Genomic DNA, 57,671 nt, shown 5'->3' with positions numbered 1-57,671 from the left:
CGGCCGGGGCGAGCGTGCCGTCCGGCGCGATCAGATCGTCGAGCAGGTCGGCACGCCCGAGCCCGGCGGCGACGCGGAGATTGCCGGGCGCGACGCCGCGCGAGGCCAGCACTTCGGCGGCTTCGCGGTGTCCCCAGAACAACGCGGCCACCAGCGGGGTCCCGCCGTCGCCGCGCGCGGGCACGTCGACCGGGGCGCCCGCGTCGAGCAGCATCGTGACCAGCAGTGGCAGACCGACGTAACCGGCTTGGTGCAGCGCCGTCCAGCCGTGCACGTTGGCCGACGCCGGATCGGCCCCGTGGTCCAGCAGGATCCGGCACAGCCGCTCGTCGCAGGTCGCGGTGGCCATGCCGAGCAGATCGTTCCCGTTCTTCCCGTGTGCGTGGACCAGTGTCGGCAGATCGCCGATCAGACGCGCGAGCCCCGTGAGGTCCCGCGCGTCGATCAGTTCGTGCGCCTTGTCGAAAGCCAGCTCAGCGGGCGAGGTCATGCTTCCGGACGGTACCGGCGACCCCCGACAAATGCCGCCACTCCGCCAGCGGGATGCGGTCGTCTTCGGTCAGGACCTGGAGACAGACGTGGTCCGCCCCCGCGTCCAGATGCGCCTGGATCCGCTCCGAAATCGCGTCTTCGCCCACGGCGACCAACGCGTCGACCAGCCGATCCGATCCGTAGTCCTCCTCGGTGAAGCCGAAGCGCCGCAGATTCGCTCGATGATGCGCGGCCAGTTCCAGGTACATCGACACGTGCCGCCGTGCGATATCCCGGTCCGAGCCCAGCACGACCGCCTGTTCGACGGCCAGGAAGGCCTCAGGCCCCATGATCTCCCGTGCCCGAGCGGTGTGTTCCACGGGCACGAAGTACGGATGCGCCCCATCGGCGCGTTCGGCTGCCAGCGAGAGCATCTTCGGGCCCAACGCCGCGAGTAGCCGGCGACGCGGGGAATCCGGAGTGGACAGATCCGCCTTGTCCATCGCGTCGAGGTAGCCGCGCATCGCTTCCAGCGGTTTCGCGCCCGGCAAATGCCCGCCCAGCCCCAGGATGAACCGCCCTGGATAGGCCTCGCCGAGCGTCTTTTCCGCTGCTGCCGCGGCGATCGGTGCCCGGTGACCGAACCGTGCGATCCCGGTGGCGACCGTCAGCCGGGACGTCGCCGCCAGCAGCAGGCCGGCCTGAGTGAAGGCCTCACGTCCCAGATACTCGCCGAACCACAGCGTGTCGAAGCCGAGCTCCTCGACTTCCGCGGCCGCCTCGCGAACTTCGCCGATTTCCTTGCCGTCGAAGGAGAAAGTCCAGATCCCGATGCTCACCTGGTCACCTCCGCCAGTGTCAGGGCAAGCCGTTCCTGCCGGTCCATCAGGGTCTCGAGGTCGTCGCCCACCGGCCCCGGCCGGTCGCGGGTTTCTTCGATCAGGTTCATCTCTTGCTTGTTCTCCCCAGCTAATATGAGGCAGCCTCCGGTTATGTCGTGAGATTATACGGAGGCTGCCTCCGATTTGTCGAGACTAAGCTCGGGACGCGATGGACACCGAGAAGAAACCGCTGCGTGCGGACGCCCGGCGCAACTACGACCGTCTCCTCGACGAGGCGAGGCGCGCTTTCGCCGCGCGCGGAGTCGAGGCCTCGCTGGAGGAGATCGCCCGTAACGCCGGCGTCGGCATCGGGACGCTCTACCGGCACTTCCCGACGCGCGAGGCCCTGGTCGAGACGGTGCTCCGCGAGCGGTTCGACGAGCAGGCCGCGGCGGCCCGCGAACTGCTCAAGTCCCCTGAGCCCTTGAAGGCGTTGGAAGCCTGGCTCGCCGGGCTCGGCAAGCAGTCGGCGACCTACCGGGGGCTCCCCGAACTGATGGCCGACGTCCTCGACGACGAGACCTCGCCGCTGTACGCCTCTTGTCACGCCATGCAGGACGGCGTGTCCCACCTGGTGGAAAGGGCGAAGGCCGCGGGGGAGCTCCGCGCGGACGTCACGGCGCACGAGCTACTGGTGCTGCTGCACGCGCTTTCCTGGGCCGGCGAATATCTTTCGGGTGACAAGGGTCTCGATCGACTCCTCGACCTCGTTTTCGCCGGATTACGGGTGAGTTAACAATCCCTTGTCAGCAGGTCTAAACTGCGGCGCAACCGGGCACAACGGCGTGGCCGCAGCCCCGAGGCATTCTTTTCCGCCGAGGGCCATCAGAGCCAGTGAGTCGCAGGCACAGGACCAGATAGTGGGAGCCGTATCGTGACCAAGCCGAACAAGCCCGTCGTCCTCATCGCGGAGAAGCTCGCTCCTTCCGTACTGAGCGTTTTCTCCGACGAGGTCGAGGTCCAGCATGTGGACGGAACCGACCGTCCCGCGCTGCTCGAGGCCGTGAAGACGGCGGACGCGCTGCTCGTGCGGTCCGCGACCAAGGTCGACGCCGAGGTCCTCGCCGCCACCACCACGCTCAAGGTGGTCGCCCGCGCCGGCGTCGGCCTGGACAACGTCGAGGTCCCCGCAGCCACCGAACGCGGTGTGCTGGTGGTCAACGCGCCGACGTCGAACATCGTCTCCGCCGCCGAGCACGCCGTCGCACTGCTGCTCGCGGTCGCCCGCCGGGTCCCGGCCGCGGACCAGAGCCTCCAGGGCGGCGCGTGGAAGCGCAGCAGCTACTCGGGCATCGAGATCCAGGGCAAGACGATCGGTGTGGTCGGCCTCGGCAAGATCGGCCAGCTGTTCGCGCAGCGCCTCGCCGCCTTCGACACCAAGCTCATCGCGTACGACCCCTACGTCTCGGCCGCCCGCGCCGCGCAGCTCGGCATCGAGCTGGTCACGCTGGACGAGCTGCTGGAGCGCGCCGACGCGATCTCCATCCACCTGCCGAAGACCCCGGAGACCAAGGGCCTGATCGGCACCGAGGCGCTGAAGAAGGTCAAGAAGGGCGTCATCATCGTCAACGCCGCGCGCGGTGGCCTGATCGACGAGCAGGCGCTGGCGGACGCGGTGAGCTCCGGCCACGTCGGGGGTGCCGGGATCGACGTGTTCGTCACCGAGCCCACCACCGAGAGCCCGCTGTTCGGGCTGCCGAACGTCGTCGTCACCCCGCACCTCGGCGCGTCGACCGCCGAAGCGCAGGACCGCGCGGGCACCGACGTCGCGAAGTCGGTGCTGCTGGCGCTGCGCGGCGACTTCGTGCCGGACGCGGTGAACGTCGCCGGCGGCGGCACCGTCGGCGAGCACGTGCGGCCGTACCTCTCGCTCACCCAGAAGCTCGGCACCGTGCTGACCGCGCTCAACCCCAAGGCGCCGACCTCGATCACCGTCGTGGTCAAGGGCGAACTGTCCAACGAGGACGTCAGCGTGCTGCCGCTCGCGGCCGAGCGCGGCGTGTTCTCCGGCGTCGTCGAAGACCAGGTCACCTTCGTCAACGCGCCTCGCGTGGCGGAGGAACTGGGTGTCCAGGTCGAACTGGTCACCGAGCCCGAAAGCCCCAAGTTCCGCAGCCTGGTCACCGTCCGCGCGGTCTACTCCGACGGCGCGACCCTTTCGGTGTCCGGTTCGGTCACCGGCAAGGACGAGGTCGAGAAGCTGGTCGAGGTCAACGGCCGCCACTTCGACCTGCGCGCCGAGGGCAACGTGCTGCTCCTCGAATACCCGGACCGCCCGGGCATCATGGGCCGCGTCGGCACCCTGCTCGGCGAGGCCGGGATCAACATCGAGGCCGCGCAGATCAGCCAGACCACCGACGGCGCGGACGCGGTCATGCTGTTGCGTGTGGACCGCTCCGTGGACGCCCACCTGCTGGAGCCGATCGGCGCCACCGTCGGTGCGCACACGATCCGCGCGGTCAACTTCGGCTGACCTCGTTTAGCGCGTGAAGGCCCCCTTCCTTCGGCTCAGCCGAAGGAAGGGGGCCTTCACGCGCTTTCTCGCAATTAGTCGACTAACTGTGGTCGTTGTGTGTGCGGGGTTCGCGAGAACGCAGAGCAAGATTCAGTAACGGTGAAAATTGCCTACTGAAGTCGGGCGGATGGGCCGATAGGTTTTTCCGGCGAGGCCGAACCATCGCGCCGTCAAGGGCACGGCGCGGCGCCGGGGCTCACCGTCGGGGGTGTGTTCGAGCGGCAGGCAGGTTCCGTTGAGGCCTCGAGTGAGGGCACTTACCCATGAACAGATCCCGCGTACCCAGGTGGGCCATCCGCTCATCGGCCGCGGTCTTCGCCGCGCTGCTCGCGACGTCCCTCACCGGGGCGAGCGCAGCCGCACAGGATGTCCCGCTCGCGGACGGCGTCACGCCGGCGAAGATCGACCGTAACGGCTTCCAGGGCAAGGTGGAGCCGAAACTGAAGGCCGCACAGGGCAAGATCACCGCCTTCGTCGAGCTGGCCAAACAGCCCGCCGTCGACGCCTTCAACGCCGAGCAGAACAAGGGCGCAGGCAAGGAGAAGGCCAAGCAGGCCGCGAAGGCCGCCAAGGCCGACACCGCCGCGGCGGTGAACTCGGTCGTCGGGCAGCTCAAGGCCGCCGACGCCGGGACCCAGCTGGTCACCCAGACCTCCAACGCGGTCGCGGGCGCGGTCGTCACGGCCGACGCGGCGAAGATCCGCGAGCTGGCGAAGCGGCCGGACGTCGTCTCGGTCCGCAAGGTGGTGCCGAAGACCCGCACCAACTCCAGCGCGGTCCAGCTGACCAACACGCTCAGCTCCTGGCAGCAGACCGGCCGCTTCGGCGACGGCATCCGCGTCGGCGTGATCGACGACGGCATCGACTACACCCACGCCGACTTCGGCGGCCCGGGCACCGCCGCGGCGTACAACGCGATCAACCGTGACCAGGCCACCGCGGCCTTCCCGACCGACAAGGTCGTCGGCGGTCTCGACCTGGTCGGCGACGCCTACGACTCGGGCAGCGACGACCCGGCTCTCAACACCCCGAAGCCGGACCCCAACCCGCTTTCCTGCGGCCACCACGGCACGCACGTCGCGGGCACGGTCGCCGGATACGGCGTCGACGCCGACGGCAAGACCTTCACCGGTGACTACAAGAAGCTGAACAAGAAGAAGCTCGACGCGATGCAGATCGGCCCGGGCACCGCGCCCAAGGCCCTGCTGTACGCGATCAAGGTCTTCGGCTGCGACGGCTCGACCAACGTCACCTCGCAGGCACTGGACTGGTCGCTCGACCCGGACGGTGACGGCGACTTCACCGACCACCTCGACGTGGTCAACCTGTCCCTCGGTGGCGACTTCGCCACGCCGGACGACCCGGACTCGCTGTTCGTGCGCAAGCTCGCCGCGAACAACGTCGTCCCGGTGTTCTCCGCCGGCAACGGCGGCGACCTCAACGACGTCGGTGGCGCGCCGGGCAACACGCCCGAGGCGCTGACCGTCGCCAGCAGCCGTGACGCGTCCGTCCTGCGTGACGCCGTCGAGGCTGTCGCTCCCGACGGCGTCAAGGGTGCGAAGACCGGGCAGTTCAGCCAGAACTACGCGACCTACGACACGCTCGACGTCACCGCGCCGGTGGTCAAGCTGTCGGCCGACAACGCCGCCGGCTGCAAGCCGTACTCCGCCGCGGACAAGGCGGCCGCTACGGGCAAGATCGTGTTCCTCGAATGGGACGACAACGACGCGACCCGCGCGTGTGGTTCGGGCGCCCGCTCGAACAACGCGCAGGCCGCGGGTGCCAAGGGCGCGCTGTTCAGCTCGACGCTGGAACACTTCTCGGCCGGTATCGCGGGCAACGCGGTCGTGCCGACGTTCCAGCTGACCGGCAGCGCGACCGCTTCGGTGCGCCCGGCTCTCAACGCCGGCACGCTGCAGATCCGCATGACCGGTAAGGGTCGCGTGTCCGTTCCGACCACCGACCCGGCCATTGTGGACACCCCGAGCTCGTTCACCTCGCGTGGCGGACGCGGACCGGCCGTCAAGCCGGACGTCGCGGCACCGGGTGACTCGATCTCGTCGGCCCTGAGCGGCAGCGGCGCCGGACGCCTGGTCATCTCCGGGACGTCGATGGCGGCTCCGCACACCTCGGGTATCACCGCCCTGATCCGTCAGGCGCACCCGGACTGGTCGGTCGAGGAGGTCAAGGCCGCGGTGATCAACACCGCCGGGCACGACATCCGCGACGCGGCGGGCCACGTCTTCGCGCCGCAGCGCGTCGGCAGCGGCCGGATCGACGCGAAGGCCGCGCTGGACAACCAGGTCCTGGCCTACGTCGTCGACAACCCCGGTTTCGTCTCGGTCAACTTCGGCACCGTCGAAGCGGGCGGACCGACGACCCTGACCAAGACGGTCAAGGTCGTCAACAAGGGCATCAAGCCGGTCGAGTACTCGGTGGGCTACGAAGCCGTGAACTCGCTCCCGGGTGTTCAGTACACAGTGGACAAGCCCACCGTGAAGCTGAGCCCGCGCGGTATCGCGCTGGTGAAGGTGACCCTGACGATCGCCGACCCCAAGGCGCTCCGCAAGGTCATGGACCAGACCATGGCCGCCACGCAGGTCGGGCTCGCCCGCCAGTTCGTGGCGGACGCTTCCGGCCGGATCGCGTTCACCCCGAAGAGCGGGACGACCGTTCCGCTGCGTCTTTCGGTGTACTCCGCGCCGAAGCCGGTCTCGGCCATCAACACCCCGGGTGCGGTCACCTTCGGCGCCGGCCAGGACCAGGCCGTGCTGAACCTGACCGGCAAGGGCGTGGACCAGGGCTCCGGCCCGCAGCGGTACCGCTCGCTGATCAGCGTGCTCGAGCTGCAGGCGGAATCCCCGCAGCTGCCCGAGTGCGAAGGCGGCGTCACCACCGACTGCACCCTGAACGAGACTGCCAAGGGCGGTGACCTGCGCTACGTCGGCGCGGCGTCCACGGCTCCGCTGGCCAAGTCGCAGGGTGAGCCGGAGAACGCGTTGCTGGCCTTCGGCCTCACCACCTGGAGCAACCTGGCCAACCTGGGCAGCAACACCTCGCCGTTCGTGGACATCGACACCACGGGCGACGGGCAGCCGGACTTCGAAACCTATGTGACCAAGGCGACGTCCACCGACGTCCTGCTGGCCGTCACCGTGGCGCTGAAGCCGGGCTTCCCGCAGGTGGACGTCCAGCCGGTCAACGGTCAGCTCGGCGACGTCGACACCAACGTGTTCGACACCAACGTCGTCGTCCTGCCGGTGAGCATCGCCGCGCTGGGCATCGACGCGAACGCCGCGTCGCACAAGATCACCTACACGGTCGGGACCTCCGGGTTCTACGCCGCGCCGGGCGCCGACTCGTCGACCATCGACTACGTCGGCACACCGCTCTCGTTCGACGCGCTGGCTCCCGCGTACACGGTCCAGGGTGGCGGCGACGCCGCGCTGGGCTACGTCGCGAAGCCGGGCACGGCACTGGTGGTCAACCGCAACGCGGCCGCCGGAGACACCGTGCTGGGCCTGCTGGCGATCGAGCACCACAACGCTTCGGGCAACCGGGCGAACGTGGTGAAGATCCAGGCGAACGCCGGCGGCGGCAACTCGGGGGTGGACCGCCCGGGCAATGGCGGACGCCACACCGGGCGTCAGCCGATCGGAGTGGGCTGATCAGAAGTGCGGTAGACCGCATTCGATGAGGTGAGGGACGCCCTGGCGGCATGCTTTGCGCCAGGGCGTCCCTGTTTTCTTCACCCGATCGGCTGTCTCGCTATGCGGGAGATTCCGGCATAAGGGTGGTGCGGCTACGGCTACCGGGCTACGGCCGGTAACCTTCCGCTGCTGGCTTTTTCTTGCGGATGGGCCATCCGGACGGCCGGTGGCCTGGTCTACGGAGGTGTGTGGATGCGGCTCGCGGTGATCCCAGGTGACGGGATCGGGCCCGAAGTGGTCTCCGAGGCGCTCAAGGTGCTCGGCGAGGTAGTACCGACGGCGGAGATGACGAACTACGATCTCGGCGCCGCCCGGTGGCACTCCACCGGGGAGCTGCTGCCGGAGTCCGTGCTCGGAGAACTCCGTCAACACGATGCGATCTTGCTGGGCGCCGTGGGCGACCCGACGGTGCCGAGCGGCATTCTGGAGCGTGGGCTGCTGCTGCGGCTCCGGTTCGAGCTCGACCACCATGTGAACCTCCGCCCTGCGCGGCTTTACCCGGGCGTGCGCGGCCCACTCGCCGATTCGGGCGAGATCGACATGGTCGTTGTGCGTGAAGGCACCGAAGGCCCGTACGCGGGCAACGGTGGCTTGCTGCGCAAGGACACCGAACACGAGATCGCGACGGAGGTCAGCGTCAACACGGCGTTCGGCGTCCGGCGCGTGGTGACCGACGCGTTCAACCGCGCCGAGGCGCGGCCGCGCAAGCACCTGACGCTCCTGCACAAGACGAACGTGCTGGAGTACGCGGGCTCGCTGTGGTCGCGCATCGTCGAAGAGGTGTCGCTGGAGCACCCGGAGGTGACGGTCGCTTACTCCCATGTGGACGCGGCGACGATTCACCTGGTGACCGACCCGTCCCGGTTCGACGTCGTGGTGACGGACAACCTGTTCGGCGACATCATCACCGACCTCGCGGCCGCCGTGACCGGTGGCATCGGGCTGGCGGCGAGCGGGAACCTCGACATCACCCGGCGGAACCCGAGCATGTTCGAGCCGGTGCACGGTAGTGCGCCGGATATCGCGGGACAGGGTCTCGCCGACCCGACCGCCGCGGTGCTCTCGGTCGCGCTGCTGCTGGACCACTTGGGACAGAAGGAATCGGCGCGGCGGATCGAGGCCTCGGTGGCCTTCGACCTCGCGACCCGTGACCAGGCGTCCCCCGGTGCGACGCACGCGATCGGCGATCGGCTGGCCGCGCTCGTCTCGTCGAACGTGCGCCCGGTCACGCACTAGCTGCTGCGCTATGAACGGCCCGTTACTTGCAAATTTCGCAAGTAACGGGCCGTTCATAGCGTTCGGGGGCTCCCAAAAGGTGGGAAAGGGTGCCCGGTTTGTGGACGCCCGTCGGAGCGTGTGCCATGATGCGTTCGTGACCTCCTGCACCATCATTATCGCCGAGCGCGCCGGATAACAGCTCCACAAGAGCCCCCGGCGCGCAACCTCTCGCACCCATGCGGGAGGTTTTTTTGTTGCCCGAACCAGCTTTGCCTCCCGCCACGAGGAGTACCCGTGAACCGCAAGGAGCCCGCCGATACCCCGCTCGGCGATGCTTTCCACCTGTATGACACGACGTTGCGCGACGGCGCGCAGCGCGAGGGAATCTCATACTCCGTCACGGACAAACTGGCGGTGGCGCGGCTGCTCGACGAGCTCGGCGTCGGGTTCATCGAAGGCGGCTGGCCGGGCGCGCTGCCCAAGGACACCGAATTCTTCGCCAAGGCCGCGGCCGGCGAACTGAAACTCCGCCACGCCGCACTCGTCGCCTTCGGCGCGACGAGGAAGGCGGGAACCACCGCGGACCAGGACAAGCAGGTGCGGGCCCTGCTCGACTCCCAGGCACCGGTGATCACCCTGGTGGCCAAGTCGGATCTCCGTCACATCGAACGCGCGTTGCGGGTCGACGTGGACGAGGCCTGCGCGATGGTGCGGGACACCGTCGCGTTCCTCGTCGGCGAAGGACGCCGTGTCTTCCTTGACGCAGAACACTTTTTCGACGGCTACGCGTACTCCCCGGACACCGCTCTGAAGGTGATCGACGCGGGAGTGAACGCCGGCGCCGACGTCGCCGTGCTGTGCGACACCAACGGCGGCCAGCTGCCGCTCGGCCTCGCGGAAACCGTCCGCGAGGTCAAGGAAAGGACCGGATTCCGGCTCGGGATCCATTGTCAGGACGACACTTCCTGCGCGGTGGCGAATTCCGTCGCCGCCGTGCAGGCCGGCGTGACGCACGTCCAGTGCACCGCCAATGGTTACGGGGAACGGGCGGGTAACGCCGATCTGTTCGCCGTGACGGGAAATCTGGTGACCAAGCTCGGTATGGAGGTGCTCCCGACCGGAGGCGCCGCCGAGCTCACCCGGGTCTCCCATGCTCTAGCCGAAATCGCGAACATCGCCCCCTACACCCACCAGGCTTATGTAGGGGCGTCGGCCTTCGCCCACAAGGCGGGACTGCACGCGAGCGCGATCAAGGTGGATCCGTTGCTGTACAACCACATCGATCCTCCTTCTGTCGGCAATGACATGCGGGTACTGGTCACCGAGATGGCCGGCAGGGCCAGCCTGGAGCTCAAGGGACGTGAGCTCGGGGTCGACCTTGCCGGCCAGCCCGAAGCACTGACGAACGCGGTGCGCAAGGTGAAGCAGCTAGAAGCCGAAGGCTGGTCGTTCGAAGCCGCGGACGCTTCACTGGAACTGTTGCTGCGACGGGAGGTCGAAGGCCCGCAAAGCGATGTCCTCGACGAACCGCCGTTCGAACTCGAGTCGTACCGGGTCGTGCTGGATCACCGGTCCGACGGCGAGGTCGTCTCCGAAGCGACGGTGAAGGTGCACGTCGCCGGGCAGCGGGTGATCGCCACCGCCGAAGGCAACGGCCCCGTGCACGCGCTCGACGCCGCCCTGCGCAAGGCGCTCAGCCCGCACCTGTCCTGGTTGGACAGTGTCGAGCTGGCCGACTACAAGGTGCGCATCCTGCCCGGCCACCCCGGCGCCGACGCGGTGACGCGCGTACTCGTCGAAACCAGCGACGGCGAGCGGGAATGGACCACGGTCGGTGTACACGGCAACATCGTCGAGGCGAGCTGGCTCGCGCTCTGTGACGCACTCGTGCACAAGTCGTTGACCGAGGCCTGACGGCGGCGATTCGGGCGGGTCGTACAGTGGGGGAGTGCGTCTAGCCCGAATTGCTCATCCCGGTGGTGTCGCGTTCGCTTCGGTCGAAGGGGACGGCGACGACGCCCAGGTACTCGAAATCGCCGAACACCCCTTCGGCACACCCAACTTCACCGGCAAGCGCTGGCCGCTCGCCGACGTCCGGCTGCTCGCGCCGATCCTTCCGTCGAAGGTGATCGCCATCGGCCGCAACTACGCCAAGCACGCCGCGGAGTTCGGCAACGAGGTCCCGAAGGACCCGATGATGTTCATCAAGCCGTCGACCACGGTGATCGGCCCGAACGTGGCCATCCGCCGCCCCCGTGGCGTCGGCCGTGTCGACTTCGAGGGTGAACTGGCGATCGTCATCGGCCAGCCGGTCAAGAACGTGTCCGCCGCCCGCGCGGCGAGCGCGATCCTCGGCTACACCGTGGCGAACGACGTCAGCGCGCGCGAACTGCAGAAGTCCGACGGCCAGTGGGGCCGGGCGAAGGGTTTCGACACCTTCTGCCCACTGGGCCCGTGGATCGAGACCTCGCTCGACCCGGCGGACCTCGCGCTCAGGTCCGAGGTGGACGGCGAGCTCAAGCAGGACGGCCGTACTTCGGACCTCGTGCACAAGATCCCCGAGCTGGTCGAGTTCGTGTCCGGCGTGATGACCCTGCTGCCCGGCGACATCATCCTGACCGGCACCCCCGAGGGCGTCGGCCCGATCGAGGACGGCCAGTCGGTCTCGATCACCATCGAAGGCATCGGCACCCTCACCAACCCGGTGCAGGACGTCTAAAAGAGCGCTATGAACGGGCCTTTCCTTGCAAAATTTGCAAGGAAAGGCCCGTTCATAGCATCCGGCACCTACCCGCCGGCCGGCTCCATCGGACGTCTCGCGAACGCGGGCGCGTGCTCGGGCCGCAGCCCGAGACCCAGCAGCCGCGCGGGGACGTAGGACAGCACCGGGAAGCGGCTGAACAGCTTGACCATGGGCGCGGGCGGTCCGTTGCGCTCGCCCGCCATCACCGGTTCCATGATGTTCTTGTGCAGCATCCGTTGCAGCCCCTGCACCAGCAAGGTCGGCGCGAGCCGGCGCTTGCGGACCTTCGCCAGGTCCGCCTCGGTCGGCCTGCCGCGGCGCAGCGGTCCGGCGAGCAGGGTGGCGGTGGCGACGGCGTCCTGCACCGCGAGGTTGATGCCGACCCCGCCGACCGGTGACATCGCGTGGGCCGCGTCACCGATGCACAGCAGCCCGTCGAGATGCCATTTCGGCAGCAGGTTCAGCTTGACGTCGAGGAACTTGATGTCGTCGATCGTCTCGAGTTCGTGCACGCGGTCGGCCAGTTCGGGCAGGACCGCGGCCACGTTGTCCTGGAACCACTCGATGCCCTTCGCCCGCAGGTCGTCACCCTTGGGGCCCAGGTAGGCGACCTGGAAGTAGCCCTGCCTCGGCAGCGGCACGGCGAACCGGCGGTCTTGCATCCTCGGGGTCAGCCTGCCCTCTAGTTCACCGTCCTTCCGTGAGATCCGGAACCACCAGGCGTCGAACGGCGTGCCGTACTCCTTCGGCACCAGGCCGGCCTCCCGCCGGGCCGACGACCAGCGGCCGTCGGCCGCGATCACCAGGTCGGCGCGTAGTTCGCCGGTCTTCCCGTCGCCGTCGCTGTAGCGGACCCCGGCCACCCGGCCGTTCTCCCTGATCAGGCCGGTCATCTCGGTGCTCTGCCGCAGCGTGAACGTGGGTTCCTTCGCGCCGGCGTCGGCCAGCAGATCGAGGAAGTCCCACTGCGGGACCATCGCGATGTAAGGATGCGGCACCTTCAGCCGGGTGAAGTCGGCCAGCCGCATCATCGTGCCGTCCTCGGCCGGGAACCCGGCGAAGTCGATCTCGCTGTGCGGCAGGCTGTGGAACTTCTCGCCGAGACCCAGTTCGTCGAGCAGGGTCAGCGTCGACGGGTGCACGGTGTCGCCGCGAAAGTCCCTGAGGAAGTCCTTGTGTTTCTCCAGCACCGTCACTTCGATACCGGCCCTGGCCAGCAGCAATCCGGCGACCATGCCGGCGGGGCCACCGCCGACGATCACGCAGTTCGTGCGTTCGTTCATCCGTCCCACCCCTTCGAAACTCTTATTCATCGCTTGTTGAATAAGTCCAGCATGCACCTGCCCGGACGGCGCGTCAAGCGCCGTCAGGAGAGATGCGCTGTTCGGGCTAAGACGTCGGAGCCGCTGGTCCACGCGTTGCCCGGGGCGCCCGGCGACTGTCCAAACGGGACTCGAAGCGGGCGGGAGAGAGTCCAGGAAGGACAGCGCGCGGCGGGCGAGATCGGTGTGGACGGGCGCATGCCCTTGTGGACGGTCCGGGTTCCCGGTCCTGCAAGGCTTTCGGCGCCGTCACGGGGTGTACGGTGCCGCGGACCGGAGTACCGGCAGGACAGTGGGATTTCACTCGGTCGCCCGTGTTCGTCGTTGGTGGATAACTAAAACACGTCATCTCACCAACTGGGAGTAGAAGGACCGAGTCGAAACAGAGCAGCTTTAATCACCTCATCGGCAGAGTCGCGATCGCGCTGAGTGCCCTAGCCTCACTTGGTGGATTTCGCCCTCGTGCCCCGGACCTCGTCACGAACCACTCCGGCCCTTACGGACGGAGCCCCCTGGACGCCTCCGGAGTTGCGGCTGGTGTGTCTCGACATCGACGACACGCTGATCGACTGCACGGCCGCGATCCGGCTCAGCTTGCGCACTCTGACCGGCCAGAACGACCTTTGGCCGCTGTGGGATCTCATCACCGAGGAGCATGTCGCGCTGGTCGTCGCGGGTGAAATCGATTACGCGACCATGCATCAACTGCGGACCGAATGCTTCCTCGCCGAGATCGGCATTCTGGCCGATGCCGAGCAGGTCGCCGGGTTCGAAAGACGCCGTCGTGAAATTCTCACCCGTTCGTGGCAATTGTTCGAAGATGTTCTTCCTTGTCTGGAATGGCTGCGTGCGGCCGGCGTCCTCATCGCGGCCGTGACGAACGCCTCGGGCGCGCATCAGCGCAAGAAGATCGCCGACCTCGGCCTCGCCCGATACTTCGATCACGTGGCCATCGCCGGTGAACTCGGAGTAGCCAAACCGGACCCGGTGATATTCCAGTCGGTCTGCCTCAGTCTCGGGTGTGATCCGGCGCAGACCGTCCACGTCGGCGACAAGCTCGACACCGACGCCATCGGCGCGCGTGACGCCGGACTCGGCGCAGTCTGGCTCGACCGGGACGACATCGCCGAGCGCGCCCCGTCGGGAGTGCACACCATCGCAGGCCTCGACGAGCTCCCTGAGCTGCTCGTTTCCGAGTTCGCGAAGCTCGGCGTCCCGGTCCAGCGCGCCTCGGACACCCCCGCTTTCACAGGGGTTAACAGCGTGCTCTAGTATTTCATCTCGTGCGGTACTGAGCCGGTCACGACCGGAGCGGTACCTCACTGGGGTATGGTGTAATTGGCAGCACGACTGGTTCTGGTCCAGTTAGTCTAGGTTCGAGTCCTGGTACCCCAGCTGGAGAACTCCCCGGAGTGGAACACAGAGTGACCCCCCTGCAAAGGCGGGAAACCCGATCTGGTAAGTTTCTCCACAGCAACACGGCAAGTCGATAACTGAAAAGCTCCTCTCGGAGGAGAAAAGATCCTAGCCCCCGTCGTCTAGCGGCCTAGGACGCCGGCCTCTCACGCCGGTAGCGTGGGTTCGAATCCCATCGGGGGTACAACAGCTTCACTCCAAAGCGCTGATCATAATGATCGGCGCTTTTTGCTATTTCGGTGGCTGACATTGCGTCGGTGATCCTTTCACCAGCGTGGGCTATTCCACTTGATCTGCATCGAGCAGGCTGAGATGGACACCTCGGAGCAGTTGCTCGAGTTGCTGTCGTGGGCCGTGGAGCAGCGCCGGCGAGTATCTCGGTATGGATCACCCGCCTGTTGCCCGATACGGCGAGGGACCCGGTGGTCTAGCCGCCGGGTCCCCGAGAAACGTTCTGACTTTCGTCAGAGCTTGATCACGCCGACGTCGACGGTGATGGTTCCGTCAGGCTGCACGACGAACTCGTCCGTGTAAGCGGCGCGGTACCACCCGACTACGCCTACATCGGTGAAGTCGGAGTCGGTGGCATCGTCACCTACGTTGGGCGTGGTGAACTTCCAGTCGCTCGGCCAGACGTGGGCTTCCGCGCGGTACTTCTTCGCCGGAACCTGGAAGTCGTAGGTTCCATTGTGCGTGTTCGCGTAGCCGTACTGGTCCTCGTCGTCGATCGATTGGAAAACGATCATGCCTGGGTCGACGTTGGGCTCCCCGTCTTGACGGACGCCGTCGGCGTTGAGGTCGTGCCAGAAGCGTCCCTTGACGACGCCCTTGCCGACGAAGGTGAACTTCTGCTCCGACGTGTTGTTGGCCAGCGTGCCTTCCGGCGAACTCGTGGTCACGGTGGCGGACGCTTTGGCCTCGCTACCAACGGCCACGTCCCCGACTCCAGTGCTCCAGAACAAGGGGTAGTGCGTAGCTCCCGGCGCGAGCTCGTCGGTGTAGGTGCACGTGGCGACACGTCCTACGAAGTCGCAGGGCCACAGGCTGTTCCCCGAGGTGCTCGACGGTTGCAGTTCAGGTGGCAAAGTCACCGTGAATTGAACGTTCTTGGCCGGAGCGTCGCCGAGGTTGCGGATCTCGGTGGAGACGGTGCTCCAGCCCATCATCGGCAGGATGTTGCGAGCCGCGACAACGCGCACGTCGACGTCCGCCTGCGGTTCTTCCGCCGAGGCGACACCCGTCAGTGAGGTCGAGAAGCCCGCTGCCAGAAGAGCTGTCGCGACGACGATTTTCGCGCGTCGGCCGGCCAACTTCAGAGTGCTCAAAGTGAATCCCCAGTCGTCATCGGCTCGGGCTTTCCGGCCGCTACTCGAAGTACGCGCAAGATCCGAAGCCGGTTGCCTTCCGGGGCGAATCGTCGGCGGCATGGCCGCAATGCGGCGCGATCACCGTCCTCTTCGGACACGTCCGTGGTTCGCGTTCGTGCCCGTGGGCGAGGTGTGCCGAGGGGTCTCGGCGGCACACCTGACCCGGCGGTCTTATTCGGTGGTGCGGAGTTCGGTGTTCTGGCGTTGGGATTCGTGGAGCTGGTCTTCGAGGGTGACGATGCGGCAGGCGGCGTCGATGCCGGTGCCCTGATCGACCAGTTCCCGTACGCGTGCGGCGATGCGCAGCTGGTGGCGGGAGTAGCGGCGGTGTCCGCCTGCCGAGCGCTGGGGTGTGATCAGGCCGGCGTCGTCGAGGCTGCGCAGGAAGTTTTGGGTGGCACTCAGCATTTCCGCGGCCCGGCCCATGGTGTAGGCGGGGTAGTGATCGTCGTCGAACTTGTCGGCCCCGCCCGAACCGGGGTCGGGGGTCTCGCGTTGGTCAGGAATCATTCCACCTCCACATCACAAGGGACCCCGGGCGCCACTTGCGGCGCCCGGGGTCCCAGGGTTTCAGGTATCACCATTGTCAGCCGGCGAAGAGGCCGGATTCCTGTATCCACGATGTCCGTCCGAGAGGCGGACGACGCGGAGATCGCTTATTCGTAACCGAGAACCACCTTCCAATCTGATGGGACTGCGGTACCCGCGCGGCACTACCTTCCAGCCGCGGCGGGCGATCCAATGATGCGCCCTTTCCCTTCTTCCCTGTACTTCTTCCTTACCTTGCATCACTTCTACTGCTGCGGTCATCACCGGCTGGAACCCTTTCCCTGATCGGTCCCAGCACGCGTCACGCCGCTGGTCACTGCCCGGAGCCCTGTCCGATATCGGCTCCGGCCACCTGACCGGTCCTGCACCAACTGACTTGCCACTGCCTACTGCTGACTTGCACTTGCAACTTCGTACTGCGTACTGCGTGTACTGCCGAATTACTGGTAACGCTGTACTGCGAATTTCTTTGCAACTGTGTACTGCGATCGAGCAACTGCATTGCTTCGCCGGGATCGGCGTTACTGCTTGCGTCTTCACTTCACGATCCCGGTACTGCACCGGTCACCAGTCGAAACCTGTTCACTGATTGGCTTCGTCCTGCCTGACCGTCTTGTCTCACCTCGCGGGTAGTTCCGTCATCTCCCGCGCCTGCTTGACGTTGTCTCTCTCGGTATGAGCAGAACACTACACACACCTGAGGTTGAATGTCTACCTCAGCCACCATAGATTTCTTGAGGTATCCGCCAGAGACGGAGAATCGCAGGTCAGCGCGGAGGACCGTGCGGACAACGACACTCGAAAGGGTGGGCCGGGGAACCGAACGGAAGTGAGCAGAGGGTTGCGGAGAGGCCCAGGCCACACGGCCTGGGCCTCTCCGTTTCCCGCACCGCCCACCGCCCGTCACCGGCCGGTGGACCGCCTGCGCACGATGTGGTGTGCGATCGCGACACCGGCGCCGAGCGCGACGAAGGCCGCGGTGGCGAGGGGGCTGAGGAACTTCGTCAGGCTCGGCTCGGTGCTCGGCCCGAGCGGCCAGAGCCCCATCGCAACGGCGTAGAACGCGGCGAGCGCGCCGGTCGCCCAGCGGACGGCGCGCAACCTGGAGTCGCGCAGGGCGCCGACCAGTGCGACGGCGATCGGGATGCCCGAGAGGAAAGCGAACCCGCCGACGACGAAGACGGGGACGGCCCAGGCCGCGCTCAGGACGGCCACCGAGGTGCGCTTGACGGTGCTCCGGGTCTGGTCGAGGTGCGGAGTGGTGACGGCCATGAGCTTTCTCCCTGCTGGTTGGTTAGCGCCAATCGCTATAGTTAGAAGCTATAACGAGACCGGCTGAGAGTCAATAGGCAAAGTTAGACCCTCTAACTCTACTGTCATTCGGTGCCACAGAGGGCGTGCTCGATCACGCGGTCCACCGGGTTCCCTTCCGGAAGCTCGCCGCCGGGGTTGAACGGCGTGAGCGTGTTCAGGGAGACCATCACGCTGCGCTTTCCGTCCTCGGTCACGCCGTTGCCGGTCAGATAGCCGGGCAGCGCGCCGCCGTGTCCCCAGTAACCGCCGCAGGGGCCGGCCGTCTTGACGAGGCCCAGGCCGTAGTCACCGAGCCCCGGCGCGGGAACGGTCTTCTTCATCTCGGCCAGCTGCGCGGGCTTGAGCAGCCGCCCGCCCAGCAACGCCTGGAGGAACTTGTTGCCGTCCTCGGTGGTGCTGTTGATCGAACCGTCCGCGCCGCCGCCCATCGCCGTGTTCATCAGCGTGACGTCGACCCGAGGGCCGAACTCGGGCGGGTTCGTGCCCTCGATCGGGAACCGGTCGTAGCCCCTGACGTAAGGCGCGGGGAGGAACGGCGAGGTGTAGGGGAACGAGGTCTCGCGCAGGCCGAGCGGGCGGATGACCCGCTCGATGATCTCGGTCTCCCAGCGGCGGCCGGTCACCTTCTCGGTCACCATCCCGGCGAGCACGTAGTTGGTGTTGGAGTAGCCCCAGCTCGTCCCCGGTGCGAAGTCCGGAGCCTTGCCGATCGCCAGTTTCACCGCTTCGGACGCGCTGAGCTTGTCGAACCGATGGCGCAGAAACCCTTCCTGCGTCCCGAGATCGAGCTCCTGGAGGTAGTCGTGCAGGCCGCTGGTGTGCTGCAGCAGCTGCCGGATGGTGATGGCGTCGCCGTCGTTGCCGTTGCCCCGCACCACACCGGGCAGCCACCGGTCCACGGTGTCGTTCAGGGAAAGCCGTCCCTCGCCGACGAGCTGCAGCATCGTGGCGGAGAGGAAGGTCTTGCTGAAACTGGCGATCCGGAAATGCGCGTTCCACGGCACGGGCGTCTTGGCCCTGAGGTCACCGTGGCCGCTGCGTACCTTGATCCGGCCCTGGGCCGTGCTCAGTTCCACCAGCGCGCCGGGCGAACCGCCCGCCACGAGCGCGTCGGCGTCGCGTTGCAAGGTCCGTGACAGCGGGCTCGAGGACTCCGGTGCCGCGGACGCCACAGCCGGGAAGGCGACCGTGGCCAGGCAGAGCGCGGCGATGAGTGAAGTTCTTTTCATACTGGCAAACCTACGAAGGCCGTGCCGTGACGGCATCGTCATCGAGGACGACCCCGCATACCTCCATCGGGCTAGGGGTGCTCCGGGTTGCCCGGCTTTGACGACGAAAGGCCGCCTGGCACGGCAGAATGATCCGCGTGCGAACTCTCGTTGTTGCGGCCGCCCTCGTCCTTCTCGGAGTCACTGGGTGTCAGGCCGAGGTTTCCGGTCAGCCAGCCCCCGAAGGGGACGGATTCGTCGTCAAAGACGGCTCTCTGCTGCGGTTCCGGCCGGTTCTGACCGAGCTGCCACCGGCACCGGCGACCGGTACGGCGGCAGATCGCCAGAGCACCGATCCCGCCGCGCAGCAGGCCGCCGCCGCGGCGCTGGACTGCGCGAACGGCCCCGACCCGCTGGACGGCCGCGATGATCCGGCGCTTCCGCTGGTCAGCTGTGATCGCGCGAAGGGCACGAAGTACTTGCTCGGCCCGGTGTTCCTCAAAGGCGCAGACATCAGCCGTGTGGCCGCTGAGGTCGATCAGCAGATGGGCCGTCCGATCATCAACCTCAGTTTCACCGACGCGGGGACGCGGACGTGGGCCGACTGGACCGCGGCGAACACCGGCAAGCAGGTCGCGATGGTGCTCAAGAGCCGGGTCCTGACGGCGCCGATGGTGCAGTCGGCCATCACCGGCGGAAAGACCCAGATCACCGGGAACTTCACGATGCCCGAAGCCCGGCAGCTGGCGCGCGACATCGCCGGAGGGTGAAACGCGGTGGTACGACGGCGAAGCGCCGCCGTACCACCGCTCGTGGGTCAGTTCCGCAGATCGACGTACGCGACGGCGGCCTGCCCGGCGAGCACCACGTAGGCGTGTGATCCGTCGGCGGTGACGGCGATGCCATACGGGTAGGCACCCGCGGGCAGCTTGCGCAGCAGCGTGTTCGTGCTCGTGCTGAACTCCGCGAGCGTGCCTTCGGTCGTGTCGCTCGCCCTGCTGCCCGCGTAGACGCGGCTGCCGTCCGGACTGATCGCGAGCCTATAGCCGTTCTGCAGCCCCGGGATCCGGGTGACGACCTGGTGCGCGGCCAAGTCGGTCACGACCAGTTCGGTGCCGCTGTTCTGGTAGGCGCGCGAGCCGTCCGGTGAGAGGACAAGGTCGCCGGACGCGGCGGTCTTCACCGCGTCGACAACGGTGTTCGTGGCGGTGTCGATCGCGGTGAGTTCACCGGATTCCGTCGCCACCCAGACTTTCTCGCCGTCCGGTGAGGCCGCGAGCGCCGCCGGGTCCGTGTCGAACCGGACCTCGGCGACCTGAGTGTCCGTGCCGGTGTCGAAGACCCGGACGGTGTTCCGTCCGGTCGTATACAGCCTGGTGCCGTCCGGCGAGACGGTGAGAGCGAGCGGGTAGGTGCCGGCGGTCAGGGTGGCCGTCATCTTCTCGGAAGCCGTGTCGATCACCGAAATGGCGTTCGCATAGGCGTTCGCGACGTAGGCCTTGGTGCCGTCCGGCGTGAACGCGACCTCGAACGGGCCCCGGTCGACCTCGATGGTATTCGTGACCTTGTTGGTGGCGGTGTCGATGACCGTCACGATCGCGTCCGGCGGGCTGGTCACGTAGGCCTTCTTGCCGTCGGGGCTGATCGCGACGGCCTCCGGGAACTTGCCGACCGGCAGGAGCACGGTCGGGTCGGCCGCGTACGCGACCCCAGTGGAAGCGCTCAGTAGTACGGCGGTGATGCCGATGACCGCGGCACGCCGCGTCAAAGTGCGAGACATAAGTCGAGGAACTCCTTCTCATGGCACGGCGAAGCCGCGCCACCCCCAGTGGACGAAGTGAATCTATCGGGCCGACCGGACAACCGGAATGCGGCCCGTCGTCACTCGCCGCGTTTCCGCTTGACGTCCGACCGGTGGGTCACGCCCAGGGCCACTCCCACGCCCAGAAACCCGATGCTCACCGCGGTGAAGCCCCACGCCCTCCAGTGCAGCGACGACGTCGAGCCATAGGCGAACCCGTCGCCGGCGAAGATCGTGTCACCGGGGGAGGACTGCCCGCCCTCGATGTGGCCGCCGCCGGTGCGGGCGTCGGCGTACCGCCATTTTCCGGCACAGTAAGGAGCTCCGCTGCTCAGGGACTGGCTGCTTCCGGTACAGCGCGCGATTTCGGTGACCGTGGCGTCTTCGCCCGAAACCAGGTCGCTCAGATAACTTCCCGCCGCCCAGCTGACGCCGGCGAAGAGGGCCAGCAAGGGGGAGAAGGCGAGCAGGATGTGTCCGAGAACCTTGAGACGTCCGGCCTTCTCCGACATCGCCCTCCTCATTCACGGAACCTCACTGATCTGACGATCGCGGCGTCATCACGGTTCCGCGATCACGCGGACGCCTCCGGATCCGGCGCGCTAGCGTGCGGGAATGGCGCTCGATGATCCGATGCGGCTGAAGAGGCCGGAACCGCGCAAGCCCACGAACATCGTCGTGCCGTTGCTGCTGCTGGTGATCGGGGCCGTGCTGGGGACGGTCGCCGCGTTCAGCGGGCGCTGGTTCGCCGAGGCCACCGCCGGGTCCTACGAGGTGCGGGCCGTGATCACCGTGCACGATTCGGAGACGACCGAGGGCCAGAACGGGACCCGTACGACCTGGACCTCCGAGGCACTGGCCGAGGACGGGCGGGCGATGCGGCTGCCGGGCGAGGAGGCCTTCGGGATGGCTGAGCCGGTGGTGGTGCGGCTGTCGGCGCTGACCGACCGGGTGCTCTCGGTGCGTTTGCCGAACGGCGACCTGGAGGACTTCCACGACCAGACGGCGAAGGTCGTGCTGATGACGGCGGGCGCGCTGGCGGTACTGGCCGGCGGGTGGCTGCTGGTCGGGAGATGGCGGGCGTCCGCGCGCGAAGGCGGGACTGCCAAACCGGTGCTGACCTTCCTGCTGGGTGTCGTGCTCGCCGCGGGTGTGGTCCTCTCGCCGGCGGGTTTCGGCCAGGGTGCGTTCCGCAGTGCGACGACCGTGCCCGTGCCGGATCTGTCGAAAGCGGGTCTCCGGACCGATCCGCCGCCGGTGGTGGTCCGCGGCGGTGCGGCCCGGACCGGGGACGTCACACTGCGGGCGCTCGGCGTCGAGCGTGGTGCACCGGAAGGCGCGGCACCGTGGCTGAGCGGATTCGAGGTGCTGACAGTGCGGGTCGAGGAGACTCGGACCGCCGAAGGCCCGCCTGTCGCGGCGCGGCTGGTGGCCGACGAGCACGGTTCCCCGGAGCTCGTCGAAAAGTGCGCGGGTGCGCCGGGGGCGCTGACCGGACCGGCCGCCTCGGGGACCCGGACCGGGCTGCTCTGTTTCGCTGTCCCGCCGGGCTTTGTGCCGTCTTACCTGCTGCTCGGCACGGTGGGGAACCGGTCGTTGCTGACCCTGTAGCTCACGAGCGGGTGGTGCCGTCCACCGCGGCGAGGGCCGCGCCGCCGCTCGTCACCGCGAGCACCGTGTCGCCGCAGCGCACGTGGTCGCCGGGGGCGAGAGCGACGGGCGCCTCGATTCGTTCGCCGTTGTGGAAAGTTCCGTTGCGGGAATTGAGATCCGCGAGGACGGGCCCGCCCGTGCCGACGGCGATCTCGGCGTGCCTGCGGGACGCGGCACCGTCGTGGCGCAACGCGACGTCGGCACTCGCGTCCCGGCCGATGACCAGGCGCCCGGCCGCGGGCAGCTCACGCAGGCGTGCCCGCCCCGAGCCGTCGACCCAGGTCAGCGCCGGTCGCCCGGACCCGGCGGCACCGGGAGCGCCCACCCCCAGCAGGGTCGCCGTCCCGGCATGGGCGAGCACCGCGCGCTCCAGTTCCCGCAGTTCCGGCCCCGGATCGACGCCCGCTTCCGCGGCCAGTACCTGCCGGGCCCGCTGAAAACGTTCCAGGGCCTCGGTCTGGCGTCCTTCCTGGTACAACGCGACCATCAGCTGGCCCCAGAATCTTTCCCTCAAGGGATATTCGGTGACCAGCTCTTCCAGTTCCCGCACCAGCCCCGGGGCGTCGCCCGCGCGCAGGTCCGCGGCGATCCGCGCCTCCAGCGCTTCCCGCCGCATCTCCGCGTAGAGGTCACGGGCGGGGTCCAGGGCGGTGTGATCGGGCAGATCGGCACAGAACGGGCCCCGCCACTTTTCCAGCGCCCGCCGGTATCCGGCCGCGGTGCCCTGGGTGTCGCGGGCTCGTTCGGCGGCCCGTGCCCGGCCGATCTCGTCCTCGGCCGCCCGGATGTCGGCGTGCACGCCGAGCAGTTGATAGCCGGCCGGCCCGTGGCGCAGAGCGTCCCCGTACGTCCCCAGCGTCTGCCGCAGGTTGTGCACGTGGACCTGGACGGTGGTGCGGGAGGCGGGGCGGCCGGTGTCGGAGTAGATCGCTTCCGCCAGCTTGTCCGCGCTCACCGGTGCTTCGCCGGAGGCGGCCAGCACGGCGAGCACCGCCCGCGGCCGCAGACCGCCGGGGGTGACGGGCACGCCGTCGACGGCCAGTTCCACCGGCCCCAGCAACCGCACCTCCACCGCCACGCCGACGATCCTCTCAGGTTCTTCGCCCGGCTTGAAGCGAGCTTGAAGCGTGATCGGTTTAACTAGCCCTCATGAGCACATTGACCGCACTCGAGAACGTGGTGGACCGGCATGGCCGGGCCGCGCTGTCCGACCCGATCGTGCTGACCGGGGCGCTGCGCAGCCTTCCCGACCCGCCGTCGGACGCCGAGATCGCCGCGCTCGCCGCGGCGGCGGGCACCGGCGCGGCCGAGAAGATGCGCGCCGTACTCGAAGACGGGGGAAGCCCGGCCGACGCACACCGGGCCGCGACGCTGGCCTGCGGCGCCAACGCGGACGCGGAATGGGCGTGCGGGCTGCTCGGCACGGCCCTCGGATACCTGCCCAGGGACGCCGGAGCCGACGAGCCGACGACGGCGCTGACCGCCGAGCGGACCACCGTGCTGACCGCGGACGAGACCACCGAAAAGCCCCGGCGTGGCAAGGGGATCGTCGTGGTCGCCGGTGCCGTCGTGCTGGTGGCCGCCCTCGCCGCGACCGGCCTGGCGCTCACGCTCGGCGGTGACGACGCCCCGGCCGCCGGGCCGCCGGTCACGCCGCCGTCCTCGTCCGTACCGTCCACGGGAGGCCTGGGGTCGGCGCCTACAGCGGAATCCTCCACGGCGCCGAAGCCCGTCGAGGCGACCGCGGCCTTCAAAGACCCGCAGTTGCTCGCCGCGGCGTCGCCCTACCTCGATCGCCCCGGCGTCGCCTGCGTGTCCGCGAAAGCAGGTGTCGGCGTCAAAGACAGCGTCACCTGCGAACTGGGCTCCGGAATCATCGCCAGCTTCCGCAAACTGCTCGACCCCGGACAGCTCACCGCGCTGCGCGAGGTGCTGCTGACCGACAACGACGGCGCGCGGCCCGGTTCGATCCGGACCCTGCGCTGGGAGTATCTGCCGGGGCAGCCGGGAATCCGCGCCGGGATCCCGGTGGGCACCCCACGCGACGGTGACGGCACGCGGATCCGTTTCCTGGAGCCGGACAACGGCTACGCCCGGCTCTACTTCGACGAGGACGCCACCGGAGTCGCCGTCTACATGCAGGCGAGCACCGACGATCAGCAGGTGCTCCGGAAGTTCTGGGCGGATCCGGACGCATGATGGACGACCTCGACCCCCGCCTCGCCGAAGTCGCGCGCCGCTTCGGACGCCACGCGCTCACCGATCCCGTCGCGCTCCGGTCCGCGCTGCGGCAGTCCGGAAACGCCTACAGCCCGGCCGAAATCGACGCGCTCGTGGCGGCGGCGAGCGATCCGGACCGGCTTCCTCGAACCGAAGTGCCCCTGTCCGAAGTGCCCCTTTCCGACCCTGAACCGACCGGGCCACCGCTGAACCCGACCCTCGCGGAGAACCGGCTCACCTGGGGCGGCCCGCCGCCGACCCGGCGGCTTCCGGCGAAATCCCGCCGGGGGTGGATCGCCGCCGGGGCCGTCCTGGTCGCCGCGGCGGTGGCCGCCGGTGTGATGATCTTCTTGCCGGACAAGGAAGAAACCCCGGCGCCGCCGCCCGACCGGTACGCGCTCGACCAGGTCGCCGGCCGCTACCGCGCGCTCGGCGCCCGCCTGCTCGACGGCGCTGTCCGGTGCGCGCAGCAGCCCGCGAAACCCGGCGAGGTGGAACGAGTCGGCTGTGACGCCGGGTTGTACGCGCTCACCTTGGTCACCTACGACGTCCCGGGCAGGCTCACCGAGTCCCGGAAACTCGCCAGAGACGCGCCCGCGCTGCGTTCGTCGGGCACCAGCGACGAGCACGCGGCGCTCACGATGAGCGAATTCGACTCCGGGGAATCGATGGTCTACTGGGACGTCGACAGCCCCCGGCCGGTCAGTGCGACCTTGACTTCGCGGAAGACCGGCCTCCCCGCCTTGGTGTCGTTCTACGACTCGCGGCAGTTCACCGTGCTCAAGCGGCCCGAGGTGGCGGGAGCCGCGTTCGCCTCCGGGACGTTGTGGGATTTCGCGCAGGCGCACGTGCTCAACGAGAAGTCCGCGACGTGCCAGGCGGTCCCCGCCACCACCGGCACGCTCGAGCGGGTCAAGTGCCCGTTGTCCGACGGCGCGATGCTGGTGTTCAGCAAGGTGGCCGACGCCGAGGCGCTGACGAACCTGCGCGCGGAGAACGCCGCGAACGGCGGTGTGGTGCCCGGCAGTGTCGAGGTGCGGACCTGGAACCGCCTGGGCGGCCCGACGGTCGGACAGTTCATCCGGTTCGTCACGGCGGACGATCGCAGCCCGACGATCTACTTCGACGACGACGCCAAGCTCGTCTACGGCTTGTTCTTCGGCGCACCCGGTTCGGCTCCGGAGGCGTTGCTGGAGCGCTGGGAGCGCGGCTCGGCCCGGTGAGTCAGCTGAAGCGGACGGCGGCGAAGAAGTCTTCGACAGCACGCAGATCGGCGGGGTACGGCGTGCCGACCCGGCCGTCGAGCACCGAAACGGTCGCGTGCTCTTCGTCGGTCCAGGCATACCGGGTCGTCGTGCCGAGCACCGTGCACACGAGCGTGCCCCGGTGCCCGTCCCGGGACCAGGACTGCTTGGAGGGCAGGTCACCAGGGCATTTGCCGGCGGTGAGCCCGGCCGGGTCCGTCCCCGCACCGGTGCGCAGGTAGGCGGTGGCCGCGTCGGTGTCGTCGAGGGCGGCGATCCGGAGTTCGCCGGTCGTCCCTCCGGTCTGACAGACGACCTGGGCGCGCACGCCCTCGTCGGACGCCGTCACCGGCGCGCAGGTGAGCCCGGCCGGAGTGCTGCGGCTGACGCGATCGGCGGCGGGCACTCCACCGGACAGCAGGTACACCGCGCCGATGGCGATCGCGACCAGCAGCGCGACGCCCGCCACCACACCGGCCACCACGCCGGGCCGCGGACGGCGACGCGCTTCGACAGTGCCGGCGACGGCGGCGGGCGGCGCGTCGGCACGGATCACGCGGATGCGGTCACGCACTTCGCGCACCGTCGGGCGGTCGCGAGGATCCTTGGCCAGCAACGACTTCAGCAGAGTGTTGACCGCCGCGGTGCGCGGATCGCCGACCACCAGCCGGGGGATCGGTGCCCGGTCGTGCGCGACGATCACCTCGGGCTGGCTGCCGCGATAGGGGAGTTCACCGGTCAGCAGCACCCAGAGCAGACAGCCCACCGCGTAGACGTCGGAAGCGGCGGTGGCGGGTTCGCCGTGCAGGCGTTCGGGCGCCATGTAGCCGACGGTGCCGATGACCCCGCTGGTCTCCGAGGTGTGGTCGATCTCGGCCGAACGCGCGATGCCGAAGTCGCACAGGTAGACGAAATCCTCGTCATGGTGCGCGGCCCGGGGCCGCAGCAGCACGTTGGCGGACTTGACGTCGCGGTGCACGACGCCGATTTCGTGGGCGTCGCCGAGCGCGGAGACCACCTGATCCACCACCGCCAGCGCGCGTCCCGGGTCCATCGGCCCGGCTTCGAGCACCTTGGACAGGTCGGGCCCGTCGACCAGTTGCATCGCCAGGTACAGGCAGCCGTCGACTTCGCCGTGGTCGTGGACGGCGACCACGTGCGGCGAGTCCAGCCGGGCCAGCGCGGCCGCCTCACGGCCGAACCGCTCGCGGTAGACCGGGTCCTCGGCGTACTGGGGTGGCAGCACTTTCAGCGCCACCGGCCGCCGCATGCGGTGCTGCCACGCGCGGTAGACCACGCCCATGCCGCCGCGGCCGATGACCGCGTCGATCCGGAATCCACCGAAGTCTTCCCCGACCCGCGGCGCCATAAAGTCCCTCCGTCGTCTCGCGGCCAACTCTAGCCCGCGAGATCATCCGGGACCGCAGGAACGCGAAGAGCGCCGGAACCCACCCCTCTCGGGTTCCGGCGCTCTCGCTGCCCAGACCGTCGCAGGACGGTCAGTTCCCGCCGCGGGGCGGGACGAGTCGCCGGATCGTGCCGTCGAATCCGGTGCTGTACAGGCTTTCCGGGTCCCAGCCCGGTCCGGCGCCGAACCGCACCGACGAGCCGAGGTGGACGCCGGTGGCGATCGCGCACGTCGCCCCGGAATCCGGGTCGACGCGGTAGACGATGCCGTGCTCGCCCGCCGTGTAGAGGCGGCCGTCGGGGCCGAGGGTGAGGTCGTCGATGATGTTCAGCGGCCACGGCGCCTGAAGGCGGATCTTCTTGGCCGGCGCCGAAGGGTTCGCGAGGTCGATCGCGGCGATCTGGAAGTCCGGACCGCCGGTGTTGGCCACGTACAGGGTCCGGCCGTCGTTGCTGACGACCATGCCGTTCGGGCCGAGCAGGTCGGGGCCGTAGCGTTCCGGCGCCGACGGATTCTCCTTGCGGACCAGCCAGAGTCCCCGTTTCGGGCCGATCAGGGTGCTGATCACCGCGTCGCCATCGGGCAGCACCGTGCCGCCGTCGGGCATCGTGAGATTGGTGGCCCAGGTGCGGCGCACGCCGGTGTCCAGGTCATGGATGTCGATGGTGCCGGTCTTCAGCCCGAGTACGCCGTCGGGCGTGTTGTGCCCGGTGTTGATGTACAACTCGTTGCCGCGCACGGTAAGCGCGCCAGGGCCGTAGACCTTCTCGAGAGTGCTCACCGCGCCGCCGGGAGTCACGCGCTCGACCGATCCGTTGCCCGCGAACAGGGTCTTGGACACCAGGAGCCCGCCACGTTTGTCGAAGGCGAGGTTCTCCAGCGGCAGACCGAGACCGCTGACGACGGTGCTCACCTGCCAGGGTTCGCAGCCCGGAGCGGCCACCGCCGCCGTCGCGCTCGGTGCGGTGAACGCCGCCGCCATCATGATCGTCGCGGCGACGGCACCGCGAATACGCCTGGTCATGACAGCCTCCCGTGGGCACCCTGCTGAACTAGCGCAGCTGAATTAGTACAGGTGTATCAATTTTTCTGATACGGGAGTATTGATCAGAGCCCGGGAGCGTGTCAATCAGCGAGGGGAAGGCTGGTCTGCCGTCTTAGGTCGCCGGTGTCCAGCGTGTAGGCGAGGAAGAGCCCCTGCAGTGCCCGGATGGTGAGTTTCAGGTCGTCCTCGGTCGGCTGCGGATTGGCCAGCCGGTGGAGAGCCAAACCGTCCAGCAGGGCCATGAACGCCTTGGCCGCGTTCTTGGAGTCGGCCACGCCGAGCGAAGCGAGCAAAGGGGCGGCGGACGTCTCGAAAGCACGCATCGCCTCGTCGACGACGGCGCGCATGGCCGGGTTCCGGGCGGCCTCGATGTACAGCTCGTACTGGGCGACCGTCACGCCGAACTTGCCCGCCACCAGCGCCTGCGTCAGCCGCTCGCCGACTTCCAGTACGGATGCCGCGTCGCGCACGACGTCGGCGAGCAGCGTGCTCACGATCTCGATGCGCTCGTGGATGTGGAAGCGCAATGCTTCCTCGATGAGCTCTTCGCTGGTCGCGAAGTAGTAGCCGGCCGCGGCCTGGGGGAGCCCGGCGCGCGCGGAGACCGCGCGGTGGGTCACCGCCTTGACGCCGCTGTCGCAGATCAGCTGCATCGCGGCGCGGAGCAGTAATTCCCGGCGCTCTCGGCTGCGCGCCTGCTGCTTGCCGCGGCTACCGGTCATTGACATCCCCTTCGGTCGAACCGATACTAGCGTATCACTTTAACTGATACGTTTGTATCAATCCTGGGAGGTCGCATGGGAGACGACGTGAAGACCGGCAGGCTCGGCGCGGCCGGACTGCGGGAAGCGCCCAGCCTGTGCCACGTCTTCCAGCGCACTGTCGAGCACTTCGCCGACGTCGTCGCGGTGCGGACGCCGGATGACAGGATTTCCCTTACCTGGCACCAGTACGGTGAGCGCGTACGGCGGCTCGCTTCGGGACTGCACGCACTCGGTGTCCGAAGTGGAGACACGGTCGCGTTGATGCTGACCAACCGGCCCGAGTTCCACCTGGTCGACATGGCGGCGATCCACCTGGGCGCCGTCCCGTTCTCGGTCTACAACACCAGTTCCGCCGAACAGATCGAGTACCTGTTCGCGAACGCCGGGAACCGGATCGTGGTCTGCGAGGAACAATTCCTGCCGCTGGTCAGGAAAGCGGGCGGCGACGTCGAGCGCGTCGTCTGCCTGGACGGCCATCCCGACGGCACGATCTCCTTCGCCGAACTGGAATCCGCCGAGGCGCAGGGGTTCGATTTCGACGCCACCTGGCGCGCTGTCGGCCCGGAAGACGTCCTCACCCTGATCTACACCTCCGGCACCACCGGACCGCCGAAGGGCGTCGAACTCACGCACCGCAATCTCGCCTACAGCATGGGGGCCGCGCTCGAATCGCCGGACATCGCCGGCGCTGTCGAGGACGGGCGAGTGCTCTCGTTCCTGCCGGACGCGCACTTGGCCAACCGGTATTTCGCGCACTACTTCCCGATCGCCTCCGCGGCCACGATCACCTGCGTGGCGGTGCCGAAGGCCGTGGTGGCCGCACTTCCCGCCGTGCGGCCGACGGTCTTCCTGGCCGTGCCGATGCTCTGGTACAAGATCAAAGCCGGGATCGATCGGGCCATCGAGGCTCAACCCGGTCTCCGGCGCAAGGTCGCCGAATGGGCGGTCGGGATCGGACTGTCCACAGTGCACCTCGAGGCGGCGGGGAGGCCCGTGTCCCGGTGGCTGCGGCTGCGGCACAAGGTGGCGCGGCGGCTCATCCTGGACCCGTTGCGCGCCAAGATGGGCTTGGACGCCTGCGTGATCCCGATCAGCGGCGCGGCCCCGATCGCGGTGGACACGCTGGAGTTCCTGATGGCGGTCGGCCTGCCGATCTGCGAAGGCTGGGCGATGTCGGAGACGTCGGTCCACGGCACGCTCAACCCGCGGCACGCCATCCGGCCGGGCACGGTCGGCAAAGCCCAGTACGGCGCCGAACTGCGGCTCGCCGACGATGGGGAATTGCTGATGCGCAGCCCCGCGCTGATGCGGGGCTACCGCGACGATCCCGTGCGGACGGCCGAGGCGATCGACGACGACGGCTGGCTGCACACCGGCGACATCGCCACCATCGACGCCGACGGCTATGTGTCCATTGTGGATCGCAAGAAGGAACTGATCATCAACGCGGCGGGCAAGAACATGTCGCCCGCCAATATCGAGAACGCGCTCAAGTCGGCGGGCGCGCTGATCGGCTCGGCGGTGGCGATCGGCGACCGGAGGCCCTGCGTGACGGCGCTGATCACCCTCGATCCGGAGACGGCGGCGACCTTCGCCGAGCGTCACGGTCTCGCGGCCGATCCCGCCGTCCTCGCGGTGAACCCGTTGCTCCGCAAGGAGATCGCGGACATCGTCGACCGGGCCAACGGCCGGCTGTCCCGGGTCGAGCAGGTCAAGGGTTTCACCGTGCTGCCGGTGCACTGGGAGCCTGGTGGGACCGAGCTGACGCCGACCATGAAGCTCAAGCGGGCGTCGATCGCGGCGGCGTATGCGGCCGAGATCGACGCGCTGTACGAGGCCGGTCGTCCGCGTTTAGTCCTCTAGTGTCGTGCGTCGGAAATTCGTGGCCTTCTCGACAGCCCAGCTTCCCGCTGGACGCACAGCCGAAAGCGCAGGTACAACCAGTACAAGCCGCTTCCGGCCGCACGCCCAGCGGAAACCTGGATCCGCCGATAAAGCACACGAATTTCCGACGCACGACACTAGTTGCGTTTCGCCCCGGCCACGCTCCGGACGAGAGCTAAGGACGGCGGCCCCACGCGGAGATCATCGGTGACGTCGCCGGATCCAGCAGACCGGCGGCGACGTTCTCCAGATGGCGGTCGATCTCCTCGTCGGTCGCCAGTCCGGCGGCCACGAGTTCGCCGCGCACGTGGCGGACCGTCGCCGCTTCGAGGACGTTGCAAGCCGGTGACGTGATGGGGAAGTAGGCGTCCGCGTTGACGTCGGCCAGCCCGGCTTCCCTGAGCAGGCGCGGGAGTTTCCGGCCGTAGGCGAGGTCGGCGCCGCGTGCGGCCAGCAGCGACCGGAAGCCGGACCGCAGCCGATTCGCGAGCGCTTGTTCGGGCCCGTATTCGTCGAGGCAGGTCAACGGCTGCAACGCCGGGTCGGCGTCTTCGAGCAGCAGCCAGCCGCCCGGCCGCAGCGATTCGGCCATCGTGCGCAGGGCCTGTTCGCGGTCGGTCACGTGCACCAGCACCAGCCGGGCGTGGATGAGGTCGAAGCCGCCTTCGGGTGGCCCGTCGCGGCCGACGTCGTGATGCCGGACCTCGACGACGCCTCCTGTCGCTTCCGCGGCCCAGGAGGTGTCGATGTCGGTCGCCAGCACCCGGCCGGACGGTCCGGCCCGGTCGGCGAGCCAGCTCACCACGGACGGGCCGCCCGCCCCGATTTCCCAGCAGTGCCAGCCCGGGGCGATGCCCAGGTTCTCGATATGCCGCCGGGTGGAGGGGTCGAAGAGTGCGCTGAGCGCCTCGAACCGGGTGCCTGCCTCGGGCCGCGCGTTGTCGAGGAGATAGCCGTCATGGGGGGACGTCATGACCTCGATTGTCGCAGCGTGGCCACCGCCACATCATTTCGCTAACCTTGTTAGTGACTAATCTAGTAAGGTTCTTTGTATGACGTCATCAGGCTCGTGGCAGGTCGACTCCCCAGGTGTGGGCAACGCGGTGATGGAGCGCCTGCAAGAGGTCGGAACGCTGACACGCGTGATCGAGAAACGCCTGAGCGGGACGCTGGGGATCAACTCCACGGACCTTTCCGCGATGGAGCACCTCACCAGCGAAGGACCGCTGACGGCGAAGGAACTCGCGGACAGGCTGCGGGTCTCGACGGCGGCGAGCACCCACATCGTGGACAGGCTCGAGAAGGCCGGGCACATCACCCGCAAGCCGCATGCCACCGATCGCCGCAAGGTGCTGGTCGAGCCCGTCCAGGAGTCGATGGCCCGGATCTTCGAACAGCTCCACCCGCTGCTCAGCGGGGTGGAAGGCCTCGTCGAGGGGCTGAGCCCGGGCGATCGTGACGTCGTCGAGAACTTCCTTACCGGAGTCGTGCGGATCTACACCGACACCGCGGATTCCCTGCCCGAGAGCTGATCTCTCCGTCCACTCACCGGAGCGCGGACCGCGCCCCGGCGTACAAACGCGCCCACGCACAGAATTCGGAGCGAAGACCATGTCCGCAAGCGAGGAGAAGACCTCACCACGGGCGGTGTGGTGGCTGCTGGCCACTGTGCTCGTCGTCGAACTGATGGACCTGCTCGACTCGACGATCGTCAACGTGGCGGGCCCGTCGCTGGAACGGTCCCTGGGCACGAGCCCGGTCGGGCTGCAGTGGGTGATCGGTGGCTACGCCCTGACCCTCGGCGCGGGCCTCGTGCTCGGCGGACGGCTCGGCGACCGCTACGGACGCCGTCCGATGTTCCTGTTCGGGCTCGTGGCGTTCACCGTCGCGTCGCTGCTGTGCGCGATCGCGCCGAGCATCGAACTGCTGATCACCTTCCGGCTGGTCCAGGGCGTGGCGGGGGCGATGATGCTGCCGCAGGGTCTCGGCATCCTGCGCGACAACCTGGCGCCCCGTGATCTCACCAAGGCCCTCGCCGTCTTCGGACCGGTGCTGGGACTCGGCGGTGTCCTGGGCCCGGTACTGGGTGGCGCCCTGGTCGACTGGGACCTGTTCGGTCTCGGCTGGCGTCTGGTATTCCTGGTCAACGTGCCGGTCGGTCTCGTCGCACTGGCCTTGGCCTGGCGGCTGGTGCCCCGCGGCGCCGGGGTCCGGACACTGCGCGTGGACATCGTCGGAGCCGTGCTCATCGCCGCCGCGTCCGCGCTGCTGGTCCTTCCGCTCAACGAGGGGCAGGCCGCGGGATGGCCTCTGTGGACTTGGCTTTCGCTGTCCGCCGCCGCGCTCGGCTACGTCGGATTCGCGCTGTGGCAGCGTCGTGCCGTGCGCCTGGACCGAGACCCGCTGGTCACCCCGGCCCTGTTCGCCAAGCCCGCGTTCACCGTCGGGCTGGTCGCGGTCGCGCTGTTCTTCGGCGGCCTGATCGGCACCCAGCTGGTGCTGACGTTCTTCCTGCAGATCGGCCAGGGGTTCACCGCCGGGCAGGCCGGGCTGGGCAATCTCCCGGTCGCGCTGGGCACCGCCGTCGGCGGCGGGATCAGCGGGGGACTGCTCGCCGCCAAACTCGGCCGTGCCGTCCTGCAGGCCGGTGCCGTCGTCCAGTTCGCCGGCGTCGCCTGGTTGTGGCTCGCCTTGGCCGACACCACCGAATTTTCCCTCTGGCAGATCGTGCCCGGCAGCGTCGTCGCCGGGGTGGGCGCGGGAATCGTGATCGCCGCGGTCTTCAACACCGTGCTCGGCGCGGTGGCCGACGACGAGGTCGGCTCGGCGTCCGGAGTGCTTACCGCGGTCCAGTCCATCGGAGGCTCGGTCGGGGTCGCGGTGTTCAGCACCGTGTTCTTCGCCGGCGCCCTCACCGGACAGGCCACCGAAAGCTTCCGCGACGCGCTCGTGGTCCAGGCGGTGGTCATCGGGCTGTTCCTGCTCATCTCGCCGCTGTTCCCGCGCCGCGCCCGGCCCGACGAGACCGAAATCGCGGCCGAGACGACGGCCGGTGCTCGATGAGGGTCCTGATCTCCGGCGCGAGCATCGCCGGGCCCGCGCTCGCCTACTGGCTCCGCCGGTACGGCATGACCCCGACCGTGATCGAACGCGCACCGGAGTTACGTCCCGGTGGGCAGACCGTCGACCTGCGCGGCGCCGGTCGCACCGTCGTCGAACGCATGGGACTGGAAGACGACGCCCGCGCCCGGGTCACCCACGAGGAGGGCCTGCGCTTCATCGACCGTCATGGCCGCGTCCGGGCGTCGTTCGGCACGGACTCGCTCGACGGCGACGGATTCGTCACCGAACTGGAGATCCTGCGCGGCGAACTCGCCGACCTGCTCCACCAGCGGACCCGCGACGACACCGAGTACGTGTTCGGCGACGAGATCACCGGCCTGACCGACACCGGCGACGGCGTCGACGTCGTTTTCCGTGTCGGCGCCGCCCGGCGATTCGATCTCGTCGTCCTCGCCGACGGGCTGCGCTCGCGGACCCGGGACCTCGTCTTCGCCGACATCGCCCGCACCCGGTCGTTCGGGCTCTACACGGCCTACTTCACCATCCCGCGGTCCACATCGGACGGTCGCTGGGCGCGCTGGTACAACGCCCCCGGCCGCCGCGTCGTCCTCCTGCGTCCCGACAACCTGGGCACCACCCGCGCCTCGCTTTCGTTCCTGCGAAAGCAAGCCGGGCTGGAGCAGGGGCAAATCCCCGCACAGCAAGAGTTCCTGCGCCGCCACTACGCCGATGCCGGCTGGGAGACCCCGCGTGTACTCGACGCCCTGGGCGACTCACCCGACTTCTACTTCGAGTCCATCGGGCAGATGCGCCTGAAGCAATGGTCACGCGGCCGGATCGCCGTCGTCGGAGACGCCGCCTACTGCGCTTCTCCGCTCAGCGGGATGGGCACCAGCCTCGCCCTCGTCGGCGCATACGTTCTCGCCGGCGAACTCCGCCGTCACTCCGGCCACCGCGACGCTTTCCGCTCCTACGAGACGATCATGCGGCCCTACGTCGAACAAGCCCAGAGGGTCCCCTGGATCGCGCCCCGGCTGGCCGCGCCGAGAACCCGCGCCGGTATCCGGTTGCTCGGCACGCTCGCCGGATTCGCGGCCGATCCGAAGATCGGCCGCTTCGCCGCCCGCTTCACCAATCCGCCCTCGGACGCCATCGACCTGCCCGAGTACGACGGGTCATGACTCAGTTCAGTTTGCGGGTGCCGGCGGGCAGACCGCCTCCGGCGTAGACGTCCTCGGCGAGCTTGGCCAGCGCGGTGAGGGCGACGTTCTGGCTCCACGGACCGTAGGAGACCCGGGAGACGCCGAGTTCCTGCGCGGTCTTCAGCGGAATCGACCCGGGGATGCCGATCAGGTTGACTTTGCGCTCGCCCAGCGCCTCGACGAGCCTGCCGACCTGGGCTTCGTCGAGCTTCCCGGGAACGAAGAAGTTCGACGCGCCCGCGTCCAGATAGGCGCGGCCCCGGGAGATCGCCTCGGTCAGCACCTCTTCGGGGTCGCGGTCACCGGCCTTGACGAAGGCATCGGTGCGGGCGTTGACCACGAAGTCGACCCCGGCCGACTGTGCCGCGGCGACCGCGGCTTCGACGGCCTTCACCGAGTCGGCCAACGGCTTCATCTGGTCTTCGAGGTTGCAGCCGACAGCGCCCACCTCGATCGCCCGGGCGACCGTGCCGCCCGGATCGCCGTAGCCCGCTTCGAGGTCGGCGGTGACCGGCAGATCTCCCGCCGTGCGCACGATCAGCGCGACCTCGGCGATCATCTCGTCGCGCGGGATCTTCTCGCCGTCGGGGTAGCCCCGCGACGCGGCGATGCCGTGGCTGGGCGTGGCGAGCGCCTGCGTACCCGGGGTCTCGGCGACGACCTTCGCGGTGATCGCGTCCCAGACGTTGACGACGAGCAGCAGTTCGGACGCGGCGTGCAGTTCCTGGAGGCGGACGGCCTTTTCGGCGGTGGACTTCATGCACGCCAATCTAGTGTCGGGTGCCCGGCCCCGCCCGGCACCCGGCAGCCCGGGTCGTCAAGGAGTGAACGCGCCGAGCCCGCTCGCCTGCGTCCGCCAGTCGACCTGGTTCCCGGCGCCGCCCGCCCAGCGCTGCCCGATCCGGTTGAGCGCGTCGCGGTCCACGGCCCAGATCGAGTCGCCCTGCCGCCGCGCGTAGTCCCGGTAGGCCGTCGAGTTCGTCGCGCCCGCCAGATCGGCGAGGAAGCGCATGAAGATGCCCTTGAACTGCTTTTGGTTGTCATCACAGGAGTTCTGGGTGACGTCGCAGGATTCGGTGAGGACACCGTTCCTGGTCAGCACCGGGCTGCTCACGGCCGCGTCGGCCAGGCGCCGGGCGGCGTCGAGCCACCGGGTCTCGTTCGTCGCGCGCCAGACCTCGGTCAGGCCGCCGATGGCCAGCCCCTGGTTGTAGGTCCACACCGTCTGGCCGTTGTTGCGGCAGTCGCGGGTCAGGCCGTCGTTGACCAGCCCGGCGGAGTTGATCATCCCGCTCGCCAGGTACCACTCCGCGGCGGCCCGCGTCCGTTGCAGCCAGACGGTGTCGCCCGCCGTGCGCCGGTGCACCGAGGCGACCAGCCTGAGGTACAGACCACTGGTGACGGCGTTCTTGTAGGTCCGTTCGCGGTCCCACCAGACGCCGCCCCCGCACGACCCGGGATCCCAGTAGTGGTGGACGTAACGGGCGATCGTGGTCGCCATGGCCAGATAGCGCGGATCGCCGGTGTGGTCGTATGCGGCCACCCAGGCCAAGCCCCACCAGGCGCTGTCGTCGATGGCACGGCTCGCGAAATCGCCCTCGATGGCGTCGGAACTCTTTTCCCCGGCGGGGAAAACGCCGCGGTTCCGGTCGAATGTGCGCGCGATGACCCAGTCATAGCGCCGATCTCCGGTGCTCCTGGCGTGCTCGATGACCGCGGTCACCGTCGCCGCCGAGTTCCACCAGCTGCTCGGCCACCAGCCCGGGTAGGGATCGTAGGAGTACATGAGGACGTCGGCGGCGGCTGATGCCCGCGCCGGCGCCGGACGTGCCCATGCGGTGCAGGATCCTTGCTGGTGACCGGCTTCGCGGCCGCACGCGCGGACGGCGCCGCCGTAGTGACGCCCTCGGGGATCGCGGGTCGCGAACAGCACCGTCCGGCCGGTGTTCGCCCCGGCGGCGATCGAGGTGCGGCCGAGTGACGAACCGCCGGGCCAGCTGACGCCGGCGTCCCATGAACGGTCCAGCCAGATCTCGTCTCCCTGACCGCCGGCTTCGATGGTGCCCCAGGCCATCGCGTTCCGGTCGACATGGAGGCGGATCATGCGGCCGAACACCGTCGTCGGCGCGACGGGCTGTTCGTCGCCGTTCGCCTGGCTCGTGCCGTCGCAGGTGACGTCGCAGACCTTGGGATAGACCCATTCCGTGCACGCGATCCCGGCGGCGTCCCCGCAGGCGCGGATCAGGCCGCGCCGATGGTGCCCGGGATCGGTCACGTTGTACATCAGGGTTCTCGTGCCGGTCCAGGTGCCGGGGATGCTCGCCTTGCCCAGCAACCCTTCCCAGGTCGCACCGCCGTCCCAAGACCGGTCGAGCCACACGGAATCGCCGGTCGCCCCGCGGTCGATGCTGCCCCAGGCCATCCCGTCGGCGTCGGAAACGTGCAGCCGCAACAGCCGTCCGTTGATCGTCTTGTCCGGGACGGGGAACGTGTCCTGCTTCGCCCGCGCCGGATCGAGCGTGTCGCACGACAGCACGCAGACCGCTGCGGTGGCGGCCGCCACCGGCTCCGCGGCCGGTACGGGAATCGAAGTCAGGGTCAGAGCGAGCACGAGATGGATCAGCGATGACATCGTTGTCCGCCCTCGGGTCAGCCGCGCGCCGAATGTGGGATGTCTTCCATGGTCGGGTTTTCGCCACCGGCCGGTCAAGGGCGGATACCGGTCAGATCTCAGGACAGGATCCCTGTTACGACCGGACATGGGGCCACGACGTGGGGGTGTCATCGTCGAGTGGAGGTCTCGTGGAGCTAACGATCAACAGTGGCGGCGACGAACAGGAGTTAAAGGAGTTCTATACCTGGCTCCGTGACGACGTTGACGTCGTGCGGTCCGCGACGGTCGGCACCGCCGGGCCGGGGGACTCGGGTCAGATGGGGGCGTTCGAAGTCATCCGCATGTCCATCGGCTCCCTGACCGGGCTGGCCAACCTGGGGATGGCCTGGGGCACTTTCCTTCAGTCCCGCAAGGGAATACCGTCGTTCACCATCACGATCGCCGGTGAGCTGTCCGAAGAGCAGCGCAAAATGCTCCGGAACCTGGATCTCCCGCTGGCCCCGCCGGAGGATGGCGAGTTGAGTACGTGATGGTCCCTTCCTGTACCTAGGCGCAAGGAAGGGGGCCTTCACGTACTGATCACGCTTCCCAGCCACCGCAGCGTTTCCAGCGCCACGGCGACATCGACAGCGTTCTCGGCCAGCGGCCGGGGGAGTAGCTCGTCGGCACGGGCCAGGCGGCGGATGACGGTGTTGCGGTGGGTGTAGAGCCGTTCGGCGGTGCGCGTGGTGTTGCCCAGTTCGTGCACGTAGGTCCGGACGGTCTCGCGCGTGTCGGCGTCGGCGGTCCGGAGGTCTCCGAGGGTGTCGGCGAGGAATTCGTCGGCCTGGGCGGGATCGACGGTGAGCAGGGCGAGGAGCTGGATGTCCTGGTACCGCGCGATCTGCTGCGGTGAGGTGAGCCGCGCGAGCATCCGTTGGGTGGCGGCGGCGTCCAGGTGGCTGCGGCGGAAACCGTCGATACCGCTGCCCGGCCGTCCCAGCGCCACCCGGACGTCGGGATGCGGTGCCAGTTCCTCGGCGAGCGTGTCGGCGCGGGGTGTGGCCCGGCCGGGCAGCCAGACCCACAGTGCCGCGGCGCTGGCGACGACGGTCAGCCGGTGCGAGGCGCCGCTGGCCCGCATGAGCGTCTCCGCGGCGGTTTCGAGCTGCTGGGACGACGGCGTGACCGAGGCGCTCCAGACGATCGCGGCCGTATGGGGCCCGGCGAGCGGGTAGCCCAGCTGCGCCTCGGCCCGGGAACGGCTGATGGGCGCGCCTTCCAGCAGCAGGGTGACCGCGGCGCGCCGTTCGGCGTGGGCGCCGCGGGTCAGTTCCGTGCGTTCGGCGGCCATCCGCTCCGAAACCGCCGCGACGGTGTCTTCGATGAACGTGGTGATGGACAGCGACGAGACGTCCAGCAGTTCGCGGAGCAGGACGGGATCGGAGGTGAGGTCGAAACAGATCTCGATCCACCGGCGCCAGGCCACCCCCTGTGCCCGCCGGTAGGCGTCGAGCCCGCCGGAGTCGAAGCCCCGGCGCACCATGTCGCGGGCGCCTTCGAGGACTTCCTGGTTCAGGTTGGCGGAGACCCGCCTGCCCGGATGCTGCACGTTGGCGGCCGCCCAATGCAGCAGGTTGGCGAGGTTCGCCCGCTTGGTCCCCTCGGTGAGCACGGGATCCTCGGCGACCGCGCGCATGCTGCCCCCGCCGAGCGAGGCCTCGTGCAGCTCCTCGATCCACTCGGCGCGAGGATGGAGGACGATCTCCGCGCCGCGGCGGAACATGTCCCGGGCTTCCGGCGACAGTGTCGGCCACGGCTGTGTTGGCACAGATGAGGCACTTTGCACCATCGGTCCACAATAGTGTTGCAGATAGTGCTAGCGCAAACCGGCGCTTGCCCCGCATCGTGGGGGTAACCGAGACGAGTCTGGAGTACCGCATGACGACGAGCACACCCGTCGAGCACCTCGACGTGGTCATCATCGGTGCCGGGATTTCCGGGATCGGGGCCGCGCGCTACCTGAAGACCGAGGTCCCGGGCAAGAGTTTCGCCATCCTGGAGGCGCGCGGCGCCTCGGGTGGCACTTGGGACCTCTTCCGCTACCCCGGCATCCGGTCGGACTCCGACCTGCACACGTTCGGCTACGAGTTCAAGCCGTGGCGGGACAAGCAGTCCATCGCCGACGCGCCGCGGATCCTGTCGTACCTGCGCGAAACGGTCGACGAGAATGGCCTGGAATCCCACATCCGCTACCACCACAAGCTGATCTCGGCGGGCTGGTCCAGCGACGAGTCCCGGTGGCTGCTCGAGATCGAGCGGACCGACACCGGCGAGCGCGCCCAGCTGAGCGCGGGCTGGATCTTCAACGCGGGCGGCTACTACCGCTACGACGAGGGCTTCACCCCGGACTTCGAGGGCAGGGACAGGTTCGCGGGCACGATCGTGCACCCGCAGCACTGGCCGGAGGACCTCGATTACGCAGGCAAGCGCGTCGTGGTGATCGGCAGCGGCGCCACCGCGGTGACCCTGGTGCCGGCGATGGCGCCGACCGCGGCGCAGGTCACGATGCTGCAGCGCACCCCGAGCTACGTCATGCCGGTGCCGCGCGAGGACAAGATCGCCAACGTCCTGCGCAAGCTCCTCGGTGACGAGCGGGCCTACGCGCTCACTCGCCGCAAGAACATCCGCAAGGGTCTCGCCGTCTGGCAGTTCTGCCAGAAGTTCCCGAAGACCGCCCGCTCGCTCATCCGCTACGTGAACAAGAAGCAGCTGCCGAAGGACTTCGCGGTCGACGAGCACTTCAATCCGCCCTACGACCCGTGGGACCAGCGGCTCTGCGCGGTACCCGGCGGCGACCTGTTCGCCGCCATCCGCAACGGCAAGGCCGACGTCGTCACCGACAAGATCTCGACCTTCACCGAGAAGGGCGTCCTGCTGGAATCCGGGCGGGAACTGGAGGCGGACATCATCATCACCGCCACCGGCCTGAACCTCCAGGTGTTCGGCGGGGCCCGGCTCAGCGTCGACGGCAAGCCGGTGATCCTGCCGGAGACCGTGGCGTACAAGGGAATGATGCTTTCGGACGTCCCGAACGCCGCGTTCGCGATCGGCTACACGAACTCGTCGTGGACCCTGAAGATCGGCCTGCTGTGCGAGCACTTCTGCCGGCTGCTCAAGCATATGGACACTCACGGCTACGACGTCTGCCGCCCGGTCCTCGCCGACCCGGACATGCCGACCCGGCCCTTCCTGGATTTCGCCGCCGGCTACGTCCAGCGCGCCCTCGACCAGTTGCCGCGCCAGGGCAGCCGCATGCCGTGGCTGACCTCGATGAGCTATCAGTCGGATATCAAGCTGCTGCGCGCGGACGACATCACCGATCCCGAGCTGCACTTCTCCCACGCGAACGTCCGGGAAGCGGTGAGCTCATGACGCAGGACAGCTTCGCCGACCTGCCCGGCGGCCAGCGGATCTGCTACCGCGAGGACGGCCCCGCCGACGGCGTGCCGTTGGTGCTGATCGCCGGTCTCGGGCTTGATCTCACGTCGTGGCCGCAGCGCATGATCGACGGCTTCACCGAGCGCGGGTTCCGCGTCCTCCGGTTCGACAACCGGGACGCGGGCTGCTCGGGCCGGATCAAGGCACCGAATCCGGGCAAGCTGAGCCAGTTGCTGGCCCGTCCGCTTCCGGGCGCCTACGACCTCGGGGACATGGCCGCGGACACCGTCGGCCTGCTGGACCACCTGGACGTCGGCAGCGCGCACCTGGTCGGCATGTCGATGGGCGGCATGATCGCCCAGACCGTCGCCGCCCGGCACCCGGAGCGGGTCACGACGCTGACGTCGATCTTCTCCACCACGGGCGATCGCAAGGTCGGGCAGCCTGCGCGGTCGACCCTGCTGCGGATGGCCAAGGGGCCCGCCCGGACCGTCGAGCAGTCGGTGCGACGGCACCTTTCGCTGATGGGCCACCTCGGCTCGGCCGCCTACCCGCTGGACAAGGACGTCGAAACCGCCTGGGCCACGAGCCTGTGGGAACGCGCCGGGGGAATGCGCGCCCGCAGCGGGATCGCCCGCCAGATCGGCGCGATCCAGGCCAGCGGCGACCGCACCGCGGAGGTCCGCCGGATCACCTGCCCGACACTCGTCGTCCACGGGGACACCGACCGCATGGTCCACCGCAGCGGCGGGCGGGCCACCGCGGACGCCGTGCGCGGCGCCCGGTTCGTCGAAATCCCCGGGATGGGCCACCACATCGCGCCGGACCTCGTCGACAGGCTCGTCGAGCTCACCACCGACCTGGCCGCGCTCGACGCGACAGGAGAAAGCCGATGAGCGGCGTCCGCGGCAAGGTCGCCGTCGTCACCGGAGCCGGTTCCGGCATCGGCCGTCAGCTGGCCCTCGAACTCGCCCGGCGCGGTGCGCGTCCGGCAGTGTCCGATGTGGACGAAGCCGGCCTGGCCGAAACCGTCGTCCAGCTCAAGGCCCTGGGCGCCGACGCGCGGAGCGCGGTGCTGGACGTCAGCGACCGGCCGGCCGTCGAGGCGTACGCGGCCGAGGTCGTCGAGCAGTTCGGTGTGGTGCACCAGATCTACAACAACGCCGGTGTCGCCGGCGGCGGGCAGACGATTCTGGAAGCCGACTGGGAGAGCTACAACCGCACCCTCGGGGTCAACCTCTTCGGCGTCATCAACGGCACGAAAGCCTTTCTGCCGCACCTGATCGACTCCGGTGACGGACACGTCGTCAACATCTCCAGCCTCAACGGCATCATGGCGCAGCCGACGCTGAGCGCTTACTGTGCCGGCAAGTTCGCCGTCCGCGGGTTCACCGAAACCCTCCGCACGGAGATGATCCTGGGCAAGCACCCGGTCGGCGTGACGGTGGTCCACCCGGGCGGGGTCAAGACCGGGATCGCGTCGTCGTCCCTGCGTGAGGCGCAGGCTCGCGGTATCGAGCCCACCGCCGAGCAACTCGCCCGTGTCCGGCTCTACAACGAGAAACTGCTGAAGATGCCGGCCGATCGGGCCGCCCGCATCATCCTCGACGGCGTCGAAGCCGGAAAGCCGCGCGTGCTCGTGGGAAACGACGCGAAGATGGTCGACAGGCTCGTCCGGCTGCTCCCGCGTCTCTATCCGAAGCTGATCGTCGACTTCGAACGGAAGCGATTCGCCCGCTTGTGATCCGGCGTCACCACGAGTCGCTGTCGCGGTGCCCGAACAAGCCGAGCAGCCAGGTGTAGCGGACGGCTTCACGGGCTTGGGCGTAGGCGTCCTCGGTGGCATTCCAGATCGCTTGGGTGATCAGCTCGATCGTGGCGGCGACGACGGTGCGCGCGGTGAACGGCGGCGGAAGCGGTAGCGCGGGATCGGTGGCGCGAAGCCATTTCGCCGTCCGTTCGAAGACGGCTTCCCCCGCGCGCAAGGTGTTCTCCCGGGCTTCGAGCCCCGCGTCGCCGAGGGCGTAGATCTCCAGCAGGACGGCACGGACCTCCGTCGGGCGGCGGTGCACGTAGTCGACGAGGAAGTCGCAGCAGGCGGTGACCGCGTCCAGCGGGGTGGCCGCCGCGGTGGCCACCGCGACACCCTGTTCGATGAACTCGGTGGTGATCTGGCGGTAGGCGGCGAGAAAGGCGTCCTGCTTGCCGGTGAACTGTTCGTAGAACGACGTTCGCGACACCCCGGCGGTGGCGGTGATGTGGCCGACGGTGGTGGCGACGTAGCCGCGTTTGCCGGCGTTCTCCAGCACGGCGTCGATCATGCGGGCCCGCTGAGTGCCCGCCACTTCGTCCCGGCTCAGGTTGTGCGGTCCCTTCGGCAGCCTGCGGTGCTCGGTCACGTGCAGCACGGTACCGGTCCAGACAACCGTGAAGGCCTCCTTCCCTACCGTCACAGTAGGGAAGGAGGCCTTCACGGACCGAGCACCGGTCAGCTGACCGGCACCTCCGGCGCGAGCGAGTTGCCGGGCGCGATCTTCCCGCAGGTGGACGGCGCGGGCTTGCCGGCGAACCGGTCGTTGAGCCAGCCGATGGCCTGCGGCGCCCAGGCGACCGCCGCCCCGACGTGGCTCAGCGTGTTGTACTGGTCGTACTTGATCGACTTGTTGCCGGTGTCGCAGTACTGCCGGGCGAGCGAGCGCACGTCGCCGGCGACCATCACACCGTCGCCGGTCCCGATCCCCGGAGGGTTACCGAAAGTGCCTTCGACGACGCCGTTGTTGCCCTGCGCGATGTAGCCGGGCACGGTGGGCGTCGGCGCGGAGCCGAGGTTGATCTTGTTCACGGCCTCGACGTACGGCAGCACCTTGTTCGGGTTGGTGTACTCGGGCTTGACGAACTTCTCCCACGTCAGCCCGGGATACCGGCCGAGCGCGTCGGCGATCGACGCCTTTTCCATGTCCTTGAGCACCTGAAGGCCGTAAGAATTCGCGTACGGCTTGAGGTCGATTTCGAAGGATCGCGAGACCCCGATGAGGGCCATCGGAATGACGCCGGTCCAGGCGATGCTTCCGTTGACGTATTTGAGGTTGTGCGACGGCTTGACGAGCACTCCGCCTTCGGTGAATCCGACGAGATTCTTGTTGACCTCGGGCGCGTAGGTCGGCGCGAGCGCGGCGGCCCAGCCGGTCGCGATGGCACCACCCGAATAGCCGATGAGACCGAACTTGGTCTTGTCGTTCATTCCCGTTTCCGGTGCCCGCGTCGCGGCGCGGACCGAATCCAGGGTGTTCGTCCCGTATTCCGGACCGGCCGCGAAGTTCGCCTTCTGGCCCTCGGTGTCGGGAATGACGACGTTGTAGCCCAGCAGCAGTGCGGGTGCGACGAACAGCGCCTCCGCGTTGGCGATCAGGCCGCCGAACGAGACGTCGCCGGCGATCGCCCTCGACGGCCCGTGCTCGGGGTTGAGCGAGTCGTAGAATGATTGGTACGAAACGGCTTTGGTGCTGTCACCGGTGAGGCTTCGCACCACGGAAGTGACGTTGGCGGACGGTTTCCCCAGTGCGTCGGTGGTCCGGTAGAGCAACTGGGTCACCTTGACCGGCGTGGCAATGCCGATCACGTGGTAATTCAGCGTCCGGGTCTTCAAGACTGTCCCGGGGCTGTACGACGACAGCGGTTCGCTGCCGGTGTAGCTGTAGAAAGAATCGGTCGCGGGAGCGGCCGTGGCGGCCGGTGCGGCGGCGAAAGTGACGATGAGGGCGATCGTGACGGCCAGCAGACGAGCAGGCTTTCTGATCATGACTCCCCTTTGAATCATGAAGTGGATCACTATTGGGATGACCGGAACCTACCAGCCGGTAACTGGTGATGTACAGGGGCGTACATGATTTATTGTCACGACTCTTGACGATAGATGTGTACTGAGCCGCTCGTCGCGGCCATGCCGTTCCCGGACGGACTCTGAGTGACGGGATCGGTGACGGTGCGCCAAGGGCACATTGCGGCGCGTGGGGGAATTACCCCGAAGAGACTGGATTTAAGGGCGCGCAAGTACGACCGTGGAGAGACTGGTCGTGCCAAGAGCGGGGTGGTGGCCTTGAGATGACGGGCGCGGACGATTCCGGCGCCTGTGGTGGGGAAGGTGATCTCGACGCCGAAGCCGAGTTGGTGCGTGCGTACGAAGCCGGCGCGACGATCACGGAACTCGCCGCTCGTTTCGGGATGACCTACTACCGAACGCGCACTTCTCTTCTCGCGGCCGGGGTGGTGTTGAGGCAGGCGGGGCCGACTGGAGCGACGGCCCCGCCACGCTTTGTCGAGGCATACCTCGCGGGGGCGAGCATTCAGGATCTGGCGACGAGATTCGGCCTGAGCTTCGGTGTCGCCAGGCGGATGCTGCTGCAGAGCGGGGTCCGGCTCAGACCCCAAGGTGGCGTTCCGCGAGGAGACGCGACCGGTGGTGCGAAGTGATACTTCGGGCTGCGTCCGCGGCGGCCCGTCCGGCTGGTCAGTAAGGGCGCCACCAGTCGCCGATCACCATCGCGAGAGCGGTGGCAGACAGCATGAACATGGTGAACGACTGGGAGTGCCGCAACTTCTTCAACTTGCTCCTCTGACGGTTTGGTGGGGACTCGAATCACCGGTTCAATAAACCCAGATGTTCGTTTGCAGAGGACGATAGGGCTGTCCGCGATGAAACGTCAACGCTGTAGTCGCGAGCTTGCGCGCGGTTGTCGCGCTGGCAACGTGCGGAGCAGCAACAATCCACCCGCCCGGCCGTTACGGGAGCACGTAGTTCACTACTTGGAGTGAAGCCCCCCGGCGCGTCGGGGTGGTGGAAGCATGGCGACGGTGTCCTCGTCGCCTGTCCGTGTCGCGGGGATCTCGGGTTCACGCCCGGCGAGTTCGGTGATCAGCGGAGCGAGCTCGGCCGCTTTGGTGTGCCGCCCCCGGTCTCGGTAGAGCCCTGCCGCCTCTTCGAGAACCTCCCTGGCTTCGGAAAAGGCGCCGTGGTCGGCGAGAATGCGGCCGAGTGTGGCTCGAGCGCGAGCCAGGCCGGTGGCGTGATGGCTCCGCTCGGCGAGGCCGATCGCGTGGTCGGCGTGCCGGATCGCTTCCCCGTCGTTGAGTCGTGCGTGCGCGAGTTCCGCCATGACGGTGTACAGCTTCATGGTCGCCGGGAGGTGATGGATCTCGTCGGCCAAGGTCAGCGCCTTGCCGCACTGGAAGTCGGCCTCGTCGAACCGGCCTACTCGCGTCAGCACGATCGCCATCGCCGAGTGCACGGCCAGTTGTCCCGAGGAGTCCCCCGTTTCCTGCTTGACCTGTAGTGCGCGACGGTAGTGTTCCAGTGCCTCGTCGTGCTTGCCTGCCGCCTCGAGCGCGTCGCCCAGTCGATACTCGGTGACCCCGAGGTGACCGGGATGCCGCACCGTCCGAGCCAAGACCAGGCAATCGCGATACCGGGCGACGGCTTCCTCCGTCCGGCCGGCGTGATGATGCTGCCGTGCCCAGTTGAGCATGATGGTGAGTCTGCCGAATTCGTAGCCTTGCGCCTGGACGAGTTCGTACGCCCTTGTGAGGTAGTGATCCGCTTCGCGATCGTTTCCGATGATCATGTGGACCTGACCGAGGTCGTTCAGGGTCGCACCCTCGGCGACCCGGTCGCCGGCCGCCGCGGCCGATCGGGCGGCGATCTTCAGGCCATTCACGATGTCGTCGTAGAACCCGTATCGGTCGTAGATGTCGATGGTGACATGGGGGATACGCCAGGCGTACTCATGCAGCCCCTGCCGGTGCGCGTCTTCGACGAGTGCGTTGATGTTCGTTCTCTCCCGGAGGCACCATTGGCGAGCGGCCGCGGGCGAAGCGAAGTCCAGGGGAACGCAGCCGGGCTCGACCGGGATCATCGGAGGCCGGGGCTTGTACGGATGCACTGACGCGTGCGCGTTGAACGCGGTGTGCAGGTAGAACGACAGCAACCGCCTCCGGGGAGCGTCCTCGTCGCTTTCATGGCCCGCGAGGGTCGCGGCGTACCGGTGGAGGATGTCGTGCATCCGGTAGCGGTCGAGATCGCCGGGATGCTGGATCAGATGCGCGGCGAACAGTGCGTCGAGTGACCTCCGCGCGGCGGGGATTCCCATCGCCCCGGCCGAGGCGAGCGCAGCCGGGCTCATCTCCGTGCCGGGATGCAGGCCGAGCAGGCGGAACATGCGCTGTTCGGTCTCCTCGAGCGCGTTGTAGGACCACGAGTACGCGGCCTGCAGATGAATTCCGGCGCCATCCCCGTCGTCTCCGATCATCAGGAGCGTGTCCGCGTCTTTGAGCTGGTCCGCCAGGGTGCGCAGCCGTAGCCCGCCGCGTGTGGCGGCACGGTCGGCCACGATGCTCAAGGCGAGCGGGATGCAGTCGCACGACCGGGCGAGCTCCTCGAGGACTTCGGCTTCATGTTGTCCTCGGTTTCGCATGCGGTGTGCCAGCAGCTCGCACGACTCAGCGGGCGACAAGGGCTCGAGTGCGACCGACGGCGCGTTGTGCAGGGCTGTCAGCGGGGTCAGGCGCCGTCGCGAGGTGAGGATCACCGTGCACGAGGCCAACACGTCCAGCAGCGGCTGGACGTGGCCGGAGTTCTCCACGTTGTCCAGCACGACGAGCACCGGTCTCCGGGAAAGAAGGGTGGCCAGTTTCGTCATCCGTCCGGCCGGGCTGACGATCCGGTCGACCGGGAAGTCGAACGCCGAAAGCAGGGCATCCACGACGTCGGTGATCTCCAGGCGTTGGGTCCGGCTGAACCCGTGCAGATCGATCATGATCACACCGTTGGTGAACCGTTCGGCGGCGCGGTGGGCCCAGTGCCCGATGGTGGTGGTCTTGCCGACACCGGGCGGGCCGGTCACGCAGACGATCGTCGCCAGCGGCTCGCCGGTCGTGCCGGTGGTCAAGGAATCGAGATTCGCCAGGACGTCCTCGCGGCCCACGAGACGGTCGATATCGCGCGGCAGTCGTCGCAGCGGGATGACGCTTTCCTCGACTTGCTTCGGCTTTCTGTCGGCGGTTACCGTCGTGACCTGAATGGATTTCGGAATCGAGGACGCGAGTGCATCGTGGAATTCGCGGAGTTCGCCTGCGGCCTGCTCGTCGCCCTCCGTGCGGAACGCGCGGTACTTTCTCAAGTAGAACGCCGTGATTTCCCCTCGGCGGCCCGCTGAGTTCAGCGCCTTCAGTCGAAGTTTGGCGAAGCTCAGTTCGTCCGGATGGTCGCGATCGAGATCGTCCAGTCGCTGCAGGGCGGCGGGTGACTGTCCGGTGGCGATCAGTTCGTCGAGCAGGTAACTGTTCGCTGGTATCCAATCCGATTGGATGAATGACGTGCGCCAGTCTTCCGCCGGCCGGGTCGTGAGGTCGGCCAGTGGTTGTTCCCGCCACAGTCCCACTGCCGCTGTCGCTGCTTCGCACGCGCGCAGGTGTTCCCCGCTGTCGCCGAGCGCCCTGGCGTCCTTCATCGCCGTGCGGAAGACGACGTAGTCGATCAGTGAAGGATCGACGTCGAGGGTGTATTTGCCGTTCGCCGTGACCAGCGCCGCGGGTGCGCGCGTCTCCCGGAAAAGCTGCCTCAGACGAGTGACATATTGGTACATCGTAGCTCGCGGGTCGCGCGGACGTTGTTCTTGTTCGTCCCAAACCCATTCGACTACGTTTTCGACGGAAAGGCGTCTTCCGGGACGCGTGAGGAGTGCGGCGAGGATGCCCTCTTCGCGTCGCCGACCCCAATTCGCCACCAAATTCCCGTGCATTCGCACAGTAGTCTGCCCGAGAACTCCAAAGGCAACTTCCATGGCAGGCCCCTTCCCATCAGCAGTGTTCGCTGCCGCCCCTCGCCTCGCTCTCCAGTTTCACATTCTTTTCCGTTTCGAACCAGCGCGACCAGCGAGGACCAGATGAGGAGTGATCCTTTGTCAGGAGCGTCAACCACGGTACGAAAGGACCGTGTCAGACGCACCGTCCACTCTCGCTCTCACAGTCAGCGGACGAGAGGGGATGCTCGTGAGCAAGGAGATGTGGATCCGGGGGCCGGTCGGGGCGGGTGCGGAGGCGCGGGTGACGCGGGCCGGGTGCCGGACGGCGCTCGTCGTCGTCCCGACGATGACCGCCGGCACAAGACTGCTGGATATCGTGCCGTTGCTCGAATCGGACCACAGGGTCCAGGTGGTCTTCACTGTCCCGCACACCACGGATCAGTGGCCAGGGGTGGAGGAATTCGTCCGGGCGCAGCACGGACTTCTCATGCCGTGGGAACAGGCGGTCCACCACACTTTCGACCTCGTCCTGGCGGCCAGTCATCGCCACCTCGAGCAGCTCCGGGGCCCCATCCTGCTGGTCGGGCACGGCGCGGGGACGATGAAATCGCATCTGTACAGCCGGAAGGCGGAGATCCCGGTACTGCCCGCCACGGGCCTCGATCGTGAACTCCTGACCTATCGCGGCCGGATCCTTCCCGCCGTCCTCGCTCTGGCCACCGAAGAGGAGCGGGCGGCACTGGGTTCCCTCTGCCCGGAAGCGCTGCCCGTCGCGGTCGTCGCCGGGGACATCTGCCTGGACCGGTTGATCGACGACGACCGGTTCCGCGAGCACTACCGGCGGGCGCTAGGGCTGAACCCACGCCAACGGCTGGTGACGATCAGTTCGACGTGGTCGACCGACTCGATCTTCGGCCGGGTCCCGAGTCTCTGCCGGGCGGTTCTCGACGCCCTCCCGCCGTCGCGCTATTCGGTCGCGGCGGTGCTGCACCCCAACGTCTGGACCGTCCATGGACGGAGGCAGGTGGCGGCTTGGCTGGCCGACTGTGTCGAGGCCGGTCTGCGCCTCATCCCGCCGGATCGCGGCTGGCAGGCGACCATGATCGCGTCGGACTGGGTGATCGGCGACCACGGTTCGACCACCGCGTACGCCGCCGCGATCGGCCGTCCGGTGACCGTGGCCACCGAGCCGGGGGACCGGTTACGCCGCGGGAGTATCGCCGATCTCGTCCGGGAGAACGCCCCGCTTCTGGAGTCGGGGCCGTTGCCCGGCCAGGAGGCCGAAGCGATCCGGTGCCGTGAACACCTGTCACCGGTCGTAGCCTCGGCGATCAGCTCCAGGCAGGGGGAGGCGGCCGGGATTCTGCGGTCGGCGATGTACCGCCTCCTGGGGCTGGCCGAACCGGAGTGTCCGCCGTCGATCCCGATGCTGCCCGTGCCACAGCCGATCGAGGTGTGACGACATGGACATCGTGTACGCCGTCCACGGCCATGCGCCGGGCGTGGCCCGGCTTCGCATCCGGATCGACGATTCCGACGGCGATGTCCTCGCTGTCGCGGTCGACACCGTGCCACCGGCCTGGGCGGCGGCAGGAGACGTATTGCTCCGGGAGGACAGCGAGACGGCCGCTCTGGCGCGGGTCGCCGCTCGAACCGCGTTGATCCGCCATCCCGGTGCCACGGCCGTGATCGCGGCCCACCCGGCCGGTCATGTCATGGCCACCCGCGCGAGGACGTTGGTGGTCGCGGCGAAACGACGCCCCCGGCCGGAGAGCTGGAGCTCACGATTGAGCGTCCTCCTCGGTACGGGGAACGCCCAACTCGGTGTAGAGGGCACGAGCTTCGGCGAGGCGGCCGGTGCCTTCCTGCTCTCGGCCGCACTGAAGTTCGACGTGGCCGAGCGCGGTGAGGATCTCTGCCGTGTAGTAAGGGGAATCGAGCGCCCGCACCGCACGCAATGAGTCGGTCAACGGGGTGATCGCGTCCTCGGCCCGGCCTTCCGCGGCATAAACCTTGGCGAGGGCCATGATGGACCGCGCGTGCTGGTTGGCATCGCCGAGCTCCGCCATCATGGTCGCCGCCGCGGTCAATTCGATCATGGCCTCGCTGTGCCGGCCGAGCTTCGTCAGTACCTCGCCCTGGCGACGCCGGCACAGCGCCACCCCGCGGGGAATTCCCAGCCGCTCCTGCAGATCCGCCGCCTGACGGTAGAAATCGAGTGCACCGTCGAGATCCCCTTGTCCTCGAGCGGATCGGCCTAGCTGGGAGAGCGCGGTCGCCTGTGTCGGGCCGTCGTTTTCCTGCTGTCCCAAGCGAAGTGCGACGATGTTCTCTTCGGCCGCCTTGTCGTACCGGCCGAGTTTGGCGTAGGCGAAGCCGAGCTGGGATCTCAGCCGTGCCTCCACCAACGGCAGGTTCACGCGCGTCGCGGCTCGCACACCCCGCTCGTTCATCGCGATCCACGGTCGGTAGTCCCGGTGGTGAAGGAAGAAACCCCATGACGCCTCGCAGAACCGCCACACGATGTCATCCCATTCGTGGTCCGCGGCTTCGGCGAACACGGCGCGGATGACCGACAGGTGATCACGCCACCAGGCGAGGCCGTCGGCGCGTTCGACGAAGTCCTTCGACCGCGATTCGCGGGTGGCGTACCGGGCCCGATGGGGGTGGATCGCCTCGTCTGCGGCCAGGACCCGGTCGAGGTACCACCCGGCGAACGACCGGGCCAGCCGGTCCCGTTCATCACTCGGCAGTGCGGTGGCGGCACGCGTGCGAGCGTCGCTGTGCAACACCATGTGCTGGACGAACCGATCTTCGCCTGCCTCGGTCAGGAGGTTCGCCTCGATCAACTCGTCGACATCGTCCTCGACGGCGCCCACGGTGCGGCCGAGCGCGGCGGCCAAGGGTTCGGTGGACAGGAAAGGCCCTGGATGCACACCGCACGCCAGATAGACCGTGGCCGCACTCTGGGGGAGCCCTTCAAAGACGACCTGGAAGATCGCGTTCAACGACAGTGTCTTGTCGGCGGACCGGCCGCTTTCGGATGTCCAGCGTCCGTAAGCGGCGGCTTCACGGGCGAGACTTCGCTTCGGCCGCGTTCTCAGCCGCGCGGCCGCCACGGACAGCGCGAGAGGGAGCCCGCCGCACGAGGACACGATCTCCGAAGCGGAAGGTGGATCGGAGCGGACGCGCTCGGTGCCGGTGTACCTCTCGAACAATCCTCGCGCCTGGGATTCGGTGAGCACCGGCAGATCGACGAACTGGGCCCCGTCGATACCGAGATCGGTGAGCCGCCATCGGCTGGTGACGAGGACGGTCACCTCCTGACCGGCGGGAAGGAGCGGGCGGACCTGGGCGACGGACGAGGCGTCGTCGAGCAGCACGGCCATTCGCCGCGAGGCGGTGGCCGTCCGGAACGCCGCGGCCCGCTGGTCGAGGCTCATCGGGATCTCCGCCGGCGAAGTCCCCAGCGCCGTCAGAAATCCGTGCAGGACTTCGCCGGGGTTTTCCGGAGGCCGCTCCCGCGCACCGCCGAGGTCGCTGTACAGAATGCCCTGCGGGAATTCGTCCGCCTTGCGATAGAGCCAATCCAAAGCGAGCGAGGTTTTGCCGACACCGCCAACCCCGCTCACCACTACAAGCCGTCGTCCGGTGCCTTCACTCCAGAACCGGTCAAGTTCGGCGGTGAACCGTTCTCGCGCTTCGAACACCGCGGGCGCGGCGGGGATCTGCCAAGGCCGATCCGCGGAAGCGACGAGGCCGGCCGGGGCGGTCATGATCTGATCCCACAGCTCTTTCCCGCTGGTTCCGGCTGGTGCGAGTGCTGTCCCAGGTCGTTCATGCGGTGTCCCCCCGTTTGGTCTCCAGTAGGCCAGTGTCTCCAATGGTGCGGGTGCGGGCGAGAAAGTGTGAATGGGGTAATACCCGAACAGACGAATTGTGCACATGCGTATGCGCGGGAGTGCCACATCAGCGCCTGCTGTCGGTGAGTTTCACGCCATCGTGCGGAATTCGGTCTTCCTCGGCCGTCTGCGAGCCTGGCTCCCGCAGGGAGCGGATCGTGAGCCAGCACAGAACCGGCAGCACGATCAAGGGCAGCAGCGCCGTCTGAAGGGACGTGTGGTCGGCGACCGTGCCGAGGACGGGGCTCGCGAGGCCGCCGATGCTGACGGTCAGGCCGAGGGTGACACCGCTCGCGGTCCCGACCCGGGTCGGGAGGTAATCCTGGGCGAGCGTGATCTGCAGGGAGAACGGGAGGTACAGGCCCACGGCGGCCAGCAGGACGAATGCGAAGAAGGCCGGGCCTGGCACGAACACGACTCCCGCGACCGCGCCGATCGTGGCCAGATACGACCGGCGCACCACGGTCACCCGGTCCCACCGGCCCGCCAGCCTGCTGCCCAGCAAGGTGCCCACGGCCCCGCCGAGGTAGAGCAGGAACAGTGCGGCACTGCCCGTCGTCGTGCCCCCGCCTGCCCGTTGCTGGGCGTAGAGCGAGACGAACGTGCTCAGCCCGACGAACACGATCGAACGGAACACCACGGCCAGCGACAGCTTCGTGAACGACCTCCAATCGTCGGCGTCCACGACGTCGGCGGAGGAACCGCCGGTGCGGGCGGACTTGGTGAGCGCGCGCAGCACGGGCAGGCAGAGCACGGAGCCGGCCAGTGCCGGAACGACGAGCAACGGGGACATCCGGAGCCCGCCGGTGGCCATGGCAGCGGCGACCAGCACCGGGGCGGCGGCGAATCCGATGTTCCCGCCGAGGGAGAACCAGCCCATCGCCGTATGCCTGCCGCCACTGGCGATCCTGGCGACCCGGGCCGCCTCGGGATGGTAGGCGGCGACGCCGATCCCGGACACCGCGACGAAAGCGAGTGTCAGCGCGTAGGAGTCGAAGAGTCCGCCGAGGCCGATGCCGAGCCCGCCGAGGATCGTGCTCGACGGCAGCAGCCAGGGCATCGCCCACCGGTCGGTCAGCGCGCCGAAGAGCGGCTGTGCCACCGAAGACAGCAGCGACGCGGCGAGCACGATGCCCGACACCGCCGCGTAGCCGTAGGCGCGCTCGGCGGCGAAGAACGGCACCAGCGCGGCCACCGAACCTTGGTACACGTCCACGCAGGCGTGGCCGGCCGACAACAGGATGATCGCTTTGTTCCGGGGCACCCCGCCATGCTCGCCGCTCGATGCGATGTCGCGCTTCCGATAAAATGACAGTCGATGACGAAAATCCGCCACCTGCCGGAGGCGCCGACGCAGGTCCGGTCACTGGTCTCCGGCGAGGCCATCGACGCGCACCGCCACGACGACCATCAGGTCGTCTACGCCGCCCGCGGCGTCCTGGCCATCACGACCGACCGGGGCTCCTGGGTCGCCCCGGCCACCCGGGCCATCTGGGTGCCCGCCGGAACCGTGCACGCCCACCAGGCGCACGGGGGACTCGAACTCCATCTGGTGGGCCTGCCCGCGGCCGACAACCCGTTGCGGCTGACCGAACCGAGCGTGCTCGCCGTCGGACCGCTGCTGCGCGAACTGATCCGTGCCTACACCGGCTCGCCGCACGACGGCTCCCCGGAACGGCGACGGCTGCGCACGGTCCTGCTCGATCAGCTTCGGGCTTCACCGCTGCAACCCGTCCACCTGCCGGCGCCCACCGACCCGCGGCTGCGGGAACTCTGCGCGATCCTGCGCGCCGACCCGGCCGACGACCGGACACTGGCGGCGCTCGGCGTTCAGGTCGGGGCGAGCGATCGCACGCTGACGAGGCTCTTCAAGGCCGACCTCGGGATGACGTTCCCGCAGTGGCGCACCCAGCTGCGGCTCTACCGCGCCCTGGTCCTCCTGGCCGAGAACACCCCGGTGACCACGGTGGCGCACGCCTGCGGCTGGTCGTCCACCAGCGCGTTCATCGACGTCTTCCGCCGCGCCTTCGGCCATACACCGGGCACGCATCACGCCCGCTGAACGAAAACGGGGCCGGTCCACAAAGGACCGGCCCCGTTTCAGAATTCAGTCTTTACGCCTCGCTGCGGCGACGACGGACCAGCAGCACCATCAGCACACCGGCGCCGAGGAGCACGCCGCCGATGGTCAGCGGCAGGGCCGCGGAAGCACCGGTGTTGGCCAGATCGTTGCCGCCACCCGACTCGGCGCCACCGGGGGTGGTGGGCACGGCCGGAGTGGTCGCCGGGGCGCCCTGCTTCCAGTTGGCGGTCGCGTTCGCGGTGACCGAGGTCTTCTCGGACTCCGCCACGATCAGCGACTGGGCCGGGACCTTCGCGTAGTTCTCACCGACGAAGAGGCGGCCGGTGTCCAGGTGGCCGCTGACCTTCAGCGAGAACGAACCGTTGCCGTCCTTGGCGTCCTTGGGGACGTCCACGTAGACCTTGGTGCCGTCCTTGATGTCGGCGGCCTTCAGCGCCTTGCCGTCGGCGTCGGTGATCTTGACGCCTTCGGGCAGCTTGCTGGTCAGGTCGGTGATGTCACCGTTGGTCGCCACGCTGTACGGGCCGATCCGGGTACCCGGGGCTCCTTCGCCCTTGGCCGGGCCGATGTCCAGCGTCGGCTTGGGCTGCTCGCCGATGCCGACGTTGTCCTTGCCGGTCAGGTAGTCGTAGGCCGCGAGCACGTCGGCCGACTCTTCGGCACCTTCGTACGGCAGCGGCTTCTTGCGGTCCAGGTCCTTGCCATCGCTGAAGTGCCAGACCGCGGCCTGTGTCGCGGTGACGGCCTCCTCGACGGACAGGCCGTCGGTCAGCTTGACGTCCTTCTTGCCGAGCGCGCCTTCGAGGCTCTTCACGGAGACGACCGGGTAGCCGTGGTGCAGCACCCAGTTGATCTTCTCGTTGTTCTTGTTGAACGGCGAGGCGGCGTCGGGGTACTTGTTCCACGGACGCTCGATCATGTCCTGATCGGTCCGCATGCCGACCTCGACCTGCACGCAGTACATCTTGAGCTTGCTGCCGTCGGAGAGCTTCAGCCCGAACAGCTTCGTGACGAAGTGCTTCCCGCCCTCGAAGTTGACGCTGAAACCCTCGGTGCCGGCGTCGCCGATGACCCGGCCCCGCGCCGCGCCGTCGTCGGCGAGGGCGGCCGGAGCGGCCATCGTCATCGCGACGGCCGCAGAAGCGACCGCGATCCCGCCGCGAACCAGAACTGACCTGCCGTGCATGTGTCTCCCATCCGATACGGACCACGAATGCCAGGTGCCGCTTGCGACCACAGGCCCCGACCGCAACGGCTAGCTCGAACAGGGGATCAGTAATCCCATCGAGCGAGAGCGGAGCATACATAGGTCACACACAGGGTCATTTCGCGGTATGGCAGATGTCCGAATTGCCCCGATGAGTGGGTGAACGCCAGGAGAATGATCTTGGGCGAGTAGATGACGGCCTGCCCGCCGGAAAGAAACCGACCCGAAGCTCGCGTATGGAGGTACCGCCGCTGCTCCGGCCACTGTATGAATTGGTCCAGATGAATTGGACCAGACCATTCAACGGTGATTGGAGTCCAAATGACGCGACGACACCTTCGGCGGGGGTTGTCCCTGGTAGCCGGCCTCGCGCTGGCGGGGTCACTGCTCCCGGCGGCGAGTAGCGCGGAACCCCAGGTGCAGCGAGGCGTCCCGCTCGGCGAGCTGACCGCGACGGCGACCCAGGTCGCGTCCGGACTCCAGAATCCGACCGCGATCACGGCGCTGAACGACGGCTCGGGCCGCATCCTCGTCGTGGAGAAGAGGGGTGTCGTCCGGGCGTTCCACCCCAAGACCGGGCTCGCCGCCAAGCCGGTCCTCGGCATCAGCGCCAAAGTGGACGGCGCGGACGTCGAACGCGGTCTCCTCGGGCTCGCCATCGCCAAGGACAAGCGCGTCTACATCGCCTACACCCGCAAGTCCGACAGCGCGGTGACGCTGGGCCGGGTCCGCTTCGACACCGGTGAGATCACCGAACTGCTGAGCCAGCCGCATTCCGAGTTCCCCAACCACAACGGCGGCCAGCTGGCGTTCGGCTCGGACGGCTACCTGTACTGGGGGATCGGGGACGGCGGCGGCGCGGCGGATCCGCTGGCCACCGGGCAACGGCTGGACACGCTGCTCGGCAAGATCCTGCGCGTCGACGTCAACCGCGCCTGCCGTCCGTTGAAGTACTGCGTCCCGGCCGGCAACCCGTTCATCGGCGTCGCGGGCGCGCGCCCCGAGATCTGGTCGTACGGGCTGCGCAACCCGTGGCGGTTCTCCTTCGACCCGGCCGACGGATCGCTGTGGATCGGCGACGTCGGACAGGGCCGGTTCGAGGAGGTCGACCACATCGCCGCGCGCAAGGCCGGCGCGAACTTCGGCTGGTCCTGCAAAGAAGGCCCGGTCGTGTTCGACCAGGAGCGCTGCAAGGAAGGCGCGGTCTACACCGATCCGGTCTTCCACTACATCTCCGGGGCCGAGGGCTGCGCGGTGATCGGCGGGAACGTCTACCGCGGCAAGAAGTTCGCCTCGCTGGCCGGCGGGACCTACATCGCCACCGACTTCTGCCAGGGCACGGCGTGGGCGGTGCGGAAGAAGGCCGACGGCACCTACGAAAGCGCCCGGATCGGCGAGTTCCCGCTCGACGCCACCACGTTCGGCACCGACCAGAACGGTGAGCTGTACCTGGCCGACGAGCGACCCGGTGGGCTGCACCGGATCTCGTTCCAGCACACGCCCCAGGGCTGACCACCGCGAATCAAGTCCGTGAAGGCCTCCTTGAGGGACTCAGAGTCCCTCAAGGAGGCCTAATGGGTTGTGTTCGAGCTGGGTTTGGCAGGCTTGGATGTGGTGGCTGCTGGCGGGTGAGCACTCGTGAGGCCTGGGT

At 68.3% G+C, this 57,671-nt stretch carries 46 protein-coding genes and 2 tRNA genes (1 of these 48 running past the window's edge); 25 read left to right on the top strand and 23 right to left on the bottom strand.

Annotation, left to right across the window (positions count from 1 at the left end; all coding sequences use genetic code 11):
- Positions 1-490, bottom strand: partial view of an ankyrin repeat domain-containing protein gene (locus ACLJRL_RS39595; RefSeq protein WP_410661547.1) — the 5' portion only. The gene continues 467 nt to the left of window position 1, outside the view; only the first 490 of its 957 coding nucleotides appear in the window; the start codon lies at positions 488-490; its stop codon lies beyond the left edge, outside the window.
- A complete protein-coding gene (locus ACLJRL_RS39590) occupies positions 474-1,310 on the bottom strand; it encodes a TIGR03620 family F420-dependent LLM class oxidoreductase (protein WP_410661546.1) in 837 nt (278 codons plus the stop codon). Before ACLJRL_RS39590 ends, ACLJRL_RS39595 begins: the two co-directional genes overlap by 17 nt.
- Positions 1,311-1,521: 211 nt before the next feature.
- Between ACLJRL_RS39590 and ACLJRL_RS39585 the strand changes: the two genes are divergently transcribed.
- The 6 genes from ACLJRL_RS39585 to ACLJRL_RS39560 all read left to right on the top strand — a co-directional run bounded on the left by ACLJRL_RS39585 (position 1,522) and on the right by ACLJRL_RS39560 (position 11,514).
- Entirely contained in the window at positions 1,522-2,088 is a 567-nt protein-coding gene (locus ACLJRL_RS39585; RefSeq protein ID WP_410661545.1) for a TetR/AcrR family transcriptional regulator, read from the top strand.
- Positions 2,089-2,226: 138 nt separating this feature from the next.
- Complete coding sequence (gene serA / locus ACLJRL_RS39580) at positions 2,227-3,825, top strand: phosphoglycerate dehydrogenase (protein WP_410661544.1); 1,599 nt, start codon at positions 2,227-2,229, stop codon at positions 3,823-3,825.
- A 305-nt stretch (positions 3,826-4,130) separates the two neighbouring features.
- Positions 4,131-7,535 (top strand): S8 family serine peptidase, encoded by a 3,405-nt coding sequence (locus ACLJRL_RS39575; protein WP_410661543.1) that lies wholly within the window; start codon positions 4,131-4,133, stop codon positions 7,533-7,535.
- Between the two features lie 234 nt (positions 7,536-7,769).
- Positions 7,770-8,813, top strand: a complete 1,044-nt coding sequence (locus ACLJRL_RS39570) for a 3-isopropylmalate dehydrogenase (RefSeq protein ID WP_410661542.1) — start codon at positions 7,770-7,772, stop codon at positions 8,811-8,813.
- 276 nt (positions 8,814-9,089) lie between these two features.
- Positions 9,090-10,709: a citramalate synthase gene (gene cimA / locus ACLJRL_RS39565; RefSeq protein WP_410661541.1), complete on the top strand. Its 1,620-nt coding sequence runs from the start codon at positions 9,090-9,092 to the stop codon at positions 10,707-10,709.
- A 34-nt stretch (positions 10,710-10,743) separates the two neighbouring features.
- Positions 10,744-11,514 carry a fumarylacetoacetate hydrolase family protein gene (locus ACLJRL_RS39560; protein WP_410661540.1) on the top strand — a complete coding sequence of 257 codons (771 nt, stop codon included), beginning with the start codon at positions 10,744-10,746 and terminating at the stop codon, positions 11,512-11,514.
- Between the two features lie 68 nt (positions 11,515-11,582).
- On the opposite strand, the gene ACLJRL_RS39555 is transcribed toward ACLJRL_RS39560, so the two are convergent.
- Positions 11,583-12,821, bottom strand: coding sequence for an FAD-dependent oxidoreductase (locus ACLJRL_RS39555; protein WP_410661539.1), 1,239 nt, complete (start codon positions 12,819-12,821; stop codon positions 11,583-11,585).
- Positions 12,822-13,397: 576 nt separating this feature from the next.
- Between ACLJRL_RS39555 and ACLJRL_RS39550 the strand changes: the two genes are divergently transcribed.
- From ACLJRL_RS39550 to ACLJRL_RS39540, 3 genes are all read left to right on the top strand, one after another.
- A complete protein-coding gene (locus ACLJRL_RS39550) occupies positions 13,398-14,132 on the top strand; it encodes an HAD family hydrolase (protein WP_410661574.1) in 735 nt (244 codons plus the stop codon).
- 51 nt (positions 14,133-14,183) lie between these two features.
- A tRNA-Gln gene (locus ACLJRL_RS39545) sits at positions 14,184-14,255 on the top strand.
- 132 nt (positions 14,256-14,387) lie between these two features.
- Positions 14,388-14,460, top strand: a tRNA-Glu gene (locus tag ACLJRL_RS39540).
- 280 nt (positions 14,461-14,740) lie between these two features.
- On the opposite strand, the gene ACLJRL_RS39535 is transcribed toward ACLJRL_RS39540, so the two are convergent.
- The 4 genes from ACLJRL_RS39535 to ACLJRL_RS39520 all read right to left on the bottom strand — a co-directional run bounded on the left by ACLJRL_RS39535 (position 14,741) and on the right by ACLJRL_RS39520 (position 18,735).
- Complete coding sequence (locus ACLJRL_RS39535; RefSeq protein WP_410661538.1) at positions 14,741-15,601, bottom strand: SdrD B-like domain-containing protein; 861 nt, start codon at positions 15,599-15,601, stop codon at positions 14,741-14,743.
- A 213-nt stretch (positions 15,602-15,814) separates the two neighbouring features.
- Positions 15,815-16,153, bottom strand: coding sequence for a MerR family transcriptional regulator (locus ACLJRL_RS39530; RefSeq protein WP_410661537.1), 339 nt, complete (start codon positions 16,151-16,153; stop codon positions 15,815-15,817).
- 942 nt (positions 16,154-17,095) lie between these two features.
- Positions 17,096-17,464 carry a hypothetical protein gene (locus tag ACLJRL_RS39525; protein WP_410661536.1) on the bottom strand — a complete coding sequence of 123 codons (369 nt, stop codon included), beginning with the start codon at positions 17,462-17,464 and terminating at the stop codon, positions 17,096-17,098.
- Between the two features lie 104 nt (positions 17,465-17,568).
- A complete protein-coding gene (locus ACLJRL_RS39520; protein WP_410661535.1) occupies positions 17,569-18,735 on the bottom strand; it encodes a serine hydrolase domain-containing protein in 1,167 nt (388 codons plus the stop codon).
- A 137-nt stretch (positions 18,736-18,872) separates the two neighbouring features.
- Between ACLJRL_RS39520 and ACLJRL_RS39515 the strand changes: the two genes are divergently transcribed.
- Complete coding sequence (locus tag ACLJRL_RS39515; RefSeq protein WP_410661534.1) at positions 18,873-19,484, top strand: SecDF P1 head subdomain-containing protein; 612 nt, start codon at positions 18,873-18,875, stop codon at positions 19,482-19,484.
- Between the two features lie 47 nt (positions 19,485-19,531).
- Here ACLJRL_RS39515 and ACLJRL_RS39510 read toward each other — a convergent pair whose 3' ends face one another.
- Together ACLJRL_RS39510 and ACLJRL_RS39505 are read right to left on the bottom strand one after the other, a co-directional pair.
- Positions 19,532-20,494, bottom strand: coding sequence for a hypothetical protein (locus ACLJRL_RS39510; protein ID WP_410661533.1), 963 nt, complete (start codon positions 20,492-20,494; stop codon positions 19,532-19,534).
- A gap of 101 nt (positions 20,495-20,595) precedes the next feature.
- Complete coding sequence (locus ACLJRL_RS39505; RefSeq protein ID WP_410661532.1) at positions 20,596-21,039, bottom strand: hypothetical protein; 444 nt, start codon at positions 21,037-21,039, stop codon at positions 20,596-20,598.
- A gap of 91 nt (positions 21,040-21,130) precedes the next feature.
- On the opposite strand from ACLJRL_RS39505, the gene ACLJRL_RS39500 reads away from it, so the two are divergent.
- Complete coding sequence (locus tag ACLJRL_RS39500; protein ID WP_410661531.1) at positions 21,131-22,126, top strand: hypothetical protein; 996 nt, start codon at positions 21,131-21,133, stop codon at positions 22,124-22,126.
- 1 nt (position 22,127) lies between these two features.
- On the opposite strand, the gene ACLJRL_RS39495 is transcribed toward ACLJRL_RS39500, so the two are convergent.
- Positions 22,128-23,246, bottom strand: coding sequence for a BTAD domain-containing putative transcriptional regulator (locus ACLJRL_RS39495; protein ID WP_410661530.1), 1,119 nt, complete (start codon positions 23,244-23,246; stop codon positions 22,128-22,130).
- Positions 23,247-23,317: 71 nt separating this feature from the next.
- On the opposite strand from ACLJRL_RS39495, the gene ACLJRL_RS39490 reads away from it, so the two are divergent.
- Complete coding sequence (locus ACLJRL_RS39490) at positions 23,318-24,367, top strand: hypothetical protein (protein ID WP_410661529.1); 1,050 nt, start codon at positions 23,318-23,320, stop codon at positions 24,365-24,367.
- The gene (locus ACLJRL_RS39485; protein WP_410661528.1) at positions 24,364-25,611 is read left to right on the top strand and encodes a hypothetical protein; all 1,248 of its coding nucleotides are present in this window, start codon (positions 24,364-24,366) and stop codon (positions 25,609-25,611) included. The genes ACLJRL_RS39490 and ACLJRL_RS39485 overlap by 4 nt, the downstream gene beginning before the upstream one ends.
- Before the next feature lies 1 nt (position 25,612).
- Here the strand turns inward: ACLJRL_RS39485 and ACLJRL_RS39480 are convergent, their stop codons facing one another.
- The 3 genes from ACLJRL_RS39480 to ACLJRL_RS39470 all read right to left on the bottom strand — a co-directional run bounded on the left by ACLJRL_RS39480 (position 25,613) and on the right by ACLJRL_RS39470 (position 28,807).
- Positions 25,613-27,001, bottom strand: coding sequence for a serine/threonine-protein kinase (locus ACLJRL_RS39480; RefSeq protein WP_410661527.1), 1,389 nt, complete (start codon positions 26,999-27,001; stop codon positions 25,613-25,615).
- Positions 27,002-27,131: 130 nt separating this feature from the next.
- Positions 27,132-28,064 (bottom strand): SMP-30/gluconolactonase/LRE family protein, encoded by a 933-nt coding sequence (locus ACLJRL_RS39475; RefSeq protein ID WP_410661526.1) that lies wholly within the window; start codon positions 28,062-28,064, stop codon positions 27,132-27,134.
- Between the two features lie 101 nt (positions 28,065-28,165).
- Positions 28,166-28,807, bottom strand: a complete 642-nt coding sequence (locus tag ACLJRL_RS39470; RefSeq protein WP_410661525.1) for a TetR/AcrR family transcriptional regulator — start codon at positions 28,805-28,807, stop codon at positions 28,166-28,168.
- A 75-nt stretch (positions 28,808-28,882) separates the two neighbouring features.
- Here ACLJRL_RS39470 and ACLJRL_RS39465 point away from each other — a divergent pair, with 75 nt between their 5' ends.
- Complete coding sequence (locus ACLJRL_RS39465) at positions 28,883-30,712, top strand: AMP-dependent synthetase/ligase (protein WP_410661524.1); 1,830 nt, start codon at positions 28,883-28,885, stop codon at positions 30,710-30,712.
- 196 nt (positions 30,713-30,908) lie between these two features.
- Here ACLJRL_RS39465 and ACLJRL_RS39460 read toward each other — a convergent pair whose 3' ends face one another.
- Positions 30,909-31,706 carry a methyltransferase domain-containing protein gene (locus ACLJRL_RS39460; RefSeq protein ID WP_410661523.1) on the bottom strand — a complete coding sequence of 266 codons (798 nt, stop codon included), beginning with the start codon at positions 31,704-31,706 and terminating at the stop codon, positions 30,909-30,911.
- A 79-nt stretch (positions 31,707-31,785) separates the two neighbouring features.
- Here ACLJRL_RS39460 and ACLJRL_RS39455 point away from each other — a divergent pair, with 79 nt between their 5' ends.
- From ACLJRL_RS39455 to ACLJRL_RS39445, 3 genes are all read left to right on the top strand, one after another.
- The gene (locus ACLJRL_RS39455) at positions 31,786-32,265 is read left to right on the top strand and encodes a MarR family winged helix-turn-helix transcriptional regulator (protein WP_410661522.1); all 480 of its coding nucleotides are present in this window, start codon (positions 31,786-31,788) and stop codon (positions 32,263-32,265) included.
- A 79-nt stretch (positions 32,266-32,344) separates the two neighbouring features.
- Positions 32,345-33,796: an MFS transporter gene (locus ACLJRL_RS39450; RefSeq protein WP_410661521.1), complete on the top strand. Its 1,452-nt coding sequence runs from the start codon at positions 32,345-32,347 to the stop codon at positions 33,794-33,796.
- Complete coding sequence (locus ACLJRL_RS39445; RefSeq protein ID WP_410661520.1) at positions 33,793-34,977, top strand: FAD-dependent monooxygenase; 1,185 nt, start codon at positions 33,793-33,795, stop codon at positions 34,975-34,977. Before ACLJRL_RS39450 ends, ACLJRL_RS39445 begins: the two co-directional genes overlap by 4 nt.
- A 1-nt stretch (position 34,978) precedes the next feature.
- Here the strand turns inward: ACLJRL_RS39445 and ACLJRL_RS39440 are convergent, their stop codons facing one another.
- Positions 34,979-35,758, bottom strand: coding sequence for an isocitrate lyase/phosphoenolpyruvate mutase family protein (locus ACLJRL_RS39440; RefSeq protein WP_410661519.1), 780 nt, complete (start codon positions 35,756-35,758; stop codon positions 34,979-34,981).
- 57 nt (positions 35,759-35,815) lie between these two features.
- The gene (locus tag ACLJRL_RS39435; protein WP_410661518.1) at positions 35,816-37,630 is read right to left on the bottom strand and encodes a glycoside hydrolase family 76 protein; all 1,815 of its coding nucleotides are present in this window, start codon (positions 37,628-37,630) and stop codon (positions 35,816-35,818) included.
- A 170-nt stretch (positions 37,631-37,800) separates the two neighbouring features.
- On the opposite strand from ACLJRL_RS39435, the gene ACLJRL_RS39430 reads away from it, so the two are divergent.
- Positions 37,801-38,142 (top strand): effector-associated constant component EACC1, encoded by a 342-nt coding sequence (locus ACLJRL_RS39430; protein ID WP_410661517.1) that lies wholly within the window; start codon positions 37,801-37,803, stop codon positions 38,140-38,142.
- A gap of 38 nt (positions 38,143-38,180) precedes the next feature.
- On the opposite strand, the gene ACLJRL_RS39425 is transcribed toward ACLJRL_RS39430, so the two are convergent.
- On the bottom strand, positions 38,181-39,422 hold the full coding sequence (locus tag ACLJRL_RS39425) for a PucR family transcriptional regulator (protein ID WP_410661516.1): 1,242 nt from the start codon (positions 39,420-39,422) through the stop codon (positions 38,181-38,183).
- A gap of 110 nt (positions 39,423-39,532) precedes the next feature.
- On the opposite strand from ACLJRL_RS39425, the gene ACLJRL_RS39420 reads away from it, so the two are divergent.
- Genes ACLJRL_RS39420 through ACLJRL_RS39410 form a run of 3 tightly spaced genes read left to right on the top strand, consistent with a single transcriptional unit; the run spans position 39,533 to position 42,776 of the window.
- Positions 39,533-41,026, top strand: coding sequence for a flavin-containing monooxygenase (locus ACLJRL_RS39420; protein WP_410661515.1), 1,494 nt, complete (start codon positions 39,533-39,535; stop codon positions 41,024-41,026).
- Positions 41,023-41,928, top strand: a complete 906-nt coding sequence (locus ACLJRL_RS39415; protein ID WP_410661514.1) for an alpha/beta fold hydrolase — start codon at positions 41,023-41,025, stop codon at positions 41,926-41,928. Before ACLJRL_RS39420 ends, ACLJRL_RS39415 begins: the two co-directional genes overlap by 4 nt.
- Positions 41,925-42,776: an SDR family NAD(P)-dependent oxidoreductase gene (locus ACLJRL_RS39410; RefSeq protein WP_410661513.1), complete on the top strand. Its 852-nt coding sequence runs from the start codon at positions 41,925-41,927 to the stop codon at positions 42,774-42,776. Before ACLJRL_RS39415 ends, ACLJRL_RS39410 begins: the two co-directional genes overlap by 4 nt.
- Before the next feature lie 7 nt (positions 42,777-42,783).
- Here the strand turns inward: ACLJRL_RS39410 and ACLJRL_RS39405 are convergent, their stop codons facing one another.
- A complete protein-coding gene (locus ACLJRL_RS39405; protein ID WP_410661512.1) occupies positions 42,784-43,431 on the bottom strand; it encodes a TetR/AcrR family transcriptional regulator in 648 nt (215 codons plus the stop codon).
- A gap of 89 nt (positions 43,432-43,520) precedes the next feature.
- On the bottom strand, positions 43,521-44,831 hold the full coding sequence (locus tag ACLJRL_RS39400; protein ID WP_410661511.1) for a lipase family protein: 1,311 nt from the start codon (positions 44,829-44,831) through the stop codon (positions 43,521-43,523).
- Between the two features lie 302 nt (positions 44,832-45,133).
- On the opposite strand from ACLJRL_RS39400, the gene ACLJRL_RS39395 reads away from it, so the two are divergent.
- Entirely contained in the window at positions 45,134-45,502 is a 369-nt protein-coding gene (locus ACLJRL_RS39395) for a helix-turn-helix domain-containing protein (RefSeq protein WP_410661510.1), read from the top strand.
- Between the two features lie 329 nt (positions 45,503-45,831).
- On the opposite strand, the gene ACLJRL_RS39390 is transcribed toward ACLJRL_RS39395, so the two are convergent.
- Positions 45,832-48,669 carry an ATP-binding protein gene (locus ACLJRL_RS39390; RefSeq protein WP_410661509.1) on the bottom strand — a complete coding sequence of 946 codons (2,838 nt, stop codon included), beginning with the start codon at positions 48,667-48,669 and terminating at the stop codon, positions 45,832-45,834.
- 400 nt (positions 48,670-49,069) lie between these two features.
- On the opposite strand from ACLJRL_RS39390, the gene ACLJRL_RS39385 reads away from it, so the two are divergent.
- Positions 49,070-50,287 (top strand): hypothetical protein, encoded by a 1,218-nt coding sequence (locus ACLJRL_RS39385; RefSeq protein ID WP_410661508.1) that lies wholly within the window; start codon positions 49,070-49,072, stop codon positions 50,285-50,287.
- 322 nt (positions 50,288-50,609) lie between these two features.
- On the opposite strand, the gene ACLJRL_RS39380 is transcribed toward ACLJRL_RS39385, so the two are convergent.
- Entirely contained in the window at positions 50,610-52,604 is a 1,995-nt protein-coding gene (locus ACLJRL_RS39380; RefSeq protein ID WP_410661507.1) for a tetratricopeptide repeat protein, read from the bottom strand.
- 193 nt (positions 52,605-52,797) lie between these two features.
- Positions 52,798-53,994, bottom strand: coding sequence for an MFS transporter (locus ACLJRL_RS39375; RefSeq protein ID WP_410661506.1), 1,197 nt, complete (start codon positions 53,992-53,994; stop codon positions 52,798-52,800).
- 54 nt (positions 53,995-54,048) lie between these two features.
- On the opposite strand from ACLJRL_RS39375, the gene ACLJRL_RS39370 reads away from it, so the two are divergent.
- Positions 54,049-54,792, top strand: a complete 744-nt coding sequence (locus ACLJRL_RS39370) for an AraC family transcriptional regulator (RefSeq protein WP_410661505.1) — start codon at positions 54,049-54,051, stop codon at positions 54,790-54,792.
- A gap of 52 nt (positions 54,793-54,844) precedes the next feature.
- Here the strand turns inward: ACLJRL_RS39370 and ACLJRL_RS39365 are convergent, their stop codons facing one another.
- Positions 54,845-55,999, bottom strand: coding sequence for a Cys-Gln thioester bond-forming surface protein (locus tag ACLJRL_RS39365; RefSeq protein ID WP_410661504.1), 1,155 nt, complete (start codon positions 55,997-55,999; stop codon positions 54,845-54,847).
- Between the two features lie 342 nt (positions 56,000-56,341).
- Here ACLJRL_RS39365 and ACLJRL_RS39360 point away from each other — a divergent pair, with 342 nt between their 5' ends.
- On the top strand, positions 56,342-57,532 hold the full coding sequence (locus ACLJRL_RS39360) for a PQQ-dependent sugar dehydrogenase (protein WP_410661503.1): 1,191 nt from the start codon (positions 56,342-56,344) through the stop codon (positions 57,530-57,532).
- The last annotated feature ends 139 nt before the right edge of the window (positions 57,533-57,671 follow it).

The sequence above is a fragment of the Amycolatopsis sp. lyj-112 genome, assembly GCF_046549055.1.
Taxonomy (GTDB): Bacteria; Actinomycetota; Actinomycetes; order Mycobacteriales; family Pseudonocardiaceae; genus Amycolatopsis.
Note: the sequence above shows the minus strand (reverse complement) of the source record. Positions and strands in the feature narration are given on the sequence as shown.

Bases quoted from the DNA above. Each gene is read 5' to 3' on its own strand.
- ACLJRL_RS39380 (WP_410661507.1), bottom strand. From the start codon at position 52,604: ATGACCGCCCCGGCCGGCCTCGTCGCTTCCGCGGATCGGCCTTGGCAG.
- ACLJRL_RS39520 (WP_410661535.1), bottom strand. From the start codon at position 18,735: ATGAAAAGAACTTCACTCATCGCCGCGCTCTGCCTGGCCACGGTCGCC.
- ACLJRL_RS39455 (WP_410661522.1), top strand. From the start codon at position 31,786: ATGACGTCATCAGGCTCGTGGCAGGTCGACTCCCCAGGTGTGGGCAAC.
- ACLJRL_RS39480 (WP_410661527.1), bottom strand. From the start codon at position 27,001: ATGGCGCCGCGGGTCGGGGAAGACTTCGGTGGATTCCGGATCGACGCG.
- ACLJRL_RS39500 (WP_410661531.1), top strand. From the start codon at position 21,131: ATGGCGCTCGATGATCCGATGCGGCTGAAGAGGCCGGAACCGCGCAAG.
- ACLJRL_RS39505 (WP_410661532.1), bottom strand. From the start codon at position 21,039: ATGAGGAGGGCGATGTCGGAGAAGGCCGGACGTCTCAAGGTTCTCGGA.
- ACLJRL_RS39525 (WP_410661536.1), bottom strand. From the start codon at position 17,464: ATGGCCGTCACCACTCCGCACCTCGACCAGACCCGGAGCACCGTCAAG.
- ACLJRL_RS39360 (WP_410661503.1), top strand. From the start codon at position 56,342: ATGACGCGACGACACCTTCGGCGGGGGTTGTCCCTGGTAGCCGGCCTC.
- ACLJRL_RS39460 (WP_410661523.1), bottom strand. From the start codon at position 31,706: ATGACGTCCCCCCATGACGGCTATCTCCTCGACAACGCGCGGCCCGAG.
- ACLJRL_RS39400 (WP_410661511.1), bottom strand. From the start codon at position 44,831: ATGATCAGAAAGCCTGCTCGTCTGCTGGCCGTCACGATCGCCCTCATC.
- ACLJRL_RS39575 (WP_410661543.1), top strand. From the start codon at position 4,131: ATGAACAGATCCCGCGTACCCAGGTGGGCCATCCGCTCATCGGCCGCG.
- ACLJRL_RS39410 (WP_410661513.1), top strand. From the start codon at position 41,925: ATGAGCGGCGTCCGCGGCAAGGTCGCCGTCGTCACCGGAGCCGGTTCC.
- ACLJRL_RS39530 (WP_410661537.1), bottom strand. From the start codon at position 16,153: ATGATTCCTGACCAACGCGAGACCCCCGACCCCGGTTCGGGCGGGGCC.
- ACLJRL_RS39470 (WP_410661525.1), bottom strand. From the start codon at position 28,807: ATGACCGGTAGCCGCGGCAAGCAGCAGGCGCGCAGCCGAGAGCGCCGG.
- ACLJRL_RS39365 (WP_410661504.1), bottom strand. From the start codon at position 55,999: ATGCACGGCAGGTCAGTTCTGGTTCGCGGCGGGATCGCGGTCGCTTCT.
- ACLJRL_RS39485 (WP_410661528.1), top strand. From the start codon at position 24,364: ATGATGGACGACCTCGACCCCCGCCTCGCCGAAGTCGCGCGCCGCTTC.
- ACLJRL_RS39385 (WP_410661508.1), top strand. From the start codon at position 49,070: ATGCTCGTGAGCAAGGAGATGTGGATCCGGGGGCCGGTCGGGGCGGGT.
- ACLJRL_RS39370 (WP_410661505.1), top strand. From the start codon at position 54,049: ATGACGAAAATCCGCCACCTGCCGGAGGCGCCGACGCAGGTCCGGTCA.
- ACLJRL_RS39445 (WP_410661520.1), top strand. From the start codon at position 33,793: ATGAGGGTCCTGATCTCCGGCGCGAGCATCGCCGGGCCCGCGCTCGCC.
- ACLJRL_RS39450 (WP_410661521.1), top strand. From the start codon at position 32,345: ATGTCCGCAAGCGAGGAGAAGACCTCACCACGGGCGGTGTGGTGGCTG.
- ACLJRL_RS39490 (WP_410661529.1), top strand. From the start codon at position 23,318: ATGAGCACATTGACCGCACTCGAGAACGTGGTGGACCGGCATGGCCGG.
- ACLJRL_RS39475 (WP_410661526.1), bottom strand. From the start codon at position 28,064: ATGACCAGGCGTATTCGCGGTGCCGTCGCCGCGACGATCATGATGGCG.
- ACLJRL_RS39420 (WP_410661515.1), top strand. From the start codon at position 39,533: ATGACGACGAGCACACCCGTCGAGCACCTCGACGTGGTCATCATCGGT.
- ACLJRL_RS39465 (WP_410661524.1), top strand. From the start codon at position 28,883: ATGGGAGACGACGTGAAGACCGGCAGGCTCGGCGCGGCCGGACTGCGG.
- ACLJRL_RS39555 (WP_410661539.1), bottom strand. From the start codon at position 12,821: ATGAACGAACGCACGAACTGCGTGATCGTCGGCGGTGGCCCCGCCGGC.
- ACLJRL_RS39395 (WP_410661510.1), top strand. From the start codon at position 45,134: ATGACGGGCGCGGACGATTCCGGCGCCTGTGGTGGGGAAGGTGATCTC.
- ACLJRL_RS39585 (WP_410661545.1), top strand. From the start codon at position 1,522: ATGGACACCGAGAAGAAACCGCTGCGTGCGGACGCCCGGCGCAACTAC.
- ACLJRL_RS39435 (WP_410661518.1), bottom strand. From the start codon at position 37,630: ATGTCATCGCTGATCCATCTCGTGCTCGCTCTGACCCTGACTTCGATT.
- ACLJRL_RS39440 (WP_410661519.1), bottom strand. From the start codon at position 35,758: ATGAAGTCCACCGCCGAAAAGGCCGTCCGCCTCCAGGAACTGCACGCC.
- ACLJRL_RS39510 (WP_410661533.1), bottom strand. From the start codon at position 20,494: ATGTCTCGCACTTTGACGCGGCGTGCCGCGGTCATCGGCATCACCGCC.
- ACLJRL_RS39570 (WP_410661542.1), top strand. From the start codon at position 7,770: ATGCGGCTCGCGGTGATCCCAGGTGACGGGATCGGGCCCGAAGTGGTC.
- ACLJRL_RS39415 (WP_410661514.1), top strand. From the start codon at position 41,023: ATGACGCAGGACAGCTTCGCCGACCTGCCCGGCGGCCAGCGGATCTGC.
- ACLJRL_RS39390 (WP_410661509.1), bottom strand. From the start codon at position 48,669: ATGTACCAATATGTCACTCGTCTGAGGCAGCTTTTCCGGGAGACGCGC.